The following is a 44,449-nucleotide window of genomic DNA, read 5'->3' as shown; positions in this document are numbered from 1 at the left end:
GCGACCGAGTCGTCAAATCCCGCCCTAAACGCTACACCGTTCGATACCTCAAAAAGAACATTAACTGAACGGCATTACCCGCATCGCGGGGCTTTTGTCTTTTCCGGGCCAGCCTCGCGCGCATCAGCGCCAGCTGCGAGGCATCGGTGCCGGTCGATGTCACTTCGCCTGCGGATGTGCGGCGAGCCACTGCTTCATGAACGCGATTTCCTTTTCCTGCGCCGCGATGATGTCCTTCGCGAGCTTGCGCAGCTTCGCGTCCTTCCCATACTTCAATTCGACCTTGGCCATCTCCACCGCGCCCTCGTGATGCGGGATCATGTGAGCGACGAAATCGCGATCGGCGTCGCCCGTGTACTGGATGTTCGACATGCCGGACATCATCGACTGATCCGCAGTCCGGAACGCGGCCGTGGACGGCGCGTCCTTGCCCGAATCGGACATCCCGGCCATCGCGTCGTGCGAAGGTGCGGCCGTCTGCGCGGACACGGTGGAAATCGCCGCGCATGCAATCGTCAAGGCTGTGAGCAGTTTTAGTTGTGATTTCATTGCATCTCCTGGGGTGTAGGAGCCGCTAGCGTAAAGCTTGCCACCACGGTAAGGTAAAGCGTTTTCGTCCAACGAATCGGTGGCTCGCGACATGAACATTACACTGGCCAGCAAGCGGTACGCGCGGCGCTTCGCAGTGGGCGGGGCTGCATTGGCGTGGGTCGCCGGTATCGCGCAGCCGGCACTGGCGAAGCCGGGCGGTGAGCCACTCGTCCTCGATACGCAGACGGGCATCCACAGCGGCGTGCCGGGAACCGTGCTTCAGACCGGCCCGCTGGCCGGGCCGGGCATGGTCCAGGCGCGGCCCATGGCGACCCTTCCGGAACTGCCGCAGCAGGAGCAGGTGCCGATCATCGTATCGCCGTATGTCACCTATCCCGGTTCGCAGACCACGGACCAGCCCACTCAGCCGCCGCGTTTTTATCGGCCGACGCCGCACTGAACAAACGGCCGCGCTTCAGTCGCCGCGATGTTCCAGCTTGAATGCGGCTTTCCCGTCCTGCCCGAGCGTCTTCACGAGATACGGCAGTGCGTCCTTCAGCGCACCCGCGAGCGTGTAAGGCGGATTGAAAATGAACATGCCGCTGCCAAAGAGACCGAAGCCGTCGGCGGGATGGGTGCTCACGGTCAGCGCGACCTGCAACCAGTTCTTCGGCTGGAGGCGTTTCAACTGATCCGGGAAGCGCTGTGACTCGAGGCGCGTGACCTGCGGGTACCAGACCGCGTAAGTCCCTGTTGCGAATCGCTTCAGGCTTTCCTCGATGCAGTTCAGCGTGCGCGCATAGTCGCGCTTGTCTTCGTAAGACGGATCGACAAGCACGAGTCCGCGGCGCGGCGGCGGGGGAAGCAGCGCCTTGATCCCATCGAAGCCGTCGCCTTCGTAGATCATTGCGCGCCGGCCAGCGTCACGGAAGTTATGGCGTAATACATCGATTTCGGTGGTATGCAGCTCGAAAAGGCGCATCCGGTCCTGTTCGCGCAACATGCGCCACGCGAGATACGGCGAGCCCGGGTAGAACTGCAGGGTGCCGTCCGGATTCAGGGCCCTGATTTCGTCGACGTAATCCGCGAGCATGGACGGCAAGTCCGTGCGGCTCCAAAGACGCGCGATGCCCGTTTCGAACTCGGCGGTTTTCGCCGCGTAACCCTCAGTCAGCGAGTAGACGCCAGCGCCGGCGTGCGTGTCGATGTACCAGTAAGACTTGTCCTTCTGGCCCAGATGACGCAGCAACTGAACGACGACCGAGTGTTTCAGCACGTCGGCGTGATTGCCTGCATGGAAGGCGTGGCGATAGCTGAGCATGGCGAGTGAACCGAAAGACAAAAGTGGAGCGGGCGCGGCGCGCGGCAGGGCGGTCATTGTAGCGGAAGGCTTCGGTCGTCCTTCGTCGAGAAGCAGGCGCTCCAAAGCCGGTTGCTGCATCGCGTAACGGGCTTCATGCACAATAGCCTCATCGAACGGCGCGCGGTAGTCGGCCGAATGGCGTAGGACGTTTCGAGAAAGAGCCAGGGCGTCCGCCTATGCCATCCGGCCAGCTTGTTGCGCCGCGCGTCGCGTGTTGTCATTCGTCACCCACGAGGAGGTTCGCATGTCACTGAACACGAAGCTGGACGGGAAGGTCGCGGTCGTCACGGGCGCGGCGAGCGGTATCGGCAAGCAGATTGCGTTGACGCTGGCCGACGCGGGCGCAGCGGTCGCCATCGCCGACCTGAACCAGGGCGGTGCGGACGCCGTCGCCGAGGAAATCCGCGGCAAGGGCGGCCGGGCGATCGGTGTCGCAATGGACGTGACGAGCGAAGAGGCTGTGAACGAAGGCATCGACCGGGTTGCGGCAGAGCTGGGTTCGGTGGACATCCTCATTTCGAACGCGGGCATCCAGATCGTCAATCCGATCGAGAACTACGCGTTCTCGGACTGGAAGAAGATGCAGGCGATCCACGTCGACGGCGCGTTTCTCACCACCAAGGCGGCGCTCAAGCACATGTACAAGGACGATCGCGGCGGCGTCGTGATCTACATGGGGTCGGTGCACTCGCACGAGGCGTCGCCGCTCAAGTCGGCCTACGTGACGGCCAAGCACGGTCTGCTCGGGCTCGCGCGCGTCCTCGCGAAAGAAGGCGCGAAGCACAACGTGCGCTCGCATGTGGTGTGTCCGGGCTTCGTGCGCACGCCGCTCGTCGACAAGCAGATTCCCGAGCAGGCGAAGGAACTCGGCATCAGCGAGGAAGAGGTCGTGAAGCGCGTGATGCTCGGCGGAACGGTCGACGGCGTGTTCACCACCGTCGAGGACGTCGCGCAAACCGTGCTCTTCCTTTCGGCGTTCCCGACTGCGGCGCTCACCGGTCAATCGTTCGTCGTCAGCCACGGCTGGTACATGCAGTGACCGGAGGGCATGGAATGGCAGTGAACGAATCGGTATTGAGTCCACGTGACGCCGGGAGCGGTATCGAGGACACGTCGCCCTCGCATCGCAACCGCATCGACCTTCCGCCCTACGAAACCATCGCGTTGATGCTGCAGGGCGGAGGCGCGCTCGGCGCCTATCAGGCGGGCGTGTATCAGGGGCTCGACGAAGCGGGCATCCGCCCGAACTGGCTGGCCGGCATTTCGATCGGCGCGCTCAACACGGCGATCATCGCGGGTAACGCTCCAGAGGACCGTGTGCCGCGGCTGCTCGAATTCTGGGAGACCATCTGCCAGCCCGCGTTCGGGCTGCCGCTGCCGGGTTTCGTCGAGCACGCGTTCTTCAATGCCACCGACGAAATCCGCAAGGCGTTCACGGCGATGCAGGCGTTCGGCGCGCTCGTGGAAGGGCAGAAGGGCTTTTTCGTGCCACGCATGCCGCCGCCGTCGCCGCTCGCGGCAGGCATGCCGCAAGCGGCCAGCTACTACGACACGGCCCCGCTCAAGGCAACGCTCGAACGCTTGTGCGACTTCGACCGCATCAATTCGGGCGAAATGCGGGTGTCGGTTGGCGCGGTGAATGTCGCAACCGGCAACTTCGCCTATTTCGACAACTCCCGCATCAGGCTGCGCGCCGAGCATTTCATGGCGTCGGGCGCGCTGCCGCCGGGCTTCGCCGCCGTGGAAATCGACGGCGAATATTTCTGGGATGGCGGACTGATGTCGAACACGCCGCTCTATGAAATCGCGATGGCGACACCGCGCCGCGACACGCTCGCGTTCCAGGTCGACTTGTGGAGCGCGCGCGGGCCGGTGCCGGACAGCATCGTCGACGTGATGGGCCGCGTGAAGGACGTTCAGTTTTCGAGCCGCACGCGCATGGTCACCGACATGATGCAACGCTCGCAGCGCTACCGGAACGTGCTCCGCCACGTACTGGACCAGGTGCCGGAGAAGCAACGCCAGAGCGACGAGTGGTGCAGGCTCGCCGAAGAACTCGCGTGCTCCAAGCGCTACAACGTGATCCACCTCATTTACCGGCACAAGGAGTACGAGGGGCACTACAAGGACTTTCAGTTCGGGCTTTCGACGATGCGCGAGCACTGGGCGAGCGGCCTGGAGGACATTCGCGGATCGCTCGCGCATCGCGACTGGCTCGACATGCCGAATGGAGAATCGCGTTTCGTGACGCACGATATCCATCGCGACAGGCGCTGACATTCGAATCGCGCCGGACAAAAAAATGGCGCCCGCTGCGGGCGCCATTTTTACGAGGCTGACGACGAGCGTCGCGTTACTTCAGCACGTGCGCGATGGCGCCGGCCACGACGTCGAGGTTGCGCGTGTTCAGCGCGGCCACGCAGATGCGGCCGGTGCTGACGGCGTAAATGCCGAACTCTTCACGCAGGCGGTCGACTTGCGGCGCGGTCAGGCCGGAGTACGAGAACATGCCGCGCTGACGGCTCACGAAGCTGAAATCGCGATCGACGCCGCTCGCCTTCAGGCGCTCGACGAGGCCGCTGCGCATCGCGCGGATGCGGTCGCGCATTTCGCCGAGCTCCTGCTCCCAGGTCGCGCGCAGTTCCGGCGATGCGAGCACGGCCGCGACGACGGCGCCGCCGTGCGTCGGCGGGTTCGAGTAGTTCGTGCGGATCACGCGCTTCAGTTGCGACAGCACGCGGACCGATTCTTCCTTGGCCGTCGTGATGATCGAGAGCGCGCCGACGCGTTCACCATAGAGCGAGAACGACTTCGAGAACGACGACGACACGAACACATTGAAGCCCGCGCCCGCGAAAACGCGAACCGCTTCCGCGTCAGCTTCGATGCTGTCGCCGAAGCCCTGGTAGGCGATGTCGAGGAACGGCACGAGGCCGCGCGCCTTCACTACGTCGACGATCTGGCGCCACTGGTCCGCCGTCAGGTCGACGCCGGTCGGGTTGTGGCAGCACGCGTGCAGCACCACGATCGTGCCCGCCGGATAGCCGTTGAGCGCCGACAGCATGCCTTCGAAGTTCACGCCGTGGCTCGCGGCGTCGTAGTACGGGTAGTTCACCACCTCGAAACCGGCGCTTTCGAAGAGCGCGCGGTGGTTTTCCCAGCTCGGATCGCTGATCGCGACCATCGCACCCGGATTGACGCGCTTCAGGAAGTCCGCGCCGATTTTCAGCGCGCCCGTGCCGCCGAGAGCCTGCGCCGTGACGACCTGGCCGGCCGCGATCAGGGGCGAATCGTTGCCGAGCAGGAGTTTCTGCACGGCCGCGTCATAGGCGGCGATCCCGTCGATCGGCAGATAGCCGCGCGGCAGCGCAGCGTCGACACGGGCTTTTTCCGCGTCGCGCACGGCGCGCAGGAGCGGAATCTTGCCTTCTTCGTTCGTGTACACGCCGACGCCCAGGTTGACCTTGGTCGTGCGCGTGTCGGCGTTGAAAGCTTCGTTGAGGCCCAGAATCGGGTCGCGGGGAGCGAGTTCGACGGCAGAGAAAAGAGACATGATTTTTCGGCAGTAGTGAGAAGACGTGCTGCAAAGGACCTGCGGGGAGGGCGAAGGCGGCCGGCGGAAGAATTCAACGGCGTCGCGCCGGTCACAGCCCGACGAAGCTGAAAGCGAGCCGTGGCAAGCTCAAGTCGACATTGTAGCGAATCGCTAACGCGTTTTCGGCGGCGTCGAAGCGGCGAATGCGTCGATTTTTGCTTTTTTGCAGCGCGATTTGCGTGGAAATCAGGCCCGGATCGACCCGGCGGACGTATTGCCCGAACTCCCCGCCACGGTCTTGGCATCCGGCAGATCGGCCTCATCTCGAAAACATTGGGTGCCCGCGCATGCGCCGCGCGCCCGCCCGCGCAACTCCGAACCCGCCATCCACGTGCGCCAGCGCGAACCGCTAGAATAGGTGTTTGCTCTCGGCGAAGGCTACGTTTTCCTCATGTCCGATACCCTCATCGAAGCTCCCGAAGCCCTCGACGAATCGAAGTTCATCACATTCGATGGCTCCCCGTTTCAGCTCTACCAGCCCTATCCGCCCGCCGGCGACCAGCCCGAAGCGATTAAAACGCTCGTCGAAGGCATTGGAGATGGTCTCTCGTTCCAGACGCTCCTTGGCGTGACCGGCTCTGGCAAGACCTTCACGATGGCGAACGTGATCGCCCGTCTCGGGCGGCCGGCCATCGTGTTCGCGCCGAACAAGACGCTCGCCGCGCAGTTGTACGCGGAGTTCCGCGAGTTTTTCCCGCGCAATGCCGTCGAGTATTTCGTCTCGTACTACGACTATTACCAGCCGGAAGCGTACGTGCCGCAGCGCGACCTTTTCATTGAAAAGGACTCTTCGATCAACGAGCACATCGAGCAGATGCGGCTTTCCGCTACCAAGAGTTTGCTGGAACGGCGCGACGTCGTGATCGTCGCGACCGTTTCGGCGATCTACGGTATCGGGAATCCGTCGGAATATCACAAGATGATTCTGACGCTGCGCACCGGCGACAAGCTCGGCCAGCGCGACATCATCGCGCGCCTGATCGCGATGCAATACAACCGCAATGAAGCCGATTTCCAGCGCGGCTCGTTTCGCGTGCGCGGCGACACCATCGACATCTTTCCGGCCGAGCACGCGGAAATGGCGGTGCGCGTCGAACTGTTCGACGACGAAATCGAGTCGATGCAGCTCTTCGATCCGCTCACCGGCCGCGTGCGCCAGAAAATTCCGCGTTTCACCGTCTATCCGTCGTCGCACTACGTGACGCCGCGCGACACCGTGATGCGCGCAATCGAAACGATCAAGGCCGAACTGCGAGAGCGGCTCGAGTTTTTCCACAAGGACGGCAAGCTCGTCGAGGCGCAGCGGCTCGAACAGCGCACGCGGTTCGATCTCGAAATGCTGCAGGAACTAGGCTTCTGCAAGGGAATCGAGAATTACTCGCGGCATTTCTCGGGCGCGGCACCCGGAGAGCCGCCGCCGACGCTCGTCGACTATCTGCCGCCCGACGCAATCATGCTGCTCGACGAGTCGCACGTGCTGATCGGCCAGCTGAACGGCATGTACAACGGCGACCGCGCGCGCAAGGAAAACCTCGTCGACTACGGGTTCCGGATGCCGTCCGCGCTCGATAACCGGCCGCTCAAGTTCAACGAATTCGAGCGCAAGATGCGCCAGGCGGTCTTCGTGTCCGCGACGCCGGCCGATTACGAAAAGCGCACGTCCGGCCAGGTCGCCGAGCAACTGGTGCGGCCGACCGGTCTCGTCGATCCGGAAATCGAGGTGCGTCCGGCGCGCTCGCAGGTCGACGACGTGCTCTCCGAGATCAACGCGCGCGTGAACGCGGGCGAGCGCGTGCTCGTCACCGTGCTGACCAAGCGCATGGCCGAGCAACTGACCGAGTTTCTCGCCGATCACGGCGTGAAGGTGCGCTATCTGCACAGCGACATCGACACGGTGGAGCGCGTCGAGATCATCCGCGACCTGCGGCTCGGCAGCTTCGATGTGCTAGTCGGCATCAACCTGCTTCGCGAGGGGCTGGATATTCCGGAGGTGTCGCTGGTCGCGATTCTCGACGCCGACAAGGAAGGGTTCCTGCGCGCCGAGCGCTCGCTGATCCAGACCATCGGCCGGGCGGCGCGCAACGTGAACGGCAAGGCGATCCTCTACGCCGACAACATGACCGATTCGATGAAGCGCGCGATCGGCGAAACCGAACGGCGGCGTGCGAAGCAGGTCGCGCATAACGAGAAGATGGGCATCACGCCGCGCGGGGTGACGAAGCGCATCAAGGACATCATCGACGGCGTCTACAACGTCGACGACGCCCGCGCCGAACTGAAGGAAGCGCAGACGCGCGCGAAGTTCGAAGACATGTCCGAGAAGCAGCTCGCGAAGGAAATCAAGCGGCTCGAAAAGCAGATGATGGACCACGCCAAGAATCTCGAATTCGAGAAGGCGGCGCAAACGCGCGACCAATTGTCGCTTTTGCGGCAGCGCGTGTTCGGCGCAAACGTCGGCGATCACGTGCCCGGCGTGAACTGATGATGTTTTCGTAGGAACAAAAAGCGGCGAATCTCAAGGATTCGCCGTTTTTTTCACACCAATCGGATCTGCTTCGCCGCCGGAAACCCCCGCCGCAACAGGGCTGTAAGCCGGATCAAATTGTTCCGCCGATCGAACGGTGCTACACTCCGCAAATATTGAGAATGGTTCCTATTAACGTTCCGTTGTCATTCTCATTGTCATTCTGGCGGCCGAGTTCCGAGTCGGCTGACGATCAACCTGGGCGCGCGGCGCGTGTCATTCATCGATAAGAAGAGGGAGTAACTCATGGTGGGTTCAACTTTGATGCGCGGCACGTTCGCCGCACTGGCGCTTGCCGCAGCGACGTCCGCGATCGCCGCTGAGTATCCGATCGGCAAGCAGCACATCGAAGGCGGCATGGAGACTGGCGCGGTTTATCTGCAGCCGATCACGATGGCGCCGGAAGGCATGATGCGCAAGGCATCGGAATCGGATATCCACCTCGAAGCGGACATCCACGCAGTCAAGAACAATCCGACCGGTTTCGCGGAAGGCGACTGGATGCCGTACCTGCAAGTGTCGTATGAACTGACGAAGGTCGGTTCGACGGAGTCGATCAAGGGCGACATGATGGCGATGGTCGCAAGCGACGGCCCGCACTACGGCGACAACGTGAAGCTGTTCGGCCCGGGCAAGTATCACCTGAAGCTGCACATCTCAGCGCCGGCGCAGACGGGCCATATGGCATTCGGCCGTCACGTCGACAAGGAAACGGGCGTGGGTCCGTGGTTCAAGCCGTTCACCATCGAATACGACTTCCCGTTCGCCGGCATCGGCAAGAAGGGCGGGTACTAAGCGCGGTTTGAGGTGCGCCTTGCTCGATGCGGGGCGCGTCCATTTCAGGAAGGCTGCATGAAAGTGAAAACCCAGATGGCCGCGCTCGCGCTGTCGGCGCTCTTTGCCGGCATCGCCCACGCGGACGATCTTCCGACGTTCAAGCTCGAAATGAACGACGGCACGCTCAATCCGGCGCGCATCGAAGTGCCGGCGGGTAAGCGCATCAAGATTGAAGTGCACAACATCGGAAAGGGTGCCGCGGAGTTCGAGAGCATCCAGTTGCGCAAGGAAAAAGTGCTGGCGCCGGGCGCCGACTCTTTTGTCGTGATCGCGCCGCTATCCCCGGGCGAGTACAAGTTTTTCGACGATTTTCATCAGTCTGCACAGGGCGTGATCGTCGCGAAGTAGTGGTCTGCGCACGGCGGCGCGTGATTCTCCGCGTCGCGTGCGAAGCAGAATTGGCTGGAGGTTCTGAATGGGTCAGGTTCTTTTCATCGTCTGGCGCGAGAGCGTCGAGGCTTTGCTCGTCGTCGGCATCTTGTATGCCTGGCTCAAGAACGGCGATCATCATGCGCGGCGCGGCTTGCCGTATCTGTGGGCCGGCGTCGGGATCGGCCTCTTTGCCGCGGTCGCGCTCGGCGCGGCGCTCGTCGGCTTCACGGAAGTGCTGTCGGGCAACGCCCAGGACTACTTCCAGACCGCGATGGTGCTCGTCGCCTGCGTGCTGATCGTGCAAATGGTGCTGTGGATGAAGCGCCACGGCCGCACGCTCAAGCGCGACATGGAAGCGTCGCTGCAAAAGTCCACGCAGGACGGACACTGGTGGGGCGTCGCGGTGCTGGTTGCGCTCGCGATCGCGCGCGAAGGCAGCGAGACGGCCGTGTTCCTCTATGGCGTGGGCTTCGGGCAGTCGGGACACGTGGCGCCGTCGCAGTATCTCGCGGTGATCATCGGCCTCGGCCTCGCGTTTCTCACGTTCTACATCCTGCAGCTCGGCGGCAAGTATTTCTCGTGGCGGATCTTCTTCCGCGTCACCGAAATCATGCTGCTTTTCCTCGCCGCGGGACTGTTCGAAACCGGCGTCGACAAGCTGATCGACATGGAAGTTCTGCCGGTCGTGATCAACCAGTTCTGGGACACGTCTCGCATCCTCGACGACTCCAGCACGTTCGGCTCGCTCGTCGCGACGCTGACGGGTTATCGCGCGCATCCCGCCGGGATGAATTTGATCGCGTACGCCGCGTACTGGCTCGTGATCTACCTCCTGATGCGCCGGTCGAAGACGGGCATGGCGCAGAAGGCTGCGGGCCGTCCAGCATGAACAGTGTCCTTGAACGGCCGGGCCGGCTGCGCCAAGCCGGTCAATGGATGCAACAGCACGGCAGCACGATCCGCGGAGTCCAGTGGGTCGTGGTTGCCGTGTACGCTTTCCTGATCCTCGTGCCGGCCGTGATGCCGCTGCCTGACGGCTCCGCGCATCTCTGGAGCAACCTGACGCTCGCCGCGCAGTTCGTGTTCTGGGGCATCTGGTGGCCGTTCGTGCTGCTGTCGATGGTGATGCTCGGGCGCGTGTGGTGCGGCGTGCTGTGTCCGGAAGGCGCGCTGTCGGAATATGCGAGCAGGTTTGGCCGCGGCTGGGCGATTCCGCGCTGGATGCGCTGGGGTGGCTGGCCGTTCGTGGCATTCGGCCTCACGACGATCTACGGCCAGATGGTCAGCGTCTATCAGTATCCGAAGGCCGTGCTGCTGGTGCTCGGTGGATCGACGGTCGGGGCGATGATCGTCGGCGTGCTGTACGGGCGCGAGAAGCGCGTCTGGTGCAAGTACCTGTGCCCCGTGAACGGGGTCTTTTCGCTTCTGGCGCGTCTCGCGCCGTTGCACTACAAGGTCGACGAAGACGCTTGGCGCCGCTCGTACAAAGAGGGCGAGCACGGCCATCGCGTGATTCCGATCAACTGCGCGCCGCTCGTGCCCCTGCGCAACATGAAGGGCGCCTCCGACTGCCACATGTGCGGCCGATGCAGCGGCCACCGCGACGCGATTGCGCTGACGTGGCGTTCGCCGTCGGAGGAAGTGGTCCAACTCGGTGACAAGCAGGCGAACGCCTGGGACACGGCGCTGATTCTCTATGGTCTGCTCGGCATCGCGATCGGCGCGTTCCACTGGACGGTCAGCACGTGGTTCGTCGATCTGAAACAGGTCTTCGCGACCTGGCTGATCGATCACGACATTCTCTGGCCGCTCGACACCAACGCGCCGTGGTTCCTCTTCACGCATTACCCGGAACAGAACGACGTCTTCTCGTGGCTCGACGGCGGCATGGTGATCGGCTATATCGTCGCGACGGGGCTCGTGTACGGCACGGTGCTGCTTGCGCTCGTCGCGCTCGCGACGCGCATGCTCGGCCGTTTCGACTGGACGCGTCTTCATCACCTGACCCAGGCGCTGATTCCGGTCGCGGGATGCGGCGTGTTCCTCGGCTTGTCGGCGACGACGGTTTCCCTCCTGCGCGCCGAACACGTGCCGCTCTGGTGGGTGACGGATTTGCGGCTCGGCCTGCTCGGCGTCGCAAACCTGTGGAGCGCGTGGCTCGCGTGGCGCGTGACTAGCCGGTATGCGGCGTCACGTATTGTTTCGCGCGTGGGGGCGATGGTATGGTTCGTGGCTACGCTGGCCGTTGCGGACAGCGCGTGGTACCTGATGTTCTGGGGCTTTACCCGCTAGCCATTTTTGACCAACCTGTGAGCCGATTGTGAGAACCAAACCCGTACTGACCGACGACGACATCAAGGCCATCGCCGCCGCAGCCGAAGCCCACGCGCACGAGCACAACTGGAACGTGACGGTCGCGATCGTCGACGACGGCGGACATCTGCTGTATCTGCACCGCCTCGAAGGCGCTGGCGCGAGCACGTCGGAAATGGCGGCGGGCAAGGCGCGCACGGCAGTGCTCGGCCGCCGCGAAACCAAGGTCTACGAAGACATGATCAAGCAGGGCCGCACCGCGTTCCTGAGCGCACCGATGACCGCGATGCTCGAAGGCGGCGTGCCGATCATGGTCGGCGCGGACATCGTCGGCGCGGTCGGCGTGTCGGGCGTGAAGTCGGATCAGGATGCGGCGATCGCGCGCGCGGGCATCGCGGCGCTGAAGATCGAAAACGTCTGAGTCGAAGACGGCTGCGTCGAGCGCATCACCGCGTCAAAACAAACGGCGCGCTTTCCGGGAAGGAAAGCGCGCCGTTTTCATTCATCTGGCCGCTGTGCTTCAGAAGAGCACGGCGCACCCGCGGGAACCAAAAAAAGCGGCGTCGCTGGCTATCGACGACTGGCTGGTGTTTGCACGAAGGGGTCTAATTTCTCGCGTGCAAGTCGTCCTCGCTGGCTAATGCCAAACACCTCTTGGAGAGGTGGTCCCCACAATACCCGGTACTGCGATTCTGTCGTTCGTTCGAGCGCTACTTCGTCAGGATCAGCTTGCCGAGACGCGTGGCGCGCAACTGGTAGGTCTCCCCGTTGTGCACGATGCTGATGTGGCTATGGCCCTGCAGCAGCGCATCGCTTCGCACCGAGCGCTCGCTGCCCTGTTCCGCCGACGCCGATACGTGCACCGTCGTCACAGCCGCCTGTTTCGGTCGCGTGATGGCGGCATCGCGGACCACCGGGCGACGCAGCCGAAGCGTGGAAGAGCGCAGGGTGTCGGTCATGTCGGAGTGCTCGTTCGTTGATTCGATGGATTCATAGTAAATGATAACCATTCCTATTTACAACAACGATTTTTTCATCGAAATCAGTTTCTGATAGTCGAGTCGCGGACCGGATGCGCCGCGGCGGCGAACTCAGTGCAGCGGGCCTTCTTCGCTGCGGCCGTGCGCGTACTGACGGATGAGCCGTACGGTGTCGATGTCGGCTTCGCGATACGCGGATTTTACGATTTCCTGCGTCTGGCGGGCGTCGGCGCTGGCGGTGGCGTCATCGGCGACGGGCAGCGTCGTGCTGTAGGTGAAGCGCAGGAAGAGCTGGAGGTCGTCGGGCTGCTCGATCGCCATCGTGAGCGACCCGCCGACGTAGTCCGCCGTCGGCAGGATATCGTAGCGCACGCTCGTGCCTGCGTTCAGCGTCACGCGGTCGCGCACGATCGCCTGCCCATAGTGCAGCTCGCGTTCCATCACCTCGCCCTCGCGCGACAGGATCGTGCAGCTGTCGAGGCCGATCACGAATAGCTGCGGCTGTTCCGCACGCAGCACGAGGCCTTCCCACAGCTGCTCGCGCGTCAGCGATTCGACGAACGGATTGAGCGGGTCGTTGATCTGGATCAGGTGTTCGAAATTCAAGACGACGGGTTCCTTCTCGGATTCATGGCGGGCAGGGCGCGGTTCAGGCCGGGACGATGCCGGTATCGATGCGGATCGCGCCGGTCAGGATCTTGTGGACCGGACACGCATTGGCAATTTGCAAAAGGCGTTCCCGCTGTTCGTCGCTGAGCGCGCCAGTCAGCACGATCCGGCGGTCAATTACGCTGCCTTCGGCCGAGCTCGCGAGCGAGAGCGTGACGCGCACTGCGTCGAGCGGCCAGTCCTTGCGCTTTGCGTACATCTTGAGCGTGATCGAGGTGCAGGCGCCGAGGCTCGAAAGCAGAAGCGATGCGGGAGCCGGGCCGGTGTCGCGGCCGCCGAGCGTTTCGGGTTCGTCGGCGATCCACTTGTGCATGCCATCGTCGAGTTGAACCTGATAGTCGGTCGAGCCGATGGTGGCGATCACGGACGGTTCAGCCATGCAGTGCTCCTCTTGTAGGTTTTCGGGCGACGCATCGCCCACAAAAAAAACGGCGCGGCGCAAACGGTTATTGTGACGCAATGTCGCCGTTCGTGCCGCGCCACGTGGCTCGTGCGTCGCGATTGTTTCAACTCCTGGACGCAATCAGTGCGTGATCGCGCCCATGCGTCCCGCCTGGTAGTCGATCACCGCCTGACGGATCTCGTCCTCCGTGTTCATCACGAACGGACCGTAACGCACCACAGGCTCCTTCAGCGGCACGCCGCCGATCAGCAGTACTTCCAGCGGCTCGTCGCCGGCCGCAAGCGTCACGCTCTCGCCGTCGTCGTTGAAGAGCACCATCTGCTGAGCGCGCACCGGCGTCCGGTCAGCGCCGTAGAAACCCGCGCCGGCGAGCGGATAGGCGAACACACGGAAATCGCGCGGCACGCGCGTCTCGACCGACGCGCCCGGCTGCAGCGAAAAGTGCTGGTACAAAATCGGCGTGCGGGTCTCGATGGCGGCCTTCACGCCGAGCGCCTCGCCTGCAATCACCTTCACGCGCACACGGCCGTCGTCGCTGACGGCGACCGGGATTTTCCCCGATGCGATCTCCTGATAATGCGGCGCAATCATCTTGTCGCGGCGCGGCAGGTTCACCCAGAGTTGCAGGCCATGCACGCGACCGCCCGTGCGCGTGAATTCGGGATCGGGCATTTCGCTGTGCACGACACCCGCGCCCGCCGTCATCCACTGGACGTCGCCTTCGCGCAGCGTGCCGGAGTGGCCCGCCGAATCCTTGTGGCCGAACTGGCCCTCGAGCACGTAGGTGACCGTCTCGAAACCGCGATGCGGATGATCCGGCGCGCCTTTCGCCTCGCCGGGCGCGTAGTCGACCGGGCCCATTTCGTCCAGCAGCAGGAATGGGTCGAAGTCCATCAGTAGGCGCGTGGGAAACGGGCGATGCACGACAAAACCGCCGCCTTCGACAGTCCGGAGGGCGGGAATAGTGCGTTCGATAGTACGGGTAGTGCTCATGGGACCTCGCGTCGCTATCAGGGAATAGCGCTAAATTTGAAACACAGAGCTATTATATGGGCCGGATTTGCGCGAAAAAGACGTTCAAACGCAATGGATTGTCCCGCCAGTGAAACGATATGAAAGCCGACACGCACGACCTGAATGATCTGATGTACTTCTCGCATGTCGTCGAGAATGGCGGTTTTTCCGCGGCCGAGCGGGTGCTCGGAATCTCGAAATCGCGGCTGTCGCGGCGCGTGTCTGAACTGGAGGCGTCGCTCGGCGTGCGGCTCCTGCAGCGTTCGACGCGCAAGCTCGCGCTCACCGAAGCGGGCCAACTCTTCTACCAGCACTGCCAGGCGATGCTCGCCGAGGCGCAGGCGGCCGTGAACGTCGTGCAGAGCCTGCGTGATTCGCCGCGCGGCACCGTGCGCGTGAGCGTGCCGGTGACGATCGCGCAGACATTCCTCTCGGCCGTTATGCCGGACTTCCTGCATCGCTATCCCGAAGTGCGCGTCGTGCTGCGCGTGACCAACCGCGTGGTCGACCTGTTCGAGGACGCCGTCGACGTCGCGCTGCGCGTGCGTTCCGAGCCGCCCGCGAATTCGAACGTCGTCGCGCGGCCGCTGTGGCGCACGGAGCAGATGCTGGTGGCGGCGCCTTCGCTTCTCAGGCCGAACGCGCCGCCGCTCACGCCGTCGGAGCTCGCGCAGTTCGACACCCTCGACACGCCGTCCAGCGACGGCCGTCACGTCTATCGCCTGATCGCGCCCGACGGCACGCGCCACGAATTCGAGCACGAGCCGCGCCTCGTGACCGCCGATCTGTCGATGATTCGCGAAGCCGTGCTGCGCGGCGTCGGCATTGCGGCGCTGCCGGAGATGATGTACGGCGCGCCGCTGCGTTCGGGCCAGCTGTCGCCGGTGATGCCGGGCTGGACGTTCCCGGCGCCGCAACTGTACGCAGTGTTCCTGTCGCGGCAGGGGATGGTGCCGGCAATCCGGGCATTCGTCGATTTTCTGGTCGAGTCGATTGACGACGGACGGCGCTTCCCTGGAGAATGTCCTGTCGAGCGAGCGCCCGCGCGCGAAACAGTTTGACTATTCTCGGCGCGACACATCATTTCTCGCATTGAAGCGCGCGCTTGCGATGGACAGATTCAATCGGCCGAGGGTTGAACGTAAAAAATCGTGGCGTTATATTGAAATCCCTTCGCTAAGGAGCTTCTTATGCGAAAACTGACGGCTACTCTTATAGTTAGCCTGATAGGGTTGATCGCGCTGTCCGTGTCGACCACGGCTGCCGCATGTGGCGATTCTTCGAACTCCAGCTATTCGAGCCCGAAGTGACCGTCCGCCCGAATGCGCTGAGTGCGCACAAAAAAAGGCCTTCATCCGACGATGAAGGCCTTTTACTTTGCGGCAACTGAATCGATCGGTCCGCCTGTTATTTCCCCGCCTTGGGCTCCGTCACGAAGCCAATCTTCGACAAACCGCCTGCCTGAGCGGCCGACATCACGTCGGCGACGCGCTCATATGGCACCTTGCGGTCCGCGCGCAGATGCAGTTCCGGCTGCGGCGACTGCTGCGACGCCTGTGCGATGCGCGCGGCGAGGGCGGTGTCGTCGACCTTCTGGTCGTCCCAGAGGATCGTGCCGTCGGCCTCGACCGCGAGATTCACGTGCGCGGGCTTGGTGTCCTGCGGCTGGCTGCTCGCGTGCGGCAGGTCGATTTTCACGGCGTGGTTCATTGCCGGAATCGTCACGAGAAAAATGATCAGGAGAACCAGCATCACGTCGACGAGCGGCGTCATGTTGATCTCGCTCATCATGCCGTCGTCTTCGTCGCCGGCGAAAGGGCTCATTGCCATCGGAAACCTCGCTCTCAGCTGGCGCGCGTGGCGAGACGCAGGCTGTCGGTGGCGCCCGCGCCGGCAGGGCGCTTGGTCGACGAGAGCTTGGTGCCCGTCACGAAGAACGCATGCAGGCCGTGTGCGAAGCGATTGAGCTTGGTCACGATCGACTTGTTCGCACGCGTCAGCGCGTTATAGCCGAGCACCGCCGGAATCGCGACGAACAGGCCGAAGGCCGTCATGATGAGTGACTCGCCGACCGGGCCCGCAACCTGGTCGATCGACGTCTGGCCGGTCGCGCCGATCGTGAGCAGCGCGTGATAGATGCCCCAGACCGTGCCGAAAAGGCCGACGAACGGCGCCGTGCTGCCGATCGAGGCGAGCACGGCGAGCCCTGCCTGCATGCGGCCGACGCCTTCGTCCATGGTGTCTTTCAGGCAGCGCGTAACCCAGTCGGAGACGTCCATGCGGTCGTGCAGATGCGGCTGCGTCTGGTGATGATGGTCGGCGGCTTCCTGGCCGGAGAGGGCGAGCGCCAGATAGGGATTGTCGGCGGGGCTCGACGAATGGCTACCGAGCTTCTTGATGCCGTCGGCGAAGTCGTCGGAGTGCCAGAACGCGCGCTCGGCGTTCTTGGTCAAGCGCTTCAGGCGCACGACGTTCCACGCCTTCACGACGATCACCGTCCACGACAGCACCGACATGATCACGAGCGCGAGCGCGATGCCGCGTGTCACGAAATCGCCTTGCGCCCACACGTGCGCAATTCCGTAGTTTTCCATTTCAGTTCCTGTTGTATCTAAGAAATTTGATCAGTCGGTCAGACTGAAGACGAAAGGCACGGAAGTGACGGCGCGGATCGCCTCGCCGTTTTCCTTATAGGGTTTGCAGGCGCTCGCACGCACGGCGTCGAGGGCGGCTTCGTCGAGACGCGACGAACCGCTGCTCTTTTTCAGCGCGATGTTTTCGAGCTTGCCAGACACGCCGAGGACGAATCCGATCACTGCGGTGCCGGTCTCGCCGCGGCGCTTGGCCATCGTGGGGTAGTCCGGCTGCACGATGTTGCACGACAGGTGCGAAATGTCTTTCGGCGCGGAAAGCGCCATCGTCGGGCGTCCGACCGCGGGCGCGGCCGCCTCGGGTTGCGCGGCAGCAGCCGGGGCGGGGGGCGCCGGGGGCGTCGGATCGGGCGCGGGAGCAGCGATCGGCGACGGCGCGTCGCTCTGCGGCATGGGCTTCGCTGTCGGCTGCGGACGCGGCTGGACCTTGGGCTTGACGGCCGGCTTCGGCGGAACGGGTTTGGGCGGCGGAGGCGTCGGCGTGGATTCGACCGCGACGGGAGCGGCCACCGGTGCCGGTTCGGCGCTGATCAACTGCGCGGTGATCGAGCGGGCTTCGACCGGCCGGGGTTTCGGCTCGTTGCGCATCGTCGTGACGACCGCGACGAGCGCCACATGAAGTGCAACGACGGCGGCGGCTGCCACCATCACGCGGCGATCGACGCCGCTCGTCCGCTCCGGCGCCAGGCCGGCGGGTGTCATTGTCGGGGACTGCATGGGATCAGACGCGGGCCGCGAAGAGTGAATCCGCCGGGCCCGTGCAGCACTTCAGGCTAGACAACGTCATGTTCGGAAAATCAGCAGAGAGATAAAGAGAGTGGTCACGAAGCCGATCAGCAATTCCATCATTCCTCCCGGAGAAGACGTGGCGCGGCTGGCTGGTGCGACTGGCTTGCGGCGGTGAGATCGGTGCAGCATCCGGCAAAGCGCGCAATGGCTCGTCGGGTGCCGCACGGGTATGAAGCTTCAGGCGGCCTTGCGTTCGTAAAACGTCAGCGGTACGGCATGATGCTCGTGTCCGACGCCGCAGCGCGAGGCGCAGACGCCGCTTTGCAACATCACGTCCCGCACCGATTCCTCGCACTTCCCACAGCAAAGCGCGACGCCGAGCTCGAATTGAAGCTCGTCGAAGGAATCGACGCCGTCGGCGATAGCCGTGCGGATCTTGCGGTCGGATACGGACTTGCACACACAGACGATCATGATCGGTCGCGATAGCTTGGGTTAATGCGAACTATTATCATTCAGTATGGGCGCGTTTGCAAGCGCCTGTCTGTGTTTAATGTAACAAAACAAGGAAGTAGGAAGGGTTTTCCTGAGACGCCCGGTGGGACGGGCCGGGTGGGGGACGCGTCGATATTCAGGGACCCATCAGACTGCGTCGGACTCGAGCGATTGCGTGCGGCGCGACGGGATGACGACATGCTGGACGCGCGTGTCGATGCCGAGGAGCGTCGCTGCGAGCTGGCGCTGCGATTCGCCGTCGGCGGTGGAATGGAAAAGCGGGAGCGGGGGGGATCCGAATGGGGCGGCGCGCAGGCCGTGGAGATCGAGTTGCCGTTCGAGCTGACGCGCGATCGCGACGCTCGTATCGATGATCTGCAACCGGTCGCCTGCGATCGAGCGGATCGCTTCGTCCAGGAAAGGGTAGTGCGTGCAGCCGAGCACGAGCGTGTCGGCGCCAGCGTCGAGCATCGGCTGAAGATAGCCGGCCAGAAGCGCCATCAGTTCGAGCGAGCCGGTGTCGCAGCGCTCGACGGCCTGCACGAGACCATGTCCCGGCTGGCAGATGAAGCGGCAATCGGCGGCGTAACGGTCAAGCAGCGCCTGAAAGCGCATGCTGCGCAACGTGACGGCGGTCGCCAGCACCCCGACGACACGCGTCCTCGACAATGCCGCAGCCGGTTTGACCCCGGGTTCCACGCCAACCAGCGGAATGGGGAGCCGTTCGCGCACGAACGCGATCGACTGCGCGGTCGCCGTGTTGCACGCGACGACCAGCGCCTTCGCCCCACGGGTGACGAGCCATTGGCCAATTGCCATCGTGCGGTCGACGACGAAGTCGTCGTCGCGCTCGCCATACGGCGCGTGGAGCGAGTCGGCGACGTACACGAGCGGTTCGTGCGGGAGTGCTGCGCGCACCGCGCGCAGCACGGACAACCCGCCGAGTCCGGAATCGAAAACGCCGACGGGCGCGCTCGTCACGGGGACGGCGCGCTCGAAGGGTGGGCTGGTTTGCGAAACGGACAACGGCACGATGTGGAAGACTTATTCGCCCTCGCCCATCATGGTTTGCTGGTAATTCTGAATACCGACCTTGTCGATCAGATCGAGTTGCGTTTCGAGCCAGTCGATGTGCTCTTCGGTATCGTCGAGAATCTTCACGAAAATTTCACGCGAAATGAAATCGCGCACCGATTCACAATAAACGATCGCTTCCTTGCACGTGCTTTGCGAAATCTGCTCGAGCTTCAGGTCGCATTCGAGAATCTCTTTCGTCTCTTCGCCGATCAGGAGCTTGTGCAGATCCTGCAGGTTCGGCAGGCCGTCGAGCATGAATACGCGCTGGATCAGCCAGTCGGCGTGCTTCATTTCGCCGATCGATTCGTCGTATTCGTGCTTGTTCAGGCGCTCCAGGCCCCAATGCTGGTACATCCGCGCGTGCAGGAAATATTGATTGATCGCAGTCAGTTCGTTCTTCAGCTGCGAGTTCAGGTATTCGATGACTTTCGGGTCGCCTTGCATGATTGTTCCTTGTTCGGGGCGTAATGCTTCTCGGAATTTTTGAACGATAAACCTTGCAGCGGGAAATGCCAAGGTTAGATAAAAATCTTTTGTTTCAGATGAAAACGAGAACGAATCTCTTTAGGGGATATATCCTAACCAATAAAAAAACCGGGCGATGATGCCCGGTTTTTTCATAGGCTGGTAATGATTCAGCGGTCCGGCATCAGGCAGTAGCAACGGGAATCTTGCCGATCTTTGCCTGCCACTCGGCCGGTCCGGTCTTGTGCACCGAGGTGCCCGACGAGTCGACCGCCACCGTCACCGGCATGTCCTGCACGTCGAACTCGTAGATCGCTTCCATGCCGAGGTCCTCGAACGCGACGACTTTCGCACCGCGGATCGCCTTCGACACCAGATACGCCGCGCCGCCAACCGCCATCAGGTAGGCCGCGTTGTGCTTCTTGATTGCCTCGATCGCCACCGGGCCGCGCTCGGCCTTGCCGATCATCGAGATGAGGCCGGTCTGCGAGAGCATCAGTTCGGTGAACTTGTCCATGCGCGTCGCGGTGGTCGGGCCCGCCGGACCGACGACTTCATCGCGCACCGGATCGACCGGGCCGACGTAATAGATCACACGATTCTTGAAATCGACCGGCAGCTTTTCGCCTTTCGCGAGCATGTCGGCGATACGCTTGTGCGCCGCGTCCCGGCCCGTGAGCATCTTTCCGGAGAGCAGCAGCGTCTGGCCCGGCTTCCACGCGGCGACCTGCTCCGGCGTGAGCGTGTTCAGGTCGACGCGCTGGCTCGTCTCCGTGTTCGGCTCCCAGTTCACCTTCGGCCACGAGTCGAGCGACGGCGCTTCGAGCCTGGCGACGCCCGAGCCGTCGAGCGTGAAGTGCGCGTGGCGCGTCGCCGCGCAGTTCGGGATGATCGCGACCGGCTTCGACGCTGCGTGCGTCGGCGCTGCCATGATCTTGACGTCGAGCACGGTCGCCAGGCCGCCGAGCCCTTGCGCGCCGATGCCGAGCGCGTTGACCTTCTCGTGCAGCTCGACGCGCAGCTCCTCGATCCAGTCCTGCGGGCCGCGCGCGATGATGTCCTGGATGTCGATCGGGTCCATCAGCGATTCCTTCGCCATGACCATCGCCTTCTCGGCCGTGCCGCCGATGCCGATGCCGAGCATGCCCGGCGGGCACCAGCCGGCGCCCATCGTCGGCACGGTCTTCAGAATCCAGTCGACGATCGAGTCGGACGGGTTCAGCATCGCGAACTTCGACTTGTTCTCCGAGCCGCCGCCCTTCGCCGCGACCTGCACGTCGACCTTGTCGCCCGGCACGATCTCGTAGTGGATGACGGCCGGCGTGTTGTCCTTCGTATTCTTGCGTCCGCCTTCGGGCGGGCTCACGATCGACGCGCGCAGCACGTTGTCCGGGTTCAGATAACCGCGGCGCACGCCTTCGTTGATCATCTCGGTGACGCCCATCGTCGCACCGTCCCAGCGCACGTCCATGCCGACCTTCACGAAGACCGTGACGATGCCGGTGTCCTGGCAGATCGGGCGTCGGCCTTCCGCGCACATGCGGCTGTTGGTCAGGATCTGCGCGATCGCGTCCTTTGCGGCCGGGCTTTCCTCCAGCTCGTAGGCGCGGCCGAGCGCCTGGATATAGTCGAGCGGATGGTAGTAGCTGATGTGCTGGAGCGAATCGGCGATGCTCTGGATCAGGTCTTCCTGTTTGATGACGGTCATGGCTTGGGCTCTGGGAGACGTCTTGGGGGACGGGATCGGTTCGGCGCTCTGCGGCGCTCTCAGTCGGCTGCGCGGGCGGGCGCGACCGACTCGATATGAAAATGCTGCGGATGCGTATGCGTGGTCAGGCGGTCCACCCACGCCATGATCAGCGCGGACAGCAGGAACGCGAGGTGGATGAGCACCTGCCACATTACCGCGCTCTGCGAGTGCTGGTCCGGATCGATGAAGGTTTTCAGCAGATGGATCGAAGAGATGCTGATGAGCGCCATCGAAAGCTTCACCTTCAGTACGCCCGCGTTGACGTGATCGAGCCATTCGGGCTCGTCCGGGTGGCCTTCCACGCCGAGCCGCGAGACGAAGGTCTCATAGCCGCCGACGATCACCATGATGAGCAGATTCGAGATCATCACCACGTCGATCAGGCCGAGCACGACCAGCATGATGTTGGTTTCGTCGAGCGTGAAGGCGTGCGACACGAGGTGCCACACTTCCTTCACGAACAGCACGACGTAGACGCCCTGCGCGACGATCAGGCCGAGATAAAGCGGCACCTGGAGCCAGCGGCTCATGAAAATGAGCTTCGGGAGCGTGCTCATCGGGCGGGTCGAGCCGCGAACGGGCTTGGGAGCGGACATGGGCTTCAGGTTGGACGAATGCCGGATTGGAGAACCCGCAATTGTAGCGCGTGGATAGTAAGGTTCGCGGAACGCGCCAGGCGTAGGCGGCGGCGCGGGTTCAGGACGCCATCGGCGGAACCTGGCGCGCACGGATGCTCGCGAGCGCGATGCCAGCGACCACGCACGCGAGCGCGACGCCATGCGCGATCGTCGGCCGCTCGCCGAGGAACACGATGCCGTACACCGCGGCCGCGATCGGCAGGACGGCCGAGAATACGCCGGCGAGGCTGCCGTCCACGTGCCGGATGCCCTTCATCCACAGCCAGAACGAGAAGATGCTCGCCGACAGCCCATACCACAGCACGAGCGTCCACGTTCCCGCGCCGACGCTCGCGTAGTCGAAGGAGACGAGCGCCGGCAGGCCGAGCGGCAGCATCAGCAAGAGCCCGAAGAAATGCGTGTACGCGCAGATGTCGATGGCGGGCAGCGTCTGCGTGAGGCGCCGCGAAAGGATCACGTAGAAGGATTCGCAGCACACGGCGCCGAGCACCATGAGGTTGCCGGCGAGCGAACTCTCCTTGGCCACACCCGCGCCGTGCGCACTCTGCGCGACGTTGATCACGACCACACCCGCGATCGCCAGCGCGATCGACACGAGCGCGCGGCCGTTGGGCCGCTCCTTGAGGAAGATCCACGCGAAGATAGCGACGACCGCCGGGATCGTGCTCGTGATGACGCCCGCCGCGACCGCGCTCGTGCGCTGCACGCCGTTGAGCATGAGCAGCGTGAACATGAACGTGCCGAAGAGCGCCTGCAGGAACAGGTTGACCCATTCGCCGCGCGCGACGCGCTTCATCTTCGACGGCCGGAGGAGCGGCCACAGCACCGCGATGGCGATCACGAAGCGCAGGAGCGCGAACAGCGTGACGGGAACGAACGCGACGATCGACTTGCCGACACCGACATTGCTGCCGACGAGCAGCATGGCCGCAATTAGGTAGAAGGCGTATCGATTCAAGCTGGAATCCGGACGGCGAGTTCAGTTACGATTGTAGGGACGCATGCAGGTCGGGCGCTTCATGGCCGCGTGGACGAAATCCAGGCGCGCATTGTAGAAGCCGCGCGACCCTCTCGTATACCCCGTGTCGATTGGCGGCGCTGCGTAAGAAGTGGGTAAGGCGGGAGGCTTATCGTGCAGATAAAGGTCGGACATACATTCGGCGAACGAGCGTGCTGCACCGCGGCAACGAATGCTCGTCGAAGCAGGAGACAAAGTCAGCAGCGAGGCGCGAATGCGCGTCCGCGTCAAACGAAACATGCGGCCCGCGCCCATGCGCGCCGACGGTTTTAGATTCACCATCAAAGGGGTTGTCGATGTCTGCGATTGAATCCGTACTCCAGGAACACCGCGTTTTCCCGCCTTCCGACAAGGCTTCGGCCAATGCCGCGATCTCCGGCATGGACGCTTACAAGGCCTTGGCCGGCGAAGCCGAGCGCGACTACGAAGGCTTCTGGGCCCGCATCGCGCGCGAAACGCTCGCGTGGCACAAGCCGTTCACGAAGGTGCTAGACGAATCGAATGCGCCGTTCTACACGTGGTTCGAGGACGGCGAACTCAATGCGTCGTACAACTGCATCGACCGCCACGTGGAAGCAGGCAACGGAGCGAAAAACGCGATCATCTTCGAGGCGGACGACGGCACCGTCACCAACGTCACTTATCAGGACCTGCTTGGGCGCGTCTGCCGTTTCGCGAATGCGCTGAGGAAGCAGGGCGTGAAGAAGGGTGACCGCGTCGTGATCTATCTGCCGATGTCGGTGGAAGGCGTCGTCGCAATGCAGGCCTGCGCGCGTATCGGTGCGACGCATTCCGTCGTGTTCGGCGGGTTCTCGTCGAAGTCGCTCAACGAGCGTCTCGTTGATGTGGGCGCAGTCGCGCTCGTCACCGCCGACGAGCAGATGCGTGGCGGCAAGGCATTGCCTCTTAAGAACATCGCCGACGAAGCGCTCGCGGCCGGCGGCTGCGAGGCGGTGAAGAACGTGATCGTGTATCGCCGGACGGGCGGCAAGGTTGCGTGGACCGAAGGCCGCGACCAGTGGATGCACGAAATCGTCGAGAACGAATCGGACCAGTGTGAGCCGGAATGGGTGAGCGCCGAGCATCCGCTCTTCATCCTCTACACGTCGGGCTCGACGGGCAAGCCCAAGGGCGTGCAGCACAGCACCGGCGGCATCCTGCTGTGGGCCGCGCAGACCATGAAGTGGACGTTCGACATGAAGCCCGACGACATCTTCTGGTGCACCGCCGACATCGGCTGGATCACGGGGCACAGCTACATCACGTACGGGCCACCCGCCATCGGCGCGACCCAGGTCATGTTCGAAGGCGTGCCGACCTATCCGAACGCGGGCCGCTTCTGGGAGATGATCGCGAAGCACAAGGTCACGATCTTCTACACGGCGCCCACCGCGATCCGCTCGCTCATCAAGGTATCGGAAGCCGATGCGAAGGTGCATCCGAAGAGCTATGACCTGTCGACGCTGCGCATCCTCGGCACGGTCGGCGAGCCGATCAATCCGGAAGCGTGGATGTGGTATCACGAGAACGTCGGCGGCGGGAAATGCCCGATCGTCGATACGTGGTGGCAGACCGAGACCGGCGGGCACATGATCACGCCGCTGCCGGGCGCGACGCCGCTGGTTCCGGGTTCCTGCACGCTGCCGCTGCCGGGCATCATGGCGGCGATCGTCGACGAAACCGGTCAGGACGTGCCGAACGGGCAGGGCGGCATCCTGGTCATCAAGCGTCCGTGGCCGTCGATGCTGCGCAACGTCTGGGGCGACCCGAAGCGCTATCAGACGAGCTACTTCCCCGAAGAACTCGGCGGCAAGCTGTATCTCGCCGGCGACGGCGCCGTGCGCGACAAGGGCACCGGCTACTTCACGATCATGGGCCGCATCGATGACGTGCTGAACGTCTCGGGTCACCGGCTCGGCACGATGGAGATCGAGTCGGCGCTGGTGTCGAATCCGCTTGTCGCGGAAGCCGCGGTAGTCGGCCGTCCGGACGATACGACGGGCGAAGCCGTCGTCGCATTCGTCGTGCTGAAGCAGGCGCGTCCTGAGGGCGAGGAGGGCACCAAGATCGCGAACGAACTGCGCGCGTGGGTCGCGAAGGAGATCGGGCCGATCGCGAAGCCGAAGGACATCCGGTTCGGCGAGAACCTGCCGAAGACGCGCTCGGGCAAGATCATGCGGCGCCTGTTGCGCTCGCTCGCGAAGGGCGAGGAGATCACGCAGGACGTCTCGACGCTCGAGAATCCCGCGATCCTCGATCAACTCGGCGAAGCGCGATGAGTGCTCGCGGTTGAATCTTCGTGCAAAACGGCTGCCTTCGGGCAGCCGTTTTGCATTGCAGCGGTCGATCCTGATTGCCCGCGCGGCGCGGTTTTGGTAAACAGTCGCATGCCCGTCGACACCCCTTCCCAACGCACGCCCGAGGCGCCGCCCGTATCGGCGACGATGGCGCGCGCGCATCGCGCCTACTGGCGCTTCAACGTCGCGCTGATCGCCGTGCTGATGGCGCTCGGCTTCATCGTGTCGTTCGGGTTGCCGCTCGTGGCATCGCGGCTCGAAGACGTGCGCATCGCGGGCTTCCCGCTGCCGTTCTATTTCGGCGCGCAGGGCGCGATCCTCGTATATGTCGCGCTGATCGTCGTCTATATCGTGCTGATGCAGATCGCCGACGCGCGCCTCCTGCGAGCCTCGCGCCAGGCCGGCGCAGAGACATGAAGTTGACCAACCGCCTGATCGTCTATTACGCGCTCTATACGGTCGGCTTCTTTTTCTTCATCTTCGTGATGGAGCGCATCGAACGCGTGACCGGCCCCGGCATGTGGATCGGCTACGTGTTCCTGTTCGTGCCGATCGCCGTGTATGCGGTAATCGGCCTCCTGTCGCGCACCTCCGACCTCGTCGAGTACTACGTCGCCGGGCGGCGCGTGCCGTCCGCGTTCAACGGCATGGCGACAGCCGCCGACTGGTTGTCGGCGGCGTCGTTCATCGGGCTTGCCGGCTCGATCTACGCGACCGGCTACGACGGGCTTGCCTACGTGATGGGCTGGACGAGCGGCTACTGCCTCGTCGCGTTCCTGCTCGCGCCGTACGTGCGCAAGCTCGCGCGCTACACGATCCCTGACTTCCTCGGCACGCGCTTCTCGAGCAACCTTGTGCGCGGCCTCGCCGCGTTTGCAGCGATCCTCTGTTCGTTCGTCTATCTCGTCGCGCAGATTCAGGGCATCGGATTGATCGCGTCGCGCTTCATCGGCATCGACTTCGCGATCGGCATCTTCTGCGGGCTCGCGGGCATTCTGGTGTGCTCGTTTCTCGGCGGCATGCGCGCCGTCACCTGGACTCAGGTCGCGCAGTACATCATCCTGATCAGCGCGATGCTGATCCCGGTCTCGATGATCGCGCATCGCGAAGGGCTCGGCTGGCTGCCGCAACTGAACTACGGACGCGTGATGGAGCGCGTCGAATCGCTTGAAAGGATGGTCGCGCAATCCCCCGAGGAAGCGCGCGTGCGTGACGATTACCGCCGCCAGGCGGCGCAGATCCAGTCGCAGATCGATACGCTGCCGCAATCGTATCGCAGCGAATACGGGCGGCTCGTGTACGAGATCGCGGAACTGCGCCGTCACAACGGGCCGCTGCGCGAGATCAGCGCGCGCGAGCGCGAGCTCGAAGCGTTCCCGAAAGATCCCGTGGATGCGCTCGCGAAATGGTCGCGCGCCCGCGATGCGCTGCTCGAACGCGTGGCCGCACCCGTGCCGATGGCGCAGGCTTTTCCGGTGCCGTCGCCGGCACCGCCGGGAGCGATCGAAGACGAGAACCGGCGTGTGCACCAGCGCAATTTCCTTTCGCTTCTCTTGTGTCTGTCGCTCGGCACGGCGAGCCTGCCGCACATCCTCACGCGCTACAACACGACGACCTCGGTGGCGTCGGCGCGCCGGTCGGTCGGCTGGACGCTCTTCTTCGTCGCGCTCTTCTATCTGACGGTGCCCGTGCTCGCGGTGCTGATCAAGCACGAGATCCTGTCGGGGCTCGTCGGCCACCGGTTCGTCGATCTGCCGCAATGGGTCATGCAGTGGCGCAAGGTCGAGCCGTACCTGATCCGGATCGCCGACGTGAACGGCGACGGCATCGTACGCTGGGCCGGCATCCAGATGCAGCCGGACATGGTGGTGCTGGCCGCGCCCGAGATCGCCGGGCTGCCGTATGTGATCTCGGGGCTGATCGCGGCGGGCGCGCTGGCGGCGGCGCTCTCGACGGCGGACGGGCTCTTGCTCACGATCGCGAACGCCCTCTCGCACGACGTGTACTACTGCATGGTCGACCGGACCGCGACCAGTCAGCGGCGCGTGACGATATCGAAGATTCTGCTGCTAGGCGTGGCGCTGTTCGCGTCCTATGTGGCGTCGCTGAATACGGGGAATATCCTGTTTCTGGTGGGGGCGGCGTTTTCGCTGGCGGCGTCGAGTCTATTTCCGGTGCTTGTGCTCGGCGTGTTCTGGAAGCGCACAACCAGGCGCGGCGCGGTGGCGGGGATGATGGCGGGGCTCATCGTGTGCATTTATTACATCGTCTCGACATATCCATTCTTCACGCAGATGACGGGTTTCGCGGGAGCGCGGTGGTTCGGCATCGAGCCGATCAGCTCGGGCGTGTTCGGCGTGCCGGCGGGATTCGTCGTCGCGATTGCAGTGAGTCTCTTCGACCGCGACAAGCCCGATGCGTACACGCGCGCACTCGTGGACTACATCCGGCATCCGTAGGCAGGGGCTGGCAGGGCTGTCGGAGTTTGCTATAATCTGCGTCTTGCCGGAGAGATGGATGAGCGGTTTAAGTCGCACGCCTGGAAAGCGTGTATAGGGTAAAACCTATCCGGGGTTCGAATCCCCGTCTCTCCGCCAAGTTGCCCAAGTTGCCTGCAACCCCTTGAACCGCCAGATCATGCCGGTGTCTCAAGGGGTTTTGTTTTTGTGCGGTACGAAAGCTGTCACACGGCAAGCAGGCAGCGAGGCAACACGATCTACGAACGTCTCCAACGCCGCTCGCAGTGTCGACGTCTGTCGGCCCCGACCGACCCCGGCGAATGGAAAGCCCTAAAGCGATCGCAACTCGAACCGCTTGAGCTTGCCGGTCTCGGTTCGCGGAAGGGCATCGATGAACTGAACCGCACGCGGGTACTTGTAGGGCGCGATCTGCTGCCTGACAAAGGCCTGTAGCAGCGCCACAAGCTCGCTGCCCCGCTCATAGCCGGGATTGAGCACGACGAATGCCTTGACGATCTGCCCGCGCTCCTCGTCGGCGACGCCGATTACGCCGCATTCCGCCACGGCCTCATGCAGCATCAATGCGCTTTCCACTTCCGGGCCGGAGATGTTGTAGCCGGCAGAGACGATCATGTCGTCCGCGCGAGCCTGATAGAACACGTAGCCATCCGAGTCGATGCGAACGGTATCGCCGGGAAGGTTCCAGCCGTCGCGCACGAACTTCGCCTGCCGCTCGTCGCTCAGGTAGCGGCAGCCGGTCGGACCTTTCACGGCAAGCTTGCCGAGTTCACCGGCGGGCACCGGGCGCATATCGTCGTCGACTGCCTGCACGACATAGCCCGGCACCGCGCGCCCGATCGCGTGCCGCCGCGTTTCTTCGGCCGCGCTCGACACGAAGATGTGGATCATCTCGGTACCGCCTATGCCGTCGATCATCTCGAGGCCGGTCGCCTCATGCCACAACTGGCGCGTCGAATCGGGCAGCGCTTCCCCGGCCGATACCGTTTTCTTCAGGCTCGACAGGTCGAAGCGCGAAACGAGCGCGGCCATCTGCCGGTAGAACGTCGGCGCAGTGAACATGATGCTTGCATGAAAGCGCTCGACGGTCGCAAGCAGTGTCTCGGGCGTGAGCCGCTCGATCAGCACTGTCGATGCGCCCGCGCGCAGCGGAAAGAACAGCAGGCCGCCGAGGCCGAACGTGAACGCGAGCGGCGGCGTTCCGCAGAAGATGTCGTCGGGGGTGGGCCTGAGCACGTGGCGCGGGAACAGGTCGCACATCGCGAGCACATCGCGATGAAAGTGCATGCAGCCCTTCGGCTTGCCGGTCGTCCCGCTGGTGAACGCGATGAGGCATACGTCGTCGGCGGAAGTATCGACCGCGGCAAATTCGGCCGAGTGAGCGGCGGCGAGCGCTTCGACGGAGTCGGGGGCGACGTGATGAAAGAGTCGCACCTGCCGCAGGCCCGGGCAGAAGTGCGGATGCGCCGGATCGCGACATGAGGCGAGTTCATCGATGAGCCGCGCGTCGCACAGTGCGGCGCAGACCTCGGCCTTGTCGATGATCTGCCTGAGTTCCTTCGAACGCAGGAGCGGCATGGTCGGCACGACGACGAGCCCCGCCTTGAGCGACGCGAGCCATACGACCGCCATATGCAAGGTGTTCGGGCCGCGCAGCAGGATACGGTTGCCCGGCACGAGCCCCATCTCGTTCACGAGCACATGCGCCGTTCGGTTCACGCGCTCGCGCAATTCGCGATAGGTCGTTGACTGAGTCGTGCCGTTCTCGTCGGACCAGATCGCGGGCCGCTCGCCGAACCCGCGTTCGTCGATCATCCGGTCGAGCAGTTCGGCCGCGCAATTGAAGCGCGCCGGATACCGGACATCGGGGTTGTCGAGCAGGAACTCCGGCCACTGTTCGGGCGGCGGCAGGTTGTCGCGGGCGAACGTATCGACGTGAGCCGAGGGTTGCATGAAGACCTCCGGAATGCGATGAACAGGGTTATGCGTGACGCTTCAGTCTGGAATGACGGCCGTCGCCTCGATCTCGACCTTCGCCTCGTCTTCGATCAGCGCGGCAACCTGAACCGCGCTCATCGCGATGTCGTAGTCGCCGATCAGTTCGCGAAACGCGCGGCCAATTTCTTTCAGCGCGGCAAGATATTCGCGCTTGTCCGTCACGTACCACGTGAGGCGCACGAGATGCTCCGGCCGGCCCCCGGCCTCGGCGAGCACGTCGACCACGTTCTGCAGCGCCTGTTTCGCTTGCGCGGCGAAGTCGCTGGTATGAAACCGCGCTTCCGAATCCCAGCCGATCTGGCCAGCGATGAACACCTGGGTGCCGCGCGCGGCGACGCCGTTGGCATAGCCGCGCGGGGCGGCCCAGCCCGGGGGGAGCAAGGCTTGTTTCATGATTGCGGTTCCTGTTTGGTGTCGGCGACGTCGGGTGCAAAGCGAGCAAGCGCCGCGCGGATGTCATCCGGAATGTCGATCGATGCGCCCGTGTCGAGCGATGTCGTGACGAGCACCTGCTGCGTACTGAAACGCGTTGCACCGCCAGCGTGCCCCGTGACGTCGATGGTGACCGAGCGGCGCCCCAGGCGCCGCAGTTCGAGCGACAGCGTGATCGTTTCGCCCATCTGGCTCGGCTTCGAGAATGCGCAGTCGAGCTTGACGATCGGCAGGCCCACGCGCCGTGTGCGGATCATCGCACTGTAGTCGATGCCGAGCGACTCGTTGAACCAGTCCTCGACGAGCGCATTGGTCATCACGAGATAGCGCGGAAAGAAGACGATGCCGGCCGGATCGCAATGCGAGAACCGGATGCGCACGGGGCGCTCGAAGTTCATGACGCCTCCTTTGCATACGTCTTCAGCAAGTCGCGTCCGACGATCAGTTGCTGCACTTCCGTCGCGCCCTCATAGATGCGCAGTGCGCGAATCTCGCGATACAACTGCTCCACGACCGAGTTGCTTTGCACTCCGCGCCCGCCCCAGAGTTGCACGGCTGCGTCGATCACCTGCTGCGCGCCTTCGCTCGCGTGCCACTTCGCGAGCGCCGCTTCGCGCGTGACCGGCTTGCCCTGATCGCGCAGCCACGCGGCGCGATAGACGAGGAGCGCGGCGCTGTCGATGGTGAGTGCCATCTGGGCGAGCTTCGCCTGCGTCAATTGAAAGTCCCCGAGGGTCTGGCCGAACATCTTGCGCGAGGCGGCGCGCGCGAGTCCTTCGTCCATCGCGCGGCGAGCGAAGCCGAGCGACGCGGCGGCCACCGAAGTGCGGAAGATGTCGAGCGTGCGCATCGCGAGCTTGAATCCCTCGCCGCGGTTGCCGAGCAGCGCCGAGCGCGGCACGCGTGCGCCGTCGAAGCGCAGGCGGGCGAGCGGATGCGGCGCGATGACATCGATCCGTTCCGCGATCGTGAGCCCCGGCGTGTCCGCATCGACGATGAACGCGCTGATGCCGCGTGCGCCGGGTGCCTCGCCGGTTCGTGCGAACACGACGTAGAAGTCCGCGATGCCGCCATTCGAGATCCACGTCTTGTCGCCGTCCAGAACGAACGAGCCGTCGTCGGCGCGGGCGGTGACGGCAAGGGCGGCAACATCCGACCCGGCGTCGGGCTCCGACAGCGCAAACGCCGCAAGCGCTTCACCGGCGGCCACCCGCGGCAGATAGCGCTCCTTTTGCGCGTCGCTGCCGGCGAGCGTGATCGCCCCGGAACCGAGACCCTGCATGGCCAGCGCGAAATCGGCGAGGCCGCTTTGGCGCGCGAGCACTTCACGCAGCACGCAGACGGCACGTGTATCGATGGTGTCGCCGTGGCCGCCGTATGCGGTGCCGCCCACGCCGTAACGCAACCAGCCTGCGGCGCCGAGTTCGCGTACGAGGTGGCGGCAGGTCGCGTCGACGTCATCGTGTGCGACCTGTCCGAGATGCGCCGCCGCCCACGCGGTGATGCTCCGGCCCAGATCGCGATGGCGTTCCTCGAAGAACGGCCAGTCGAGTGCCTCGTTGAATGCGTCGGCCACGTCAGTCTCCCTCGAAAACCGGCCGCGCCTTCGCGGCGAACGCGCGATACGCGCGTCCGAAATCCTGCGTCGCCATGCAGATTGCCTGCGCCTGCGCCTCGGATTCGATCGCTTCATCGATGCCCATGTTCCATTCCTGGTGCAGCATCTTCTTCGTGATGCCGTGCGCGAATGTCGGGCCAGAGGCAAGTTCGGCGGCGAGGGTCTGCGCATCCTTCACGACTTCATCCGGCTCGCAGAGCCGGTTGTAGAAGCCCCACGCGTGTGCTTCCTCGCCGCTCGCGGAGCGGCCCGTGAAGAGCAGGTCGGCGGCACGTCCCTGGCCGATGATGCGCGGCAGCAGCGCGCAGGCGCCCATGTCGCAGCCGGCGAGGCCTACGCGCGTGAACAGGAAGGCGAGCTTGCTGCGGGCTGTGCCGAACCGCAGGTCGGAGGCCATGGCCATGATCGCGCCGGCACCGGCGCACACGCCGTCCACAGCGGCGATCACCGGCTGCGGGCAATGGCGCATCGCCTTCACGAGATCACCCGTCATTCGCGTGAACATGAGCAACTCGGGCATCGGCAGGTCGACGAGCGGGGCGATGATGTCGTGCACGTCGCCGCCCGAGCAGAAGTTGCCGCCTGCGCCGTGAATCACGACGGACTTGACGTCGGTCGAATAGGCGAGTTGCCTGAAGAGGTCGCGCAACTCCGCATAGGATTCGAAGGTGAGCGGGTTCTTGCGCTCGGGGCGGTTCAGCGTGATCGTGCCGACCTTGCCTTCGACCGACCATCCGAAGTGTTCGGCGCGATAGGGCGCAAGCGTCGTCCGGTTGCCGGAAAAAAGCGCGGCGGCGGTGGTTTCGTTCATCGAGTGTCTCCTGTTGTTCCGTGCGGCGCGTCGCTTGCGTTACGGCTTGACGATCTCGCGCAGGTGCTGCTTGAGCCGCCCGAGCTTCTGGTGCATGCGCGCCTTGTCGGCGAGCGGCAGGCCGCCGAGCAGTTCAACGACCCATTGTTCATGGGCGCGCGCCATGCGGTCGAAGAGACGCCGGCCACTCGGCGTGAGCCGCACCGTGAACGCGCGGCGGTCGGCGGGATCGGCATCGCGCACGACGAGTCCTTCTTTTTCCAGCTGGTCGGTCAGGCCCGTCACATTGCCGCCCGTCACCATCAGGCGTCGCGAAAGCTCGCTCATCTTCAGGCCTTCCGGCTGGCGTTCGAGTTGCGCCATCAGGTCGAAACGCGGCAGCGTGGTGTTGAATTCGTTGCGCAGTCGCTTGCGCAATTCCGTCTGCACGAGATTGGTCGTCGTCAGGAGCCGCAGCCACAGACGCAGTCCCATGTGGCTGTCGACACCGGTGCTCATCTCCAGATCGACGACGTTGTCGGCGAGCGCGGCGTCACGCTTCGCGTTGCTCCTGACGGTACGCGTGTCGGCTTTGGTCACATTACTTCTCCACCTGAAATCGATATGGCCTGGCCCGTGAGGGCATCGGAGCCCGGCGAGCACAGCCACAGGACCGAATGGGCGACTTCGCCGGGTGTGACGAAACGGCGCTGCGGATTGCTGCGAAGCAATGCGTCGCGCGCCTCGTCTTCGCTGCGCGAGGTCTGCGCGACGATCCTTCCGACCGATTGCCTCAGCAGTTCCGTCTCCGTGTAGCCTGGACAGACTGCATTCACCGTGACGCCGCGGGTCGCGACTTCGAGCGCGAGCGATCTCGTCATGCCGATCACGCCATGCTTGGCCGCGCAATACGCGGCGACATACGCGTAGCCGATCTGCCCCGCGGTGCTCGCGACGTTGACGATGCGGCCGCTTCCCCGTTCGAGCATCGCGGGAAGTGCGGCCTGCGTGCAGAGAAAGACGCCGGTCAGGTTGACATCGAGCATGCGTTGCCACAGCGCGAGATCGGTCTTTGCGAACGGCGATGCTTCGGCCTGTCCCGCGTTGTTGACGAGGATATCGACGGCACCGAACGCAGCGGCTGCCGCCGAAAACGCGGACGCGACCGAATCGGGCTGCGTGACATCGACGGCCTGAACCTGCACGTCGCCTTCATGGTCGAGCTTGTCGCGCTGATAGTCGAGACGGCCCGCATCGCGGCCCATCAGCGTGACCCGCGCGCCGGCCGCGACGAGCGCCTGCGCGATCGCAGCGCCAATACCGCTGCCACCGCCCGTCACGACCGCATGGCGGTTCGCGAGCAAAGAGTCATTCATGGCGCGTCCTTTGCGCGCTGCGCGCGATCGCGATCGTAGTTGCGTTCGAGTTGCGCCTTCGCCGCGCGATACTGCTTCGGCCATTCGATATCGAAGTAGCCGATCCGCGCTGCCTCGTTGAGCGTCCACGCGGGATTCGCTAGATGCGGCCGTGCGATTGCGCACAGGTCGGCGCGGCCCGCGGCGATGATGCTGTTCACGTGATCCGCCTCGGAGATCGCACCGACGGCGATCGTCGCGATGCCGGCCTCGTTGCGCACGCGGTCCGAGAAGGGCGTCTGGAACATGCGGCCGTAGACGGGCTTCTCGTCCTTGCTGACCTGTCCCGACGACACATCGATCAGGTCCGCGCCCGCCGTCTTGAATGCGCGTGCGATCTCCACGGCATCGTCGGGCGTCATGCCACCGTCGACCCAGTCATGGGCTGAAATGCGCACGGACATCGGCTTGTCCGCGGGCCAGACGGCGCGCATCGCGCTGAAGACTTCCAGCGGATAACGCAGGCGATTCGCGAGCGAGCCGCCATATTCGTCGCTGCGATGATTGGTGAGCGGCGACAGGAAGCCGGAAAGCAGATAGCCGTGTGCGCAATGAAGTTCGAGCCAGTCGAAACCGGCTTCGGCCGCGAGTTCGGTCGAGCGCACGAACTGCGCTTCGATCTCGCGCAGGTCTTCGACGCTCGCCTCGCGCGACCAGTGGCTGACGCCGCGCAGATACTGCTGCGGCGATGCCGAAACGGTCGGCCAGTTGCCCTCGTGAAGCGGCTGGTCGATGCCTTCCCACGCCACTCTGGTCGATGCCTTCCCGCCGGCATGCCCGAGCTGGATGCCGAGCTTCGCATCGGATTCGCGATGCACGAAATCGACGATACGCCGCCACGCATCGCGCTGCGCTTCGTTGTAGAGACCGGGGCAGCCCGGCGTGATGCGTGCTTCGGGCGATACGCAGGTCATCTCCGTCATGACGAGCGCGGCGCCGCCCATTGCGCGGGCGCCGAGATGCATCAGGTGATAGTCGCCTGCAATACCATCGACGGCGGAGTACTGCGCCATCGGCGAGACGACGATGCGGTTCTTCAGGGTCACGCTGCGCAGCGTGAAGGGCGTGAACATCGGCGGGACAGGGCCTTTCGACTGATCCGTCGCGTCCAGGCCCGAGCGTTGTGCGATCCAGTTCTCGAATTCCGCCAGATACGCTGCGTCGCGTTCGCGCAGGTTCTCGTGCGAGATTCGCTGCGAACGCGTCAGCAGCGAATACGCAAACTGTTCCGGCTCGAACGAGGCATAGCGTTGCACGTTCTCGAACCACTCCGTCGAATTGCGCGCCGCATTCTGGATGCGCAGCACGTCGACGCTGCGCACATTGGTGTAGTGACTCAGCGCGCCTTCGAGATCGCGTGGATGCGCCGCGATGCTGTTCGCCAGTTCGATCGCGTCTTCGAGCGCCAGCTTGGTGCCCGAACCGATGGAAAAGTGCGCCGTGTGCGCCGCGTCGCCCATCAGCACGACCGGTGTCGTCCGGCCGTCAGCGCGCGGCCGGTAGTGGACCCAGTTCTCGTTGACTACGCGCGGAAAACGGATCCATTGCGCGGAGCCGCGCAAGTGCTCGGCGTTCGACTTGAGCGCGTGGCCGTCGAGATAGCGGGCGAAGAGCCGTTCGCAGAACGCGATGCCGTCCTCCTTGCTCATCTCGTCGAGTCCGGCGGCGCGCCAGACGCGCTCGGGCGTCTCCACGATGAAGGTCGACGTGTGATCGTCAAAGCGATACGCATGCGCCTGGAACCAGCCCCATTCGGTCTTCTCGAACGCGAACGTGAAGGCGTCGAAAAGCTTGTCGGTGCCGAGCCACACGAAGCGGCAATCGCGCATGTCGATATCGGGCTTGTAGGTAGCCGCGTACTTCTTGCGCACTACGCTGTTGGCGCCGTCGCACGCGACGATCAGGTCGGCGTCGTACGCCGTGTCGTCCGTGACCTGTGTCTCGAAGACGAGCTTTACGCCGAGTTCCTCGGCACGCGCCTGGAGGATGTTGAGAAGCCGCTTCCTGCCGATGCCGCAAAAGCCATGGCCCGACGAACGCTGCGTGCGTCCGCCGAAATGAATCTCGATGTCGTCCCAGTGGTTGAACGCATCGAGGATCGCATTCGCACTCGGGGCGTCGGCGCCCTGCAGGTTGCCGAGCGTCTGGTCGGAGAACACGACGCCCCAGCCGAATGTGTCGTACGGACGATTGCGCTCGACCACCGTCACCTCGTGTTCGGGATTCTGCTTCTTCATCAACAGGCCGAAGTACAGACCGGCCGGACCGCCTCCGATGCAAACGATGCGCATGCCTGCTCCTTTCCGGGGAAACTGCTTTAATTTAAGCATATATATTTTAGGCGTCAAGTAAATTGAGTTCGATGACGCCGGCTCGCCGGTTGCCGTATCGTTCGCGTCGCCAAGCGCCGCGGGCTCCAACCGGCATCTCATCTGACGAAAAGATCACCTTCGACTTCGAAGTGGTTCGCTACATTCAAGGCGCATCGCCAGGTCCGTCGTGGAATCCTGCATTCGACGCGGGCGTGTTCTATAACTTCAGCAAGAACTGGTGCGCCACCGCCGACGCGCGATCGCTGCGTATTACGGCTGATCTGTGCGTTTTCGCATGCCAGGCGCGCATAACGAGGAGCGAGACATGCTGGTCACTCGATACCTGGCGAACGACCTGTTCGCTGGCAAGACCGTCTTCGTCACAGGTGGCAGCAGCGGCATCAATCTCGGTGTGGCGAAGAATTTCGCAGCCCTGGGCGCCAGCGTGGGCATCTGCGGGCGTACTCAGGAAAAGCTGGACAGCGCAGCAACGGAACTGCGCGCACTCGGCGCCACGGTCTGCGCCGTTGTCGCCGACGTGCGTGACTTCGGCGCGCTGGAGGTGGCCTTTGCCAAAAGCCGGGCGGAACTGGGTCCCGTGGACGTGCTGGTCTGCGGCGCGGCCGGCAATTTCCTGGTCCCGGCGGAGAAGCTTTCGCCCAACGGCTTCAAGACCGTCATCGACATCGACCTGCTCGGAGCTTTCAACGCCTCGCGCGCGGCCTTCGAGCAACTGAAGGAGACGCACGGCGCCATCATCTACATCTCCGCCGGGATGGCCTATATGCCGTATGCCTTCCAGGTGCACGTGGGCGCGGCCAAGGCGGGCATCGACATGCTGATGAGGAATCTGGCGCTGGAGTGGGGGCGCTATGGCATTCGCACGAATAGCATCGTCCCGGGGCCGATCGAAGGGACAGAAGGGATGAAGCGGTTGTGGAGTCCGGAGCGGCAGGAAGAGTTCATCGACGCCATTCCGCTGCGGCGCATGGGCACGGTGGACGATATCGGGCAGAGCGCGGTCTTTCTCGCCTCGCCACTGGCCTCCTACATTTCCGGCTGCGTTTTGGTTTGCGATGGCGGCCAGAACCTGTCCGGCTCGGCGCTTTTCAATATTGGGGCCGAACAGATGCTGCGCGCCCATGAAGGATGAATCGATGTTGAACTTCGAATCGCGCGGAGCCGGCCTCAACCGCAGCCCGTCTCGTCATTCCACCTTGTCCGCGTAGTCCCCGCCAAACCGCGCGATATACGTACTTAGTCCACGCCCCGCGACCGCGAGGCGCTTCATTGCTTCGACATGCTCCCGTCCGGGCACGCGATGGTCGTAGAGATACGTCGCGCCATTTGCGAATTGCACGCGAATTCCGTTGCGCAAAATCTCATATGCCCGCACGCCCGAATTCCCCGCGAGATTCCGGTAAGCCCGCATCAGCGTCCCTTTGCTCGTAGAAGGCAGGCGAACGATCGTACGCTCATGAAAATGCAACTTCGCGAGCATCCCGTATACTTCGGCGCTCGCGAAATATTTTCGATCCGGCTAAAGTTCGCGCGGATCGTGCCGAAATAGTATTTATGGAACACGACCACGATCCCTTCTTCGAATCCGACGACCCGCATTTTCAGCGGGCCCGGGCGTTGAGCATGAGTATCGGTGCAATCCGCAAGGCGCAAGGAAAGCCGAGTCCGAACGACTTTACGGTCGGTACGGTCGAATGGCACGTCGCCGTCGAGGATTTCGCCAATGACGTGCTAGCCGCGCTCATGGACGACACGGATTTCGCCAGCCTGCAGTTCGGCCACGCCGGCTCGGGCAAATAAGCCGCAGGCGTTGCGCGCCCGGACCGCCGGCCATCGAGGGCCCCGGCGGACGACCCGCAGCGCTTCAAAGCTTCACGCCACCAGCTTCGGGCGCATCGACGCCCGCAGGCGGAGTCGCTCCCGTGTCGCTCACATCCGTCGACCAGTACGGCTCGCGCCCGTAATGCTGGTGCACGGTGCTCGCCCACTGCTTCTCTGCCATCGACGGCCACGCGTCCTTGTCGAATCCCGGCGAGTTCCGTACCTGTTCCGAGGTCGCGGCGAGGCGGAAACACTTCTTGTCGGTATCGAGCGTCAGGGCGCTCCACGGAATTGCGAGCAGTTTGTCGCCGATGCCGAGAAAGCCGCCGCTCGACATCACCGCATAGGCAATGCGCCCTTGCCGCACGTCGAGCATGATTTCCTTGATTGAGCCGACATCGTCGCCGTCGCTGCTGATGACCGTGTTGCCGTCGATCGTGCTGGCCGCCATGACGTCGGGACCGGGACCAGCGGCAGTCGCGGCGCCCTTGCCGACGATCGCGGCACCGCCTGATGCAGAAGAGGTTGGGATGCTCATGCTTGCTCCTTGAGATGTCGACGGCTCGACTGGCCGTCTGCATCGAATTTAGCAATGAGCGTTCCCATTCGGAATGGCGCGAGCCGGTCCGCTGATGGACGGTCACCTTGTTTGATCCCCGGTGAGTGGAAACGATGGTGTCGCGCCTCGCACTTCGCCCGCGCGATCAATCCGGCACCGGACGACTGGGCGATGCCCGGGATTTGCGACGAAGCGCGTTCGCTGCTGGCAGTCGAGACACCGGCCGCCTCTCGCTGATCGCGCCACCGGGCCGTTTTTGCTAAGCTCGCCGTTCATCCCCCATGCGCGCGGCATGCGCGTCTCCATGTTCGATTTCGAAGAACTGCTGTCCATCGCGTATAAAAAGGAGCGCGCGCAGAGCCGACGCTTGTCGAAGGGCGCGTCGATTTCCGCTCGCGATGCGCTCGTGAGGACGCTCGAAAAGGCGGCCGGCGGGCAGTCGCTCGGTGAACTCGTGCACGCGCAACCCGCCGCGACTGCGTGCGCATTTTCACGACCATCATCACGAGCAGGGCGCCTGGCTCGCCTGGTTCGACGGCTCGGCGATGCCGAACCCGGGACGCATCGCAATCGGCGGTTTGTTGAGGAGCCCGCGCGGCGAGACGCTCGAAATCAGCGCGGCAGCGGGTCACGGCGACAGCAGCAAGGCCGAGTATCTCGCGCTGATTTCAGTGCTCGAAGCTGCGCTCGATCGTCGCGCGGAGAAACTCGTGGTCTATGGCGACAGTCGCGTCGTCATAGACGACGTGAAGAGCCTCGCGGGCGCGGCCGTGCTCGCGCCCCATGCGGCGCTCGCGCGGCGGCTGATCGGGGAACTCGGCGACGTCCATCTGCACTGGATTCCGCGCGTCCGGAACTCGAACGCCGACGCGCTCTCGCGCCGGCCATTCCTGCCCGACGCACCCTGAGCCGAAGTCACGGCAGATCGCGAACGTCCGCGACGGGCGTTTCGCCGAATGCGTCGCTCAACGCGTAATCGACCAGCTTCTGCGCCGACTGCGCGGGGCTCGCGAGCAGGCCGTCGCGCTTGAGCGAGTCGAATTTTTCGCGCAAGGGAAAGCGTTCGAGCCCGGTCGCGCGAATCTCGCCCTGCATGTCCGTATCGACGACACCCGGCGCGACGCTCGCGATCCGCAGCGCGCGGCTGGCGTCCAGCGCGACGGCGCGCGCGTGATGATCGAGCGCGGCCTTCGTCGCGCAGTAGATGCTCCAGCCGGGATATGCAACGCGTGCCGCGCCGCTCGACACATGCACGATGCGGCGCTCCTTTGCCTCGCTGCTCGCGTTAGCCAGTGCCGCGGAGAACATCAGCGGCGTCGCGACATTCAGGCTCACGGCGCGCGCGATGGAACCGGCGTCCTGTTGTTCGAGTGCGCCGACCGGCTGCAGCATGCCCGCGTTGTTGACGAGCAGCAGCGTGCCGGCGCCGGACGAAAAGCGTTGCAGCGCGTCGCTCGCGAGCCACCGTTCTACGCTGGCGAGATCCGCGAGATCGAGTTCCACTTCTTCGAGCTGGTTCGGGAAACGCGCGGCGAGGGCGGCGTTGCGGCGCCGCGCGAGCGCGAGCACGGCAATGCCGCGGCCCAGCAGTGCTTCGGCGATAGCCTCGCCGAGTCCGCGCGAATGGCCGGTGACGATCGCTTTGGTGAGGAGGACGGACATGTCGGTAGTCGCAGTGATGGAAATCACGTGATCTTACCGGTCATGCCCGAAACCCTCACGCCGCCGCGAGCGACCTTTCGAGCGCGGCGACGCCGGCCGGCAGATCGACATCGACGCCGAGATCGTGCATCGTGCGCCCGAGCGCGTGCACGGTGCGAAAGAGGTGATGCTCGCGGCATTGCTCTCCCATCTGCCCGATCCGCACGATCGGCGCACCGAACGATCCGGCGATCTCGACATGATGATGCCGCGAGATGTGCGCGCAGACATCGGCGCCGGAAAGGCCCTCGGGCAGCTGGATGCCGACGACCGAATTCAGGCGGCTTTCGCGCGCGACATAGAGTTCGAGCGACATTGCTTCGATACCGGCCTGCAGCGCGTTCGAGCACTTCAGGTGGCGCGCGAAACGCCGCTCGAGCGTTTCCGCGCACACGAGCCTCAACGCCTCGTGCAGCGCGAGCACGCCGGAGACGGGCGCGGTGTAGTGATACGACGCGTTGTGCCAGAAGTTCTCGGCGAGCGACGCGTCGAGGCACCAGTGCGCGGGCGCGGCGGGGCGCGACTTGATGCGCTGCCAGGCGGCGTCGGAAAACGCGAGCAGCGAGACGCCCGGGATCGACGAGAGCCCTTTCTGCCCGCCGGTGATGACTGCGTCGATACCCCATTCGTCCATCGGCAGGGGCATCGTGGAGAGCGTGCAGACCGCATCGACGACGACGAGCGCGCCCGCGTCGCGCGCGGCCGCCGCGATCGACGCGAGATTGCGGTTCCAAACCGTATTGGACGTTTCGCCCTGCACGATCGTCACGATCTCAGGCCGGAAGCGCGCGATGGCTTCGGCGACCTCGCCGGCCTCGGCGGCACGACCGTTCGGAATCACAAGCATTTCGACATCGGCCCCGACGCGCCGCGCCATCTCCGCCATCCGCTCGCTGAAAAAGCCGTTGCATACGCAGAGCACGCGCGTGCCCGTCCACGCGAGGTTGGTCACCGCCATTTCCATCGCGGCCGAGCCCGGGCCGGCGACACCCATCACCCATTTCGACTGCGTCTGGAACACGTAGCGGGCCATCGCCTTCACCTGGCCGATGACGGTCGCCATCGTCGAGCCAAGGTGATTGATCACGACGCCGTTCGCCTTCGCGACCGCATCGGGAATCGGGACGGGGCCCGCGCCCATCATCAGGAGCGGCTCTTCTGGAAGGATTGAGGAGAGCGGCACGACCGCGGGGCACGCGATTTTCTTGGAATCGTGCGGCAAGTCGAGCGAGACGGAATCGTTTTTCATGGTTTTGGGCGGGTGAGCGGGCGAAACGGCCAATCACCCGATTATTCAGTGCATGAGCGTAGCGGGGAATGAACAGTCAGAGGATTTTTTGGGGGAAATTGTGTTTTCGGCCGCGCGTTCACTTACTGCCCGACAAGAGCCGGATGACGCGCGCACGCAACATCAAACCCACTTTTTCTGCGCGAACGTAACGAATTCAGCGATATCGACACGTTTTCGAAAGCGGATGTTCATTTGCAAAATGAAAATCACTATCATTCATGAAGCTGCGATTCAGGAGTCAGTAGTAATTCGACTAACGATTGGAGAAAAAAGCATGCGCATTCGACCCAAGGTCCGTCATCGCCACGTCATCTGCGGCGCAGCGCTCGCGCTCGCCGGCAGCGCCGCATCGGCGCAAAGCTCCGTCACGCTGTACGGCGAACTCGACGCCGGGCTCGCCTACGTGAACAACGTCGCGGATCATGCGCAGTACCGCCTCACGTCCGGCCTGATCGACGGCAGCTACTGGGGCCTGCAGGGTACCGAAGACCTCGGCGGCGGCGCTAAGGCGATCTTCCGGCTGGAGCGCGGATATTCGGTCGCGACGGGCGAAGGTTTCAACGATCACCCGTATTACGTCGGCCTCGGCACCGACACGCTCGGCACCCTGACCCTCGGTCACCAGTACGATTCGATCCACGACTATTTCGCGCCGTTCACGCTGACGGGCGGCACGGGCGGCACGGCCTTCGCGCACATCTTCGACAACGACAACGCCAACAACTCCTTCCTCGCTGCCAACTCGGTGAAGTACACGAGCGAAAACTACGGCGGCTTCAGCTTCGGCGGCATGTACGCGTTCTCGAACGCGGCAGGGCAGTTCGCGAACAATCGTGCTTATAGCGTCGGCGCAAACTACTCGCTCGGGCCGTTCAACGTGGGCGCGGCATACCTGCACAACAACGGTCGCGGCAACACGACGACGGGCGCCTACGATTCGCTGACCTTGCCAGGCGCCGACGGCACGGTCATCGCCGCAAACGTTCAACGGCAAAATACGTTCGGTGTCGGCGCGAGCTACGTCATCGGCGACTTCACGGTGGCCGGCGCATTCTCGCGCGCGATTAACTCCGGCGTCACCAACGCGGATACGGGCGAAGCGGTCGGCTCCATCGCGCTCAGCAACTACGAAATCAACGGCATCTACCAGCTGACGCCGGCGCTCGCGCTCGCGGGCAATTACGTCTACACGAATGGCGGCGGCGCGCACTGGCACCAGGGCGCGATCCAGGCGGACTACTCGCTGTCGAAGCGCACGGACGTCTATCTGGAGTCGCTGTATCAGCGGGCGTCGTCGGGGGCGCCGGCGGTGATCAACACCAACGATCCGGCGAGTGGCCGCAATCAGCTGATGATCGCGACGGGCATCCGGCATCGGTTCTGAGCGCCGGGTCCTGACTGTTTTCGGCCTGCACCGGGCACGAATCTGCTAGCGTGACGGTTTGTCCGTCACACCGGAAGGTGATTGGAATGTCGCTGCAGACTTTCTGGCTTTTCGTGCCCGCGTGCTTCGCGATCAACATGGCCTTCGGGCCAAACAACGTATTGTCGCTGTCCAATGGCGCGCGCGACGGCGTTCGACTCTCGGTGCTCGCCGCGTTCGGACGGCTGGTCGCGTTCGCGATCATGATCGCGATTGCCGGACTCGGGCTGGGCGCGCTGCTGATGGCGTCGCAGACACTCTTCACGCTGATCAAGTTCGCCGGCGCCGCTTATCTCGTCTGGATCGGCGTAAAGCTGATCCGCTCCGGACCGGCGCTGGTCGCCGAACGTCGCGACGACGCGCCGCATGGTCCCGCACGGCTTGGCAAGCTTGCGAAGCAGGAGTTTCTGGTCGCGGCCGGCAATCCGAAGGCGATTCTGGTTTTTACGGCATTCTTTCCGCAATTCGTCGACCGCACAGCCTATGCGACGAGCTTCGCCGTGCTCGGTGCGATTTTCCTCGTGCTCGAATTGGTTGCGATTGCGATCTATGCGGCACTCGGCGCGCGTCTCGGATCGGTGGCGAACGGCGCGCGCGGCTTCAAATGGTTCAATCGCGTGAGCGGCACGCTGATGATCGGGTTCGGCGTCATGCTCGCGTTCGTGCGGCGTCCCGTTAGCTGATCGGATTGCATCAGTACCGCTTTGCGGCGCGGCTTGAACGACCGCATCCGGGAAAACGCGAAGTTTTGATTGCGTCGGCTGCTGCTTTTCAGCTATAATTTAACTCTTCAGACGCGGGGTGGAGCAGTCTGGCAGCTCGTCGGGCTCATAACCCGAAGGTCGTAGGTTCAAATCCTACCCCCGCAAC

The 44,449-nt window shown here is 63.9% G+C and carries 46 protein-coding genes and 2 tRNA genes; 20 read left to right on the top strand and 28 right to left on the bottom strand.

The features are described from left to right. Positions 1 to 159: 159 nt before the first annotated feature. Positions 160 to 549: a CopM family metallochaperone gene (copM, locus tag AWB81_RS25390; protein WP_062639299.1), complete on the bottom strand. Its 390-nt coding sequence runs from the start codon at positions 547 to 549 to the stop codon at positions 160 to 162. Between the two features lie 91 nt (positions 550 to 640). Between copM and AWB81_RS25385 the strand changes: the two genes are divergently transcribed. Continuing rightward, positions 641 to 991, top strand: coding sequence for a hypothetical protein (locus tag AWB81_RS25385; RefSeq protein ID WP_235025912.1), 351 nt, complete (start codon positions 641 to 643; stop codon positions 989 to 991). Positions 992 to 1,006: 15 nt separating this feature from the next. Here AWB81_RS25385 and AWB81_RS25380 read toward each other — a convergent pair whose 3' ends face one another. After that, positions 1,007 to 1,909, bottom strand: coding sequence for a 23S rRNA (adenine(2030)-N(6))-methyltransferase RlmJ (locus AWB81_RS25380; RefSeq protein ID WP_374730512.1), 903 nt, complete (start codon positions 1,907 to 1,909; stop codon positions 1,007 to 1,009). Between the two features lie 229 nt (positions 1,910 to 2,138). On the opposite strand from AWB81_RS25380, the gene AWB81_RS25375 reads away from it, so the two are divergent. Further along, positions 2,139 to 2,933: a 3-hydroxybutyrate dehydrogenase gene (locus AWB81_RS25375; RefSeq protein ID WP_062639298.1), complete on the top strand. Its 795-nt coding sequence runs from the start codon at positions 2,139 to 2,141 to the stop codon at positions 2,931 to 2,933. Positions 2,934 to 2,947: 14 nt separating this feature from the next. Continuing rightward, positions 2,948 to 4,171: a DUF3734 domain-containing protein gene (locus AWB81_RS25370; protein ID WP_087135185.1), complete on the top strand. Its 1,224-nt coding sequence runs from the start codon at positions 2,948 to 2,950 to the stop codon at positions 4,169 to 4,171. A 76-nt stretch (positions 4,172 to 4,247) separates the two neighbouring features. On the opposite strand, the gene AWB81_RS25365 is transcribed toward AWB81_RS25370, so the two are convergent. Next, positions 4,248 to 5,447: an amino acid aminotransferase gene (locus AWB81_RS25365; RefSeq protein WP_062639297.1), complete on the bottom strand. Its 1,200-nt coding sequence runs from the start codon at positions 5,445 to 5,447 to the stop codon at positions 4,248 to 4,250. A gap of 433 nt (positions 5,448 to 5,880) precedes the next feature. Between AWB81_RS25365 and uvrB the strand changes: the two genes are divergently transcribed. The 6 genes from uvrB to AWB81_RS25335 all read left to right on the top strand — a co-directional run bounded on the left by uvrB (position 5,881) and on the right by AWB81_RS25335 (position 11,956). Further along, entirely contained in the window at positions 5,881 to 7,971 is a 2,091-nt protein-coding gene (gene uvrB / locus AWB81_RS25360) for an excinuclease ABC subunit UvrB (protein ID WP_062639304.1), read from the top strand. Positions 7,972 to 8,259: 288 nt separating this feature from the next. Then, on the top strand, positions 8,260 to 8,808 hold the full coding sequence (locus AWB81_RS25355) for an iron transporter (RefSeq protein WP_062639296.1): 549 nt from the start codon (positions 8,260 to 8,262) through the stop codon (positions 8,806 to 8,808). A 57-nt stretch (positions 8,809 to 8,865) separates the two neighbouring features. Then, positions 8,866 to 9,198, top strand: coding sequence for a cupredoxin domain-containing protein (locus tag AWB81_RS25350; RefSeq protein ID WP_062639295.1), 333 nt, complete (start codon positions 8,866 to 8,868; stop codon positions 9,196 to 9,198). 67 nt (positions 9,199 to 9,265) lie between these two features. Further along, positions 9,266 to 10,111 (top strand): FTR1 family iron permease, encoded by an 846-nt coding sequence (locus AWB81_RS25345; RefSeq protein ID WP_062639294.1) that lies wholly within the window; start codon positions 9,266 to 9,268, stop codon positions 10,109 to 10,111. After that, on the top strand, positions 10,108 to 11,514 hold the full coding sequence (locus tag AWB81_RS25340) for a 4Fe-4S binding protein (protein ID WP_200822546.1): 1,407 nt from the start codon (positions 10,108 to 10,110) through the stop codon (positions 11,512 to 11,514). Before AWB81_RS25345 ends, AWB81_RS25340 begins: the two co-directional genes overlap by 4 nt. Positions 11,515 to 11,542: 28 nt before the next feature. Then, positions 11,543 to 11,956, top strand: a complete 414-nt coding sequence (locus tag AWB81_RS25335; protein WP_062639293.1) for a GlcG/HbpS family heme-binding protein — start codon at positions 11,543 to 11,545, stop codon at positions 11,954 to 11,956. Between the two features lie 289 nt (positions 11,957 to 12,245). On the opposite strand, the gene hemP is transcribed toward AWB81_RS25335, so the two are convergent. The 4 genes from hemP to AWB81_RS25315 all read right to left on the bottom strand — a co-directional run bounded on the left by hemP (position 12,246) and on the right by AWB81_RS25315 (position 14,580). After that, positions 12,246 to 12,494 carry a hemin uptake protein HemP gene (gene hemP / locus AWB81_RS25330; RefSeq protein WP_062639302.1) on the bottom strand — a complete coding sequence of 83 codons (249 nt, stop codon included), beginning with the start codon at positions 12,492 to 12,494 and terminating at the stop codon, positions 12,246 to 12,248. Positions 12,495 to 12,626: 132 nt separating this feature from the next. Further along, positions 12,627 to 13,121, bottom strand: coding sequence for an SRPBCC family protein (locus AWB81_RS25325; protein WP_062639292.1), 495 nt, complete (start codon positions 13,119 to 13,121; stop codon positions 12,627 to 12,629). A 43-nt stretch (positions 13,122 to 13,164) separates the two neighbouring features. Next, positions 13,165 to 13,563, bottom strand: a complete 399-nt coding sequence (locus tag AWB81_RS25320; RefSeq protein ID WP_062639291.1) for an OsmC family protein — start codon at positions 13,561 to 13,563, stop codon at positions 13,165 to 13,167. A gap of 144 nt (positions 13,564 to 13,707) precedes the next feature. Continuing rightward, a complete protein-coding gene (locus AWB81_RS25315) occupies positions 13,708 to 14,580 on the bottom strand; it encodes a pirin family protein (protein WP_062639290.1) in 873 nt (290 codons plus the stop codon). A gap of 119 nt (positions 14,581 to 14,699) precedes the next feature. On the opposite strand from AWB81_RS25315, the gene AWB81_RS25310 reads away from it, so the two are divergent. Next, positions 14,700 to 15,662, top strand: a complete 963-nt coding sequence (locus AWB81_RS25310) for a LysR family transcriptional regulator (RefSeq protein WP_062639289.1) — start codon at positions 14,700 to 14,702, stop codon at positions 15,660 to 15,662. 346 nt (positions 15,663 to 16,008) lie between these two features. On the opposite strand, the gene AWB81_RS25305 is transcribed toward AWB81_RS25310, so the two are convergent. The 9 genes from AWB81_RS25305 to AWB81_RS25265 form a co-directional block, all read right to left on the bottom strand. Next, entirely contained in the window at positions 16,009 to 16,431 is a 423-nt protein-coding gene (locus AWB81_RS25305) for an ExbD/TolR family protein (protein ID WP_062639288.1), read from the bottom strand. 14 nt (positions 16,432 to 16,445) lie between these two features. Next, complete coding sequence (locus AWB81_RS25300; protein WP_062639287.1) at positions 16,446 to 17,195, bottom strand: MotA/TolQ/ExbB proton channel family protein; 750 nt, start codon at positions 17,193 to 17,195, stop codon at positions 16,446 to 16,448. A gap of 30 nt (positions 17,196 to 17,225) precedes the next feature. After that, a complete protein-coding gene (locus tag AWB81_RS25295) occupies positions 17,226 to 17,969 on the bottom strand; it encodes an energy transducer TonB (RefSeq protein ID WP_062639286.1) in 744 nt (247 codons plus the stop codon). A gap of 249 nt (positions 17,970 to 18,218) precedes the next feature. Then, positions 18,219 to 18,455 (bottom strand): (2Fe-2S)-binding protein, encoded by a 237-nt coding sequence (locus tag AWB81_RS25290; RefSeq protein ID WP_062639285.1) that lies wholly within the window; start codon positions 18,453 to 18,455, stop codon positions 18,219 to 18,221. 168 nt (positions 18,456 to 18,623) lie between these two features. Beyond that, on the bottom strand, positions 18,624 to 19,457 hold the full coding sequence (gene murI / locus AWB81_RS25285; RefSeq protein WP_235025911.1) for a glutamate racemase: 834 nt from the start codon (positions 19,455 to 19,457) through the stop codon (positions 18,624 to 18,626). Positions 19,458 to 19,520: 63 nt separating this feature from the next. Next, a complete protein-coding gene (gene bfr / locus AWB81_RS25280) occupies positions 19,521 to 19,997 on the bottom strand; it encodes a bacterioferritin (RefSeq protein WP_062639283.1) in 477 nt (158 codons plus the stop codon). A gap of 205 nt (positions 19,998 to 20,202) precedes the next feature. Beyond that, positions 20,203 to 21,726 (bottom strand): fumarate hydratase, encoded by a 1,524-nt coding sequence (locus AWB81_RS25275; protein ID WP_062639282.1) that lies wholly within the window; start codon positions 21,724 to 21,726, stop codon positions 20,203 to 20,205. 59 nt (positions 21,727 to 21,785) lie between these two features. Continuing rightward, positions 21,786 to 22,364, bottom strand: coding sequence for a TIGR00645 family protein (locus AWB81_RS25270; protein ID WP_062639281.1), 579 nt, complete (start codon positions 22,362 to 22,364; stop codon positions 21,786 to 21,788). Between the two features lie 100 nt (positions 22,365 to 22,464). Next, positions 22,465 to 23,364 carry a DMT family transporter gene (locus tag AWB81_RS25265; protein ID WP_062639280.1) on the bottom strand — a complete coding sequence of 300 codons (900 nt, stop codon included), beginning with the start codon at positions 23,362 to 23,364 and terminating at the stop codon, positions 22,465 to 22,467. 356 nt (positions 23,365 to 23,720) lie between these two features. On the opposite strand from AWB81_RS25265, the gene acs reads away from it, so the two are divergent. The 4 genes from acs (at position 23,721) to AWB81_RS25245 (ending at position 28,318) form a co-directional block, all read left to right on the top strand. Beyond that, positions 23,721 to 25,703: an acetate--CoA ligase gene (gene acs / locus AWB81_RS25260; protein ID WP_062639279.1), complete on the top strand. Its 1,983-nt coding sequence runs from the start codon at positions 23,721 to 23,723 to the stop codon at positions 25,701 to 25,703. Positions 25,704 to 25,811: 108 nt separating this feature from the next. Continuing rightward, on the top strand, positions 25,812 to 26,138 hold the full coding sequence (locus tag AWB81_RS25255) for a DUF4212 domain-containing protein (RefSeq protein ID WP_062639301.1): 327 nt from the start codon (positions 25,812 to 25,814) through the stop codon (positions 26,136 to 26,138). Next, positions 26,135 to 28,180, top strand: a complete 2,046-nt coding sequence (locus AWB81_RS25250; protein ID WP_062639278.1) for a sodium:solute symporter family protein — start codon at positions 26,135 to 26,137, stop codon at positions 28,178 to 28,180. Before AWB81_RS25255 ends, AWB81_RS25250 begins: the two co-directional genes overlap by 4 nt. A gap of 48 nt (positions 28,181 to 28,228) precedes the next feature. Then, positions 28,229 to 28,318: transfer RNA gene (locus tag AWB81_RS25245), tRNA-Ser, on the top strand. Positions 28,319 to 28,510: 192 nt separating this feature from the next. Here AWB81_RS25245 and AWB81_RS25240 read toward each other — a convergent pair. From AWB81_RS25240 to AWB81_RS25205, 8 genes are read right to left on the bottom strand one after another with little or no spacing between them, the layout of a single operon-like run. Then, complete coding sequence (locus AWB81_RS25240) at positions 28,511 to 30,151, bottom strand: AMP-binding protein (protein WP_062639277.1); 1,641 nt, start codon at positions 30,149 to 30,151, stop codon at positions 28,511 to 28,513. A 42-nt stretch (positions 30,152 to 30,193) separates the two neighbouring features. Beyond that, positions 30,194 to 30,589, bottom strand: coding sequence for a RidA family protein (locus AWB81_RS25235; RefSeq protein WP_062639276.1), 396 nt, complete (start codon positions 30,587 to 30,589; stop codon positions 30,194 to 30,196). Further along, positions 30,586 to 31,026: an acyl-CoA thioesterase gene (locus tag AWB81_RS25230; RefSeq protein ID WP_062639275.1), complete on the bottom strand. Its 441-nt coding sequence runs from the start codon at positions 31,024 to 31,026 to the stop codon at positions 30,586 to 30,588. Before AWB81_RS25230 ends, AWB81_RS25235 begins: the two co-directional genes overlap by 4 nt. After that, the gene (locus AWB81_RS25225) at positions 31,023 to 32,204 is read right to left on the bottom strand and encodes an acyl-CoA dehydrogenase family protein (protein WP_062639274.1); all 1,182 of its coding nucleotides are present in this window, start codon (positions 32,202 to 32,204) and stop codon (positions 31,023 to 31,025) included. The genes AWB81_RS25230 and AWB81_RS25225 overlap by 4 nt, the downstream gene beginning before the upstream one ends. A gap of 1 nt (position 32,205) precedes the next feature. Beyond that, positions 32,206 to 33,057 carry an enoyl-CoA hydratase family protein gene (locus AWB81_RS25220; protein ID WP_062639273.1) on the bottom strand — a complete coding sequence of 284 codons (852 nt, stop codon included), beginning with the start codon at positions 33,055 to 33,057 and terminating at the stop codon, positions 32,206 to 32,208. A gap of 39 nt (positions 33,058 to 33,096) precedes the next feature. Next, entirely contained in the window at positions 33,097 to 33,636 is a 540-nt protein-coding gene (locus AWB81_RS25215; RefSeq protein WP_062639272.1) for a MarR family winged helix-turn-helix transcriptional regulator, read from the bottom strand. Next, positions 33,633 to 34,412, bottom strand: coding sequence for an SDR family NAD(P)-dependent oxidoreductase (locus AWB81_RS25210; RefSeq protein WP_062639271.1), 780 nt, complete (start codon positions 34,410 to 34,412; stop codon positions 33,633 to 33,635). The genes AWB81_RS25215 and AWB81_RS25210 overlap by 4 nt, the downstream gene beginning before the upstream one ends. Continuing rightward, positions 34,409 to 36,742, bottom strand: coding sequence for a bifunctional salicylyl-CoA 5-hydroxylase/oxidoreductase (locus AWB81_RS25205; protein WP_062639270.1), 2,334 nt, complete (start codon positions 36,740 to 36,742; stop codon positions 34,409 to 34,411). Before AWB81_RS25205 ends, AWB81_RS25210 begins: the two co-directional genes overlap by 4 nt. A 346-nt stretch (positions 36,743 to 37,088) precedes the next feature. On the opposite strand from AWB81_RS25205, the gene AWB81_RS25200 reads away from it, so the two are divergent. Next, positions 37,089 to 37,916 (top strand): SDR family oxidoreductase, encoded by an 828-nt coding sequence (locus AWB81_RS25200; protein WP_062639269.1) that lies wholly within the window; start codon positions 37,089 to 37,091, stop codon positions 37,914 to 37,916. A 54-nt stretch (positions 37,917 to 37,970) separates the two neighbouring features. Here the strand turns inward: AWB81_RS25200 and AWB81_RS25195 are convergent, their stop codons facing one another. Continuing rightward, the gene (locus tag AWB81_RS25195) at positions 37,971 to 38,123 is read right to left on the bottom strand and encodes a hypothetical protein (RefSeq protein WP_327372430.1); all 153 of its coding nucleotides are present in this window, start codon (positions 38,121 to 38,123) and stop codon (positions 37,971 to 37,973) included. 284 nt (positions 38,124 to 38,407) lie between these two features. Here AWB81_RS25195 and AWB81_RS25190 point away from each other — a divergent pair, with 284 nt between their 5' ends. Further along, the gene (locus AWB81_RS25190; RefSeq protein WP_235025910.1) at positions 38,408 to 38,584 is read left to right on the top strand and encodes a hypothetical protein; all 177 of its coding nucleotides are present in this window, start codon (positions 38,408 to 38,410) and stop codon (positions 38,582 to 38,584) included. Positions 38,585 to 38,648: 64 nt separating this feature from the next. On the opposite strand, the gene AWB81_RS25185 is transcribed toward AWB81_RS25190, so the two are convergent. Continuing rightward, positions 38,649 to 39,143: a PRC-barrel domain-containing protein gene (locus AWB81_RS25185; protein WP_062639267.1), complete on the bottom strand. Its 495-nt coding sequence runs from the start codon at positions 39,141 to 39,143 to the stop codon at positions 38,649 to 38,651. A 467-nt stretch (positions 39,144 to 39,610) separates the two neighbouring features. On the opposite strand from AWB81_RS25185, the gene AWB81_RS25180 reads away from it, so the two are divergent. Next, positions 39,611 to 40,072 carry a ribonuclease HI family protein gene (locus AWB81_RS25180; protein WP_235025909.1) on the top strand — a complete coding sequence of 154 codons (462 nt, stop codon included), beginning with the start codon at positions 39,611 to 39,613 and terminating at the stop codon, positions 40,070 to 40,072. 7 nt (positions 40,073 to 40,079) lie between these two features. Here the strand turns inward: AWB81_RS25180 and AWB81_RS25175 are convergent, their stop codons facing one another. Together AWB81_RS25175 and AWB81_RS25170 are read right to left on the bottom strand one after the other, a co-directional pair. Beyond that, positions 40,080 to 40,826, bottom strand: coding sequence for an SDR family oxidoreductase (locus tag AWB81_RS25175; protein WP_062639266.1), 747 nt, complete (start codon positions 40,824 to 40,826; stop codon positions 40,080 to 40,082). A gap of 55 nt (positions 40,827 to 40,881) precedes the next feature. After that, positions 40,882 to 42,114, bottom strand: a complete 1,233-nt coding sequence (locus AWB81_RS25170) for a pyridoxal-phosphate-dependent aminotransferase family protein (protein WP_062639265.1) — start codon at positions 42,112 to 42,114, stop codon at positions 40,882 to 40,884. A gap of 316 nt (positions 42,115 to 42,430) precedes the next feature. Here AWB81_RS25170 and AWB81_RS25165 point away from each other — a divergent pair, with 316 nt between their 5' ends. From AWB81_RS25165 to AWB81_RS25155, 3 genes are all read left to right on the top strand, one after another. After that, positions 42,431 to 43,540 (top strand): porin, encoded by a 1,110-nt coding sequence (locus AWB81_RS25165; protein ID WP_062639264.1) that lies wholly within the window; start codon positions 42,431 to 42,433, stop codon positions 43,538 to 43,540. A gap of 86 nt (positions 43,541 to 43,626) precedes the next feature. Continuing rightward, positions 43,627 to 44,262 carry a LysE family translocator gene (locus AWB81_RS25160; RefSeq protein WP_062639263.1) on the top strand — a complete coding sequence of 212 codons (636 nt, stop codon included), beginning with the start codon at positions 43,627 to 43,629 and terminating at the stop codon, positions 44,260 to 44,262. Positions 44,263 to 44,374: 112 nt separating this feature from the next. Continuing rightward, positions 44,375 to 44,448, top strand: a tRNA-Met gene (locus tag AWB81_RS25155). The last annotated feature ends 1 nt before the right edge of the window (position 44,449 follow it).

The organism is Caballeronia arationis (assembly GCF_001544975.2).
Classification (GTDB): domain Bacteria; phylum Pseudomonadota; class Gammaproteobacteria; order Burkholderiales; family Burkholderiaceae; genus Caballeronia; species Caballeronia arationis.
The sequence above is the reverse complement of the archived record's forward strand: the minus strand, read 5'-3'. Positions and strand labels throughout refer to the sequence as shown.

What these genes read in the sequence shown, in the direction of transcription:
- copM (WP_062639299.1), bottom strand. Translation starts at nt 549, where the DNA reads ATGAAATCACAACTAAAACTGCTCACAGCCTTGACGATTGCATGCGCG.
- AWB81_RS25385 (WP_235025912.1), top strand. Translation starts at nt 641, where the DNA reads ATGAACATTACACTGGCCAGCAAGCGGTACGCGCGGCGCTTCGCAGTG.
- AWB81_RS25380 (WP_374730512.1), bottom strand. Translation starts at nt 1,909, where the DNA reads ATGACCGCCCTGCCGCGCGCCGCGCCCGCTCCACTTTTGTCTTTCGGT.
- AWB81_RS25375 (WP_062639298.1), top strand. Translation starts at nt 2,139, where the DNA reads ATGTCACTGAACACGAAGCTGGACGGGAAGGTCGCGGTCGTCACGGGC.
- AWB81_RS25370 (WP_087135185.1), top strand. Translation starts at nt 2,948, where the DNA reads ATGGCAGTGAACGAATCGGTATTGAGTCCACGTGACGCCGGGAGCGGT.
- AWB81_RS25365 (WP_062639297.1), bottom strand. Translation starts at nt 5,447, where the DNA reads ATGTCTCTTTTCTCTGCCGTCGAACTCGCTCCCCGCGACCCGATTCTG.
- uvrB (WP_062639304.1), top strand. Translation starts at nt 5,881, where the DNA reads ATGTCCGATACCCTCATCGAAGCTCCCGAAGCCCTCGACGAATCGAAG.
- AWB81_RS25355 (WP_062639296.1), top strand. Translation starts at nt 8,260, where the DNA reads ATGGTGGGTTCAACTTTGATGCGCGGCACGTTCGCCGCACTGGCGCTT.
- AWB81_RS25350 (WP_062639295.1), top strand. Translation starts at nt 8,866, where the DNA reads ATGAAAGTGAAAACCCAGATGGCCGCGCTCGCGCTGTCGGCGCTCTTT.
- AWB81_RS25345 (WP_062639294.1), top strand. Translation starts at nt 9,266, where the DNA reads ATGGGTCAGGTTCTTTTCATCGTCTGGCGCGAGAGCGTCGAGGCTTTG.
- AWB81_RS25340 (WP_200822546.1), top strand. Translation starts at nt 10,108, where the DNA reads ATGAACAGTGTCCTTGAACGGCCGGGCCGGCTGCGCCAAGCCGGTCAA.
- hemP (WP_062639302.1), bottom strand. Translation starts at nt 12,494, where the DNA reads ATGACCGACACCCTGCGCTCTTCCACGCTTCGGCTGCGTCGCCCGGTG.
- AWB81_RS25320 (WP_062639291.1), bottom strand. Translation starts at nt 13,563, where the DNA reads ATGGCTGAACCGTCCGTGATCGCCACCATCGGCTCGACCGACTATCAG.
- AWB81_RS25315 (WP_062639290.1), bottom strand. Translation starts at nt 14,580, where the DNA reads ATGAGCACTACCCGTACTATCGAACGCACTATTCCCGCCCTCCGGACT.
- AWB81_RS25310 (WP_062639289.1), top strand. Translation starts at nt 14,700, where the DNA reads ATGAAAGCCGACACGCACGACCTGAATGATCTGATGTACTTCTCGCAT.
- AWB81_RS25305 (WP_062639288.1), bottom strand. Translation starts at nt 16,431, where the DNA reads ATGGCAATGAGCCCTTTCGCCGGCGACGAAGACGACGGCATGATGAGC.
- AWB81_RS25300 (WP_062639287.1), bottom strand. Translation starts at nt 17,195, where the DNA reads ATGGAAAACTACGGAATTGCGCACGTGTGGGCGCAAGGCGATTTCGTG.
- AWB81_RS25295 (WP_062639286.1), bottom strand. Translation starts at nt 17,969, where the DNA reads ATGCAGTCCCCGACAATGACACCCGCCGGCCTGGCGCCGGAGCGGACG.
- AWB81_RS25290 (WP_062639285.1), bottom strand. Translation starts at nt 18,455, where the DNA reads ATGATCGTCTGTGTGTGCAAGTCCGTATCCGACCGCAAGATCCGCACG.
- bfr (WP_062639283.1), bottom strand. Translation starts at nt 19,997, where the DNA reads ATGCAAGGCGACCCGAAAGTCATCGAATACCTGAACTCGCAGCTGAAG.
- AWB81_RS25275 (WP_062639282.1), bottom strand. Translation starts at nt 21,726, where the DNA reads ATGACCGTCATCAAACAGGAAGACCTGATCCAGAGCATCGCCGATTCG.
- AWB81_RS25270 (WP_062639281.1), bottom strand. Translation starts at nt 22,364, where the DNA reads ATGTCCGCTCCCAAGCCCGTTCGCGGCTCGACCCGCCCGATGAGCACG.
- acs (WP_062639279.1), top strand. Translation starts at nt 23,721, where the DNA reads ATGTCTGCGATTGAATCCGTACTCCAGGAACACCGCGTTTTCCCGCCT.
- AWB81_RS25255 (WP_062639301.1), top strand. Translation starts at nt 25,812, where the DNA reads ATGCCCGTCGACACCCCTTCCCAACGCACGCCCGAGGCGCCGCCCGTA.
- AWB81_RS25250 (WP_062639278.1), top strand. Translation starts at nt 26,135, where the DNA reads ATGAAGTTGACCAACCGCCTGATCGTCTATTACGCGCTCTATACGGTC.
- AWB81_RS25240 (WP_062639277.1), bottom strand. Translation starts at nt 30,151, where the DNA reads ATGCAACCCTCGGCTCACGTCGATACGTTCGCCCGCGACAACCTGCCG.
- AWB81_RS25235 (WP_062639276.1), bottom strand. Translation starts at nt 30,589, where the DNA reads ATGAAACAAGCCTTGCTCCCCCCGGGCTGGGCCGCCCCGCGCGGCTAT.
- AWB81_RS25230 (WP_062639275.1), bottom strand. Translation starts at nt 31,026, where the DNA reads ATGAACTTCGAGCGCCCCGTGCGCATCCGGTTCTCGCATTGCGATCCG.
- AWB81_RS25220 (WP_062639273.1), bottom strand. Translation starts at nt 33,057, where the DNA reads ATGAACGAAACCACCGCCGCCGCGCTTTTTTCCGGCAACCGGACGACG.
- AWB81_RS25210 (WP_062639271.1), bottom strand. Translation starts at nt 34,412, where the DNA reads ATGAATGACTCTTTGCTCGCGAACCGCCATGCGGTCGTGACGGGCGGT.
- AWB81_RS25205 (WP_062639270.1), bottom strand. Translation starts at nt 36,742, where the DNA reads ATGCGCATCGTTTGCATCGGAGGCGGTCCGGCCGGTCTGTACTTCGGC.
- AWB81_RS25200 (WP_062639269.1), top strand. Translation starts at nt 37,089, where the DNA reads ATGCTGGTCACTCGATACCTGGCGAACGACCTGTTCGCTGGCAAGACC.
- AWB81_RS25190 (WP_235025910.1), top strand. Translation starts at nt 38,408, where the DNA reads ATGAGTATCGGTGCAATCCGCAAGGCGCAAGGAAAGCCGAGTCCGAAC.
- AWB81_RS25185 (WP_062639267.1), bottom strand. Translation starts at nt 39,143, where the DNA reads ATGAGCATCCCAACCTCTTCTGCATCAGGCGGTGCCGCGATCGTCGGC.
- AWB81_RS25175 (WP_062639266.1), bottom strand. Translation starts at nt 40,826, where the DNA reads ATGTCCGTCCTCCTCACCAAAGCGATCGTCACCGGCCATTCGCGCGGA.
- AWB81_RS25170 (WP_062639265.1), bottom strand. Translation starts at nt 42,114, where the DNA reads ATGAAAAACGATTCCGTCTCGCTCGACTTGCCGCACGATTCCAAGAAA.
- AWB81_RS25165 (WP_062639264.1), top strand. Translation starts at nt 42,431, where the DNA reads ATGCGCATTCGACCCAAGGTCCGTCATCGCCACGTCATCTGCGGCGCA.
- AWB81_RS25160 (WP_062639263.1), top strand. Translation starts at nt 43,627, where the DNA reads ATGTCGCTGCAGACTTTCTGGCTTTTCGTGCCCGCGTGCTTCGCGATC.